The organism is Sphingobium terrigena (assembly GCF_003591655.1).
Lineage (GTDB): Bacteria > Pseudomonadota > Alphaproteobacteria > Sphingomonadales > Sphingomonadaceae > Sphingobium > Sphingobium terrigena.
The window spans coordinates 110,574-167,572 of the sequence record NZ_QVRA01000003.1 but is presented as its reverse complement, the minus strand read 5'-3'; the positions used below and the strand labels follow the sequence as shown (position 1 = coordinate 167,572).

General features: G+C 62.5%; 52 protein-coding genes (2 of these 52 cut by a window edge). 27 read left to right on the top strand and 25 right to left on the bottom strand.

Annotation, left to right across the window (positions count from 1 at the left end):
- The 6 genes from carA to D0Z70_RS04730 form a co-directional block, all read left to right on the top strand.
- Positions 1-620 carry the 3' portion of a glutamine-hydrolyzing carbamoyl-phosphate synthase small subunit gene (carA, locus tag D0Z70_RS04750; protein ID WP_119744293.1) on the top strand. The gene continues 643 nt to the left of window position 1, outside the view, so the window shows 620 of its 1,263 coding nt (coding positions 644-1,263); its start codon lies off the left edge, out of view; its stop codon occupies positions 618-620.
- On the top strand, positions 617-985 hold the full coding sequence (locus D0Z70_RS04745; RefSeq protein ID WP_006963288.1) for a ribonuclease E inhibitor RraB: 369 nt from the start codon (positions 617-619) through the stop codon (positions 983-985). The genes carA and D0Z70_RS04745 overlap by 4 nt, the downstream gene beginning before the upstream one ends.
- Positions 985-1,560 carry a hypothetical protein gene (locus tag D0Z70_RS24555; RefSeq protein WP_147418737.1) on the top strand — a complete coding sequence of 192 codons (576 nt, stop codon included), beginning with the start codon at positions 985-987 and terminating at the stop codon, positions 1,558-1,560. The genes D0Z70_RS04745 and D0Z70_RS24555 overlap by 1 nt, the downstream gene beginning before the upstream one ends.
- The gene (gene carB, locus D0Z70_RS04740) at positions 1,560-4,895 is read left to right on the top strand and encodes a carbamoyl-phosphate synthase large subunit (protein ID WP_119744292.1); all 3,336 of its coding nucleotides are present in this window, start codon (positions 1,560-1,562) and stop codon (positions 4,893-4,895) included. The genes D0Z70_RS24555 and carB overlap by 1 nt, the downstream gene beginning before the upstream one ends.
- An 80-nt stretch (positions 4,896-4,975) precedes the next feature.
- Positions 4,976-5,452, top strand: a complete 477-nt coding sequence (gene greA / locus D0Z70_RS04735; RefSeq protein WP_119744291.1) for a transcription elongation factor GreA — start codon at positions 4,976-4,978, stop codon at positions 5,450-5,452.
- Between the two features lie 23 nt (positions 5,453-5,475).
- Positions 5,476-6,114 (top strand): rhomboid family intramembrane serine protease, encoded by a 639-nt coding sequence (locus D0Z70_RS04730; RefSeq protein WP_119744290.1) that lies wholly within the window; start codon positions 5,476-5,478, stop codon positions 6,112-6,114.
- Positions 6,115-6,398: 284 nt separating this feature from the next.
- On the opposite strand, the gene D0Z70_RS04725 is transcribed toward D0Z70_RS04730, so the two are convergent.
- The 5 genes from D0Z70_RS04725 to D0Z70_RS04705 all read right to left on the bottom strand — a co-directional run bounded on the left by D0Z70_RS04725 (position 6,399) and on the right by D0Z70_RS04705 (position 8,664).
- Positions 6,399-6,620, bottom strand: a complete 222-nt coding sequence (locus D0Z70_RS04725) for a DUF4170 domain-containing protein (protein WP_119744289.1) — start codon at positions 6,618-6,620, stop codon at positions 6,399-6,401.
- 105 nt (positions 6,621-6,725) lie between these two features.
- Complete coding sequence (locus D0Z70_RS04720) at positions 6,726-7,280, bottom strand: DUF883 family protein (RefSeq protein WP_119744288.1); 555 nt, start codon at positions 7,278-7,280, stop codon at positions 6,726-6,728.
- A complete protein-coding gene (locus tag D0Z70_RS04715; protein WP_119744287.1) occupies positions 7,273-7,596 on the bottom strand; it encodes a hypothetical protein in 324 nt (107 codons plus the stop codon). The genes D0Z70_RS04720 and D0Z70_RS04715 overlap by 8 nt, the downstream gene beginning before the upstream one ends.
- Complete coding sequence (locus D0Z70_RS04710; protein ID WP_119744286.1) at positions 7,593-7,982, bottom strand: phage holin family protein; 390 nt, start codon at positions 7,980-7,982, stop codon at positions 7,593-7,595. The genes D0Z70_RS04715 and D0Z70_RS04710 overlap by 4 nt, the downstream gene beginning before the upstream one ends.
- A gap of 40 nt (positions 7,983-8,022) precedes the next feature.
- Positions 8,023-8,664, bottom strand: coding sequence for a hypothetical protein (locus D0Z70_RS04705; protein ID WP_119744285.1), 642 nt, complete (start codon positions 8,662-8,664; stop codon positions 8,023-8,025).
- 230 nt (positions 8,665-8,894) lie between these two features.
- Between D0Z70_RS04705 and eno the strand changes: the two genes are divergently transcribed.
- The 4 genes from eno (at position 8,895) to D0Z70_RS04685 (ending at position 13,216) form a co-directional block, all read left to right on the top strand.
- Complete coding sequence (gene eno, locus D0Z70_RS04700) at positions 8,895-10,169, top strand: phosphopyruvate hydratase (RefSeq protein ID WP_119744284.1); 1,275 nt, start codon at positions 8,895-8,897, stop codon at positions 10,167-10,169.
- Between the two features lie 78 nt (positions 10,170-10,247).
- Positions 10,248-10,559 carry an FtsB family cell division protein gene (locus D0Z70_RS04695; protein WP_119744283.1) on the top strand — a complete coding sequence of 104 codons (312 nt, stop codon included), beginning with the start codon at positions 10,248-10,250 and terminating at the stop codon, positions 10,557-10,559.
- A gap of 228 nt (positions 10,560-10,787) precedes the next feature.
- The gene (gene pdhA, locus D0Z70_RS04690; RefSeq protein ID WP_119744282.1) at positions 10,788-11,864 is read left to right on the top strand and encodes a pyruvate dehydrogenase (acetyl-transferring) E1 component subunit alpha; all 1,077 of its coding nucleotides are present in this window, start codon (positions 10,788-10,790) and stop codon (positions 11,862-11,864) included.
- Complete coding sequence (locus tag D0Z70_RS04685; RefSeq protein WP_119744280.1) at positions 11,864-13,216, top strand: pyruvate dehydrogenase complex E1 component subunit beta; 1,353 nt, start codon at positions 11,864-11,866, stop codon at positions 13,214-13,216. The genes pdhA and D0Z70_RS04685 overlap by 1 nt, the downstream gene beginning before the upstream one ends.
- A 36-nt stretch (positions 13,217-13,252) precedes the next feature.
- Here D0Z70_RS04685 and D0Z70_RS04680 read toward each other — a convergent pair whose 3' ends face one another.
- Genes D0Z70_RS04680 through D0Z70_RS04670 form a run of 3 tightly spaced genes read right to left on the bottom strand, consistent with a single transcriptional unit; the run spans position 13,253 to position 16,451 of the window.
- On the bottom strand, positions 13,253-13,918 hold the full coding sequence (locus D0Z70_RS04680; RefSeq protein ID WP_119744279.1) for a TadE/TadG family type IV pilus assembly protein: 666 nt from the start codon (positions 13,916-13,918) through the stop codon (positions 13,253-13,255).
- Entirely contained in the window at positions 13,915-14,511 is a 597-nt protein-coding gene (locus D0Z70_RS04675) for a TadE/TadG family type IV pilus assembly protein (RefSeq protein WP_119744277.1), read from the bottom strand. The genes D0Z70_RS04680 and D0Z70_RS04675 overlap by 4 nt, the downstream gene beginning before the upstream one ends.
- Positions 14,508-16,451, bottom strand: a complete 1,944-nt coding sequence (locus D0Z70_RS04670) for a pilus assembly protein TadG-related protein (RefSeq protein WP_119744275.1) — start codon at positions 16,449-16,451, stop codon at positions 14,508-14,510. Before D0Z70_RS04670 ends, D0Z70_RS04675 begins: the two co-directional genes overlap by 4 nt.
- A 107-nt stretch (positions 16,452-16,558) precedes the next feature.
- Between D0Z70_RS04670 and D0Z70_RS04665 the strand changes: the two genes are divergently transcribed.
- On the top strand, positions 16,559-17,209 hold the full coding sequence (locus D0Z70_RS04665; RefSeq protein ID WP_119744273.1) for a hypothetical protein: 651 nt from the start codon (positions 16,559-16,561) through the stop codon (positions 17,207-17,209).
- A gap of 35 nt (positions 17,210-17,244) precedes the next feature.
- Positions 17,245-17,709: an EF-hand domain-containing protein gene (locus D0Z70_RS04660; RefSeq protein WP_119744271.1), complete on the top strand. Its 465-nt coding sequence runs from the start codon at positions 17,245-17,247 to the stop codon at positions 17,707-17,709.
- Between the two features lie 75 nt (positions 17,710-17,784).
- Here D0Z70_RS04660 and trmFO read toward each other — a convergent pair whose 3' ends face one another.
- The 4 genes from trmFO to D0Z70_RS04640 form a co-directional block, all read right to left on the bottom strand.
- Positions 17,785-19,149, bottom strand: coding sequence for a methylenetetrahydrofolate--tRNA-(uracil(54)-C(5))-methyltransferase (FADH(2)-oxidizing) TrmFO (gene trmFO, locus D0Z70_RS04655; RefSeq protein ID WP_239018813.1), 1,365 nt, complete (start codon positions 19,147-19,149; stop codon positions 17,785-17,787).
- A gap of 278 nt (positions 19,150-19,427) precedes the next feature.
- Complete coding sequence (locus tag D0Z70_RS04650) at positions 19,428-19,610, bottom strand: hypothetical protein (protein ID WP_119744268.1); 183 nt, start codon at positions 19,608-19,610, stop codon at positions 19,428-19,430.
- Between the two features lie 149 nt (positions 19,611-19,759).
- Positions 19,760-20,824: a hypothetical protein gene (locus D0Z70_RS04645; protein ID WP_119744266.1), complete on the bottom strand. Its 1,065-nt coding sequence runs from the start codon at positions 20,822-20,824 to the stop codon at positions 19,760-19,762.
- 144 nt (positions 20,825-20,968) lie between these two features.
- On the bottom strand, positions 20,969-22,273 hold the full coding sequence (locus D0Z70_RS04640) for a dicarboxylate/amino acid:cation symporter (protein ID WP_119744265.1): 1,305 nt from the start codon (positions 22,271-22,273) through the stop codon (positions 20,969-20,971).
- A 189-nt stretch (positions 22,274-22,462) separates the two neighbouring features.
- Here D0Z70_RS04640 and D0Z70_RS04630 point away from each other — a divergent pair, with 189 nt between their 5' ends.
- Positions 22,463-23,836 carry a M20/M25/M40 family metallo-hydrolase gene (locus D0Z70_RS04630; protein ID WP_420820364.1) on the top strand — a complete coding sequence of 458 codons (1,374 nt, stop codon included), beginning with the start codon at positions 22,463-22,465 and terminating at the stop codon, positions 23,834-23,836.
- Between the two features lie 117 nt (positions 23,837-23,953).
- Here D0Z70_RS04630 and leuA read toward each other — a convergent pair whose 3' ends face one another.
- From leuA to miaA, 7 genes are all read right to left on the bottom strand, one after another.
- The gene (gene leuA / locus D0Z70_RS04625; protein WP_119744260.1) at positions 23,954-25,624 is read right to left on the bottom strand and encodes a 2-isopropylmalate synthase; all 1,671 of its coding nucleotides are present in this window, start codon (positions 25,622-25,624) and stop codon (positions 23,954-23,956) included.
- Positions 25,625-25,968: 344 nt separating this feature from the next.
- Complete coding sequence (locus tag D0Z70_RS04620; RefSeq protein WP_119744258.1) at positions 25,969-26,595, bottom strand: YceI family protein; 627 nt, start codon at positions 26,593-26,595, stop codon at positions 25,969-25,971.
- A 303-nt stretch (positions 26,596-26,898) separates the two neighbouring features.
- Positions 26,899-27,918 carry a ketol-acid reductoisomerase gene (gene ilvC / locus D0Z70_RS04615; protein WP_119744257.1) on the bottom strand — a complete coding sequence of 340 codons (1,020 nt, stop codon included), beginning with the start codon at positions 27,916-27,918 and terminating at the stop codon, positions 26,899-26,901.
- A gap of 220 nt (positions 27,919-28,138) precedes the next feature.
- Positions 28,139-28,654 (bottom strand): acetolactate synthase small subunit, encoded by a 516-nt coding sequence (gene ilvN / locus D0Z70_RS04610; protein ID WP_119744255.1) that lies wholly within the window; start codon positions 28,652-28,654, stop codon positions 28,139-28,141.
- Positions 28,654-29,013 carry a hypothetical protein gene (locus tag D0Z70_RS04605; RefSeq protein WP_006960077.1) on the bottom strand — a complete coding sequence of 120 codons (360 nt, stop codon included), beginning with the start codon at positions 29,011-29,013 and terminating at the stop codon, positions 28,654-28,656. Before D0Z70_RS04605 ends, ilvN begins: the two co-directional genes overlap by 1 nt.
- A 24-nt stretch (positions 29,014-29,037) precedes the next feature.
- Entirely contained in the window at positions 29,038-30,789 is a 1,752-nt protein-coding gene (locus D0Z70_RS04600; RefSeq protein ID WP_119744435.1) for an acetolactate synthase 3 large subunit, read from the bottom strand.
- A gap of 100 nt (positions 30,790-30,889) precedes the next feature.
- Entirely contained in the window at positions 30,890-31,834 is a 945-nt protein-coding gene (gene miaA / locus D0Z70_RS04595) for a tRNA (adenosine(37)-N6)-dimethylallyltransferase MiaA (RefSeq protein ID WP_119744254.1), read from the bottom strand.
- Here miaA and serB point away from each other — a divergent pair.
- The 3 genes from serB (at position 31,833) to D0Z70_RS04580 (ending at position 34,689) form a co-directional block, all read left to right on the top strand.
- The gene (gene serB, locus D0Z70_RS04590; protein ID WP_119744252.1) at positions 31,833-32,711 is read left to right on the top strand and encodes a phosphoserine phosphatase SerB; all 879 of its coding nucleotides are present in this window, start codon (positions 31,833-31,835) and stop codon (positions 32,709-32,711) included. The genes miaA and serB overlap by 2 nt on opposite strands.
- 170 nt (positions 32,712-32,881) lie before the next feature.
- On the top strand, positions 32,882-33,136 hold the full coding sequence (locus D0Z70_RS04585; protein ID WP_119744250.1) for a hypothetical protein: 255 nt from the start codon (positions 32,882-32,884) through the stop codon (positions 33,134-33,136).
- Positions 33,085-34,689 (top strand): L,D-transpeptidase family protein, encoded by a 1,605-nt coding sequence (locus D0Z70_RS04580; RefSeq protein WP_476712804.1) that lies wholly within the window; start codon positions 33,085-33,087, stop codon positions 34,687-34,689. Before D0Z70_RS04585 ends, D0Z70_RS04580 begins: the two co-directional genes overlap by 52 nt.
- A 208-nt stretch (positions 34,690-34,897) precedes the next feature.
- Here the strand turns inward: D0Z70_RS04580 and ruvX are convergent, their stop codons facing one another.
- A complete protein-coding gene (gene ruvX, locus D0Z70_RS04575; RefSeq protein ID WP_119744248.1) occupies positions 34,898-35,368 on the bottom strand; it encodes a Holliday junction resolvase RuvX in 471 nt (156 codons plus the stop codon).
- Complete coding sequence (locus D0Z70_RS04570) at positions 35,365-36,483, bottom strand: DUF3089 domain-containing protein (protein ID WP_119744247.1); 1,119 nt, start codon at positions 36,481-36,483, stop codon at positions 35,365-35,367. The genes ruvX and D0Z70_RS04570 overlap by 4 nt, the downstream gene beginning before the upstream one ends.
- A 140-nt stretch (positions 36,484-36,623) precedes the next feature.
- On the opposite strand from D0Z70_RS04570, the gene gatC reads away from it, so the two are divergent.
- The 6 genes from gatC (at position 36,624) to D0Z70_RS04540 (ending at position 41,284) form a co-directional block, all read left to right on the top strand.
- Positions 36,624-36,911 carry an Asp-tRNA(Asn)/Glu-tRNA(Gln) amidotransferase subunit GatC gene (gatC, locus tag D0Z70_RS04565; RefSeq protein WP_119744246.1) on the top strand — a complete coding sequence of 96 codons (288 nt, stop codon included), beginning with the start codon at positions 36,624-36,626 and terminating at the stop codon, positions 36,909-36,911.
- Positions 36,908-38,392 carry an Asp-tRNA(Asn)/Glu-tRNA(Gln) amidotransferase subunit GatA gene (gene gatA / locus D0Z70_RS04560; RefSeq protein ID WP_119744244.1) on the top strand — a complete coding sequence of 495 codons (1,485 nt, stop codon included), beginning with the start codon at positions 36,908-36,910 and terminating at the stop codon, positions 38,390-38,392. Before gatC ends, gatA begins: the two co-directional genes overlap by 4 nt.
- A 278-nt stretch (positions 38,393-38,670) precedes the next feature.
- Positions 38,671-38,964: an AbrB/MazE/SpoVT family DNA-binding domain-containing protein gene (locus D0Z70_RS04555; protein WP_037477348.1), complete on the top strand. Its 294-nt coding sequence runs from the start codon at positions 38,671-38,673 to the stop codon at positions 38,962-38,964.
- Between the two features lie 27 nt (positions 38,965-38,991).
- Positions 38,992-39,378 (top strand): type II toxin-antitoxin system VapC family toxin, encoded by a 387-nt coding sequence (locus tag D0Z70_RS04550; RefSeq protein WP_239018812.1) that lies wholly within the window; start codon positions 38,992-38,994, stop codon positions 39,376-39,378.
- A complete protein-coding gene (gatB, locus tag D0Z70_RS04545; protein WP_119744243.1) occupies positions 39,378-40,883 on the top strand; it encodes an Asp-tRNA(Asn)/Glu-tRNA(Gln) amidotransferase subunit GatB in 1,506 nt (501 codons plus the stop codon). Before D0Z70_RS04550 ends, gatB begins: the two co-directional genes overlap by 1 nt.
- A 71-nt stretch (positions 40,884-40,954) precedes the next feature.
- Positions 40,955-41,284 (top strand): hypothetical protein, encoded by a 330-nt coding sequence (locus D0Z70_RS04540; RefSeq protein WP_239018811.1) that lies wholly within the window; start codon positions 40,955-40,957, stop codon positions 41,282-41,284.
- A gap of 190 nt (positions 41,285-41,474) precedes the next feature.
- On the opposite strand, the gene D0Z70_RS04535 is transcribed toward D0Z70_RS04540, so the two are convergent.
- From D0Z70_RS04535 to D0Z70_RS04520, 4 genes are all read right to left on the bottom strand, one after another.
- Complete coding sequence (locus tag D0Z70_RS04535; protein WP_119744242.1) at positions 41,475-44,678, bottom strand: autotransporter outer membrane beta-barrel domain-containing protein; 3,204 nt, start codon at positions 44,676-44,678, stop codon at positions 41,475-41,477.
- A gap of 87 nt (positions 44,679-44,765) precedes the next feature.
- Entirely contained in the window at positions 44,766-47,189 is a 2,424-nt protein-coding gene (locus D0Z70_RS04530; protein WP_119744240.1) for a TonB-dependent receptor, read from the bottom strand.
- Positions 47,173-48,102, bottom strand: coding sequence for a FecR family protein (locus D0Z70_RS04525; protein ID WP_119744238.1), 930 nt, complete (start codon positions 48,100-48,102; stop codon positions 47,173-47,175). The genes D0Z70_RS04530 and D0Z70_RS04525 overlap by 17 nt, the downstream gene beginning before the upstream one ends.
- A 55-nt stretch (positions 48,103-48,157) precedes the next feature.
- Positions 48,158-48,670 (bottom strand): RNA polymerase sigma factor, encoded by a 513-nt coding sequence (locus tag D0Z70_RS04520; protein ID WP_119744237.1) that lies wholly within the window; start codon positions 48,668-48,670, stop codon positions 48,158-48,160.
- Positions 48,671-48,905: 235 nt separating this feature from the next.
- Between D0Z70_RS04520 and D0Z70_RS04515 the strand changes: the two genes are divergently transcribed.
- The 5 genes from D0Z70_RS04515 to glgA all read left to right on the top strand — a co-directional run.
- Complete coding sequence (locus tag D0Z70_RS04515) at positions 48,906-50,114, top strand: serine hydrolase domain-containing protein (RefSeq protein WP_119744236.1); 1,209 nt, start codon at positions 48,906-48,908, stop codon at positions 50,112-50,114.
- An 85-nt stretch (positions 50,115-50,199) separates the two neighbouring features.
- Positions 50,200-52,668 (top strand): glycogen/starch/alpha-glucan phosphorylase, encoded by a 2,469-nt coding sequence (locus D0Z70_RS04510; RefSeq protein WP_119744234.1) that lies wholly within the window; start codon positions 50,200-50,202, stop codon positions 52,666-52,668.
- Positions 52,669-52,689: 21 nt separating this feature from the next.
- Positions 52,690-54,849, top strand: coding sequence for a 1,4-alpha-glucan branching protein GlgB (glgB, locus tag D0Z70_RS04505; protein WP_119744233.1), 2,160 nt, complete (start codon positions 52,690-52,692; stop codon positions 54,847-54,849).
- 57 nt (positions 54,850-54,906) lie between these two features.
- Complete coding sequence (gene glgC, locus D0Z70_RS04500) at positions 54,907-56,169, top strand: glucose-1-phosphate adenylyltransferase (protein ID WP_119744231.1); 1,263 nt, start codon at positions 54,907-54,909, stop codon at positions 56,167-56,169.
- Between the two features lie 8 nt (positions 56,170-56,177).
- Positions 56,178-56,999, top strand: partial view of a glycogen synthase GlgA gene (gene glgA / locus D0Z70_RS04495; RefSeq protein ID WP_119744229.1) — the 5' portion only. Its footprint extends 627 nt past the window's final position; 822 of the gene's 1,449 nt are visible here — the first part of the coding sequence; its start codon is at positions 56,178-56,180; its stop codon lies beyond the right edge, outside the window.

The window sequence follows — 56,999 nt, the reverse complement described above, 5'->3', positions numbered from 1 at the left end:
TGCCCTCCCCTAACCCCTCCCGCAAGCGGGAGGGGGATGATAGCCGCCCCCATGTCGTTGCCATCGACTATGGCGCGAAGAACAATATCTTCCGCAACCTCGTAAAGGCCGGCGCGCGCGTCACCGTGCTGCCCGCCACCGCGACCTTCGATCAGGTGTCGGCGCTTGGCCCCGATGGCGTGTTCCTTTCCAACGGTCCGGGCGATCCAGCCGCGACCGGCGCATACGCCGTGCCGGTGATCCGGCAGGTGCTGGACGCGGACATTCCCGTGTTCGGCATCTGCCTTGGCCACCAGTTGCTCGGCCTTGCCGTGGGTGCCAAGACGATCAAGATGCATCAGGGCCATCGTGGCGCGAACCATCCGGTCAAGCGGCTGGAGGACGGGCTGGTCGAGATTACCAGCATGAACCATGGCTTTGCGGTCGATGCCGCCACGCTCCCCGCCAATGTGCGTTCGACGCACATTTCGCTGTTCGACGGCAGCAATTGCGGCATTGCGCTCACTGACAAAAACGCCTTCTCGGTCCAGTATCACCCCGAAGCCTCGCCCGGCCCGCAGGACAGCTTCTACCTGTTCCAGCGCTTCGTCGATGGCCTCAAAAAAGCGGTGGCGGCATGAGCATCAAGCTGCCCCCCGTCGATGAAGCGCGCCTGGCCGCCGAATGGGAAGCGGACCGCGAAGTCCTCGCCAACCTCGCCGCCAATGGCGACAAGGCGATGATCCCGCGCGCCGTGGATGTCAGCTTCAAGGGCAACGACAAGGATTTCGACCGCGTCCTGGAAATCGCCAGCCAGTTCGGCATGGTCGAACTCGATCGCGAAGAGGATGAGGATGGCGACCTGTTCCTCTTCCTGGAATGCGAACAGGCGGTAGATGAGGCGTCGATCCGCGCGCTGACGAAGAAGTGCCTCCAGATCGAGATACTCTGTGGCGTCGAATATGACGGCTGGGGGTGCGAGGCTCGGACGGGGGCGGTGCATTGATGGCGGATGAACTCGTCCACGCCAAACTCAATGCTTGGGAGCTACGAACGCTTCGAGGTATTGTAGAAGCAAGCTATGATGATATCCACGATTATGGGTATTTTGATGATCTTCGTTCGACGGGCTGGATAACAAGCGGACGCTTACGAGCCCATTTAAAGTCTGACAGTTTAGTCACAAGGCGTACGCTTCGTCGCTTGGCAGATTTTGGATATCTTGACACCACTATTCGTGACGAAACGGAATATTTTCATATCAATGAAAAAGGCGCTCATGAAATTTCAGATATTTTTTCCGGTGATGGCGATGATCAGAGAGTAAGAGAAATTTCGATCGAACAGGTCGCGGAAATACAAAAAATTCTTAGCGAAATTGAAGATTTGTCGGAATCAATTTTATCAAATTCTGAAAAACAGCAAGTAATCGGATTCATAAAATCTGTAAAAATTCTCATTGACGTTCCAGATGTGCCTAAATCCGGGATCATTGGTTTGATCCGTGATCCTGCTTTTGCCAACATTGTTCAATTGGCAACTTTTTTAGCTGCACTCGCTGCTGTATTGAAAGCATCATAATGCCCAAACGCACCGACATCTCCTCCATCCTCATCATCGGCGCTGGGCCGATCATCATCGGCCAGGCGTGTGAGTTCGATTATTCGGGCACGCAGGCGGTGAAGGCGTTGAAAGAGGAGGGCTATCGCATCATCCTGGTCAATTCCAATCCGGCCACGATCATGACCGACCCGGAATTTGCCGACGCCACTTATGTCGAGCCGATCACGCCAGAGATTGTAGCGAAGATCATCGAGAAGGAGCGGCCGGACGCGGTGCTGCCGACAATGGGCGGGCAGACCGCGCTCAACACTGCGCTGGCGCTGTTCAATGACGGCACGCTGGAGAAGTACGGCGTCCAAATGATCGGCGCGGATGCCGAAGCCATCAACAAGGCGGAGGACCGGATCAAGTTCCGCGACGCCATGGACAAGATCGGCCTTGAATCCGCCCGTTCGCGCATCGCCCACTCCATGGAGGAGGCGCTGGAGGCGCTGGAGTTTACGGGGCTTCCTTCGATCATCCGCCCCAGCTTCACCATGGGCGGCACCGGCGGCGGCATCGCCTATAATCGCGACGAGTTCATGACCATCGTGCGCGGTGGCCTGGACGCATCGCCCACCACCGAAGTGCTGATCGAGGAATCGCTGCTCGGCTGGAAAGAATATGAGATGGAGGTGGTCCGCGACCGGGCGGACAATTGCATCATCATCTGCTCGATCGAAAATGTCGATCCGATGGGCGTCCATACCGGGGACAGCATCACCGTCGCCCCGGCGCTGACGCTGACCGACAAGGAATATCAGATCATGCGCAACGCATCCATTGCGGTGCTGCGTGAAATCGGCGTCGAAACAGGCGGTTCCAACGTACAGTTCGCGGTCAATCCCAAGGATGGCCGCCTCATCGTGATCGAGATGAACCCGCGCGTGTCGCGCTCCTCGGCGCTGGCGTCGAAGGCGACCGGCTTCCCGATCGCCAAGGTCGCGGCCAAGCTGGCCGTCGGTTACACGCTCGACGAGATCACCAACGACATTACCGGCGCGACGCCTGCCAGCTTCGAGCCGACCATCGACTATGTCGTGACCAAGATCCCCCGCTTCGCGTTCGAAAAGTTCAAGGGCGCAGAGCCTTTGCTCGGCACCGCGATGAAGTCGGTCGGCGAAGTCATGGCGATTGGTCGCAACATCCATGAATCGATGCAGAAGGCGCTGCGCGGTCTGGAAACGGGCCTGTGCGGCTTTAACGATGTCGATCATTTGGTCGGCGCGCCCAAGGACGACATCATCGCCGCTTTGTCGCAGCCCACGCCGGACCGGCTGCTGGTCGCGGCGCAGGCGTTGCGTGAAGGGCTGACCGTCGCCGAAATCCACAATATTGCCAAATTCGACCCCTGGTTCCTCGAACGGATCAAGGAGATTGTCGAGGCGGAGGGCGAAGTCATCGAAAACGGCCTGCCGCGCGATGCGGACGGGATGCGTCGCCTGAAATCCATGGGCTTTTCCGACAAGCGCCTCGCCTATCTCGCGCTCAAATCCGCCAATCTGCGCGGTATGGAACGCGGCATTGCGCGCGGGTCCGGCCTGATCCACGAAGCGGTCAAGGCGATGACCGGCGGCGTGACCGAGGATGAGGTGCGCGCGCTGCGCCACAAGTTGGGCGTGCGCCCGGTGTTCAAGCGCATCGACACTTGCGCCGCCGAGTTTGAGGCAAAAACGCCCTATATGTATTCGACCTATGAAGCGCCGATTTTCGGGGAAGCGGAGAATGAATCCGCCCCGACCGACCGCGAGAAGGTCGTCATCCTGGGCGGCGGGCCGAACCGGATCGGGCAGGGGATCGAGTTCGACTATTGCTGCGTCCATGCCTGCTTCGCGCTGAGCGACGTCGGCTATGAAACCATCATGGTCAACTGCAACCCCGAAACCGTGTCCACCGACTATGACACGTCGGACCGCCTCTATTTCGAGCCGCTGACCGCCGAAGATGTGCTGGAAATCCTCGACATCGAAAAGTCGAACGGCACGTTGAAGGGCGTCATCGTCCAGTTTGGCGGCCAGACCCCGCTCAAGCTGGCGCAGGCGCTGGAGGATGCGGGCATCCCGATCCTGGGCACATCGCCCGACGCCATCGATCTGGCCGAAGATCGCGAGCGTTTCGCCGCGCTGATCGACAAGCTCAAGCTACGCCAGCCCGACAATGGCATTGCCCGCAGCCGGGAGGAGGCGATCGCGGTTGCCAACCGCATCGGCTATCCCGTCCTCATGCGCCCCAGCTATGTGCTGGGCGGCCGGGCGATGGAGATTGTCGACGGGCAGGCGCAACTGGAAGAATATATCACCACCGCCGTGCTGGTATCGGGCGAATCGCCCGTGCTGATCGACCAATATCTGCGCGACGCGATCGAGGTGGATGTCGATGCGCTGTGCGATGGCGTCGATGTCGTGGTGGCGGGTGTGTTGCAGCATATCGAGGAAGCCGGCGTCCATTCGGGCGACAGCGCCTGCTCGCTGCCGCCCTATAGCCTCAGCAATGATATCATCGCGGAAATCGAACGGCAGACCGAAATTTTGGCCCATGCCCTGTCGGTCCGCGGCCTGATGAACATCCAGTTCGCGGTCAAGGATGGCACGGTTTACCTGATCGAGGTCAACCCGCGCGCCAGCCGCACTGTCCCCTTCGTCGCCAAGGCGATCGGCACCCCCATCGCCAAGATCGCGGCGCGGGTGATGGCAGGCGAGATGCTGGAAAACCTGCCGGTGATCGACCGCAACGCCATCAACCATGTCGCGGTCAAGGAAGCGGTATTCCCCTTCGGTCGCTTCCCCGGCGTCGATCCGGTCCTGTCACCGGAAATGAAAAGCACCGGTGAAGTCATGGGAATCGATAGCGATTTCGCGACCGCCTTTGCCAAGGCGCAGATCGGCGCTGGCACCATGTTGCCGACCAGCGGCACGGTGTTCATCTCGCTGAAGGACGGTGACAAGCAGGTCATCCTGCCCGCCGCCAAGAAGCTCGCCGCCATGGGCTTCCGCATCATCGCGACCGGCGGCACCGCCACTTTCCTGGCCGATAATGGCCTGGCGGTGGAAACGGTCAACAAGGTGGCACAGGGCCGCCCGCACATTGTCGACCGCATCACCGACGGCGATGTGCAGCTGATCTTCAACACCACCGAAGGCTGGCAGTCCCTGAAGGACAGCAAGGCGATCCGCACATCGGCTCTACGGGCGAAGATTGCCAGTTTCACCACCGCCGCCGCCAGCGTCGCCGCCGCTGACGCGATCGAGGCTTTACGGGACCATCCCCTTGAAGTGCGGTCGCTCCAGTCCTATTATCCCCTGTCGCAAGCCTGATCCCCTGCACAAGGACACACGCTGCGGGTGGCACCATGTTGGTCGCCGCCAAAGGGAAGTTTTGACGAAGGATTTGCATAATGGCGACCGTTGAGAAGATGCCGATGTTGCAGATGGGCTATGACAAGCTCATGACGCAGCTCCGCGAACTCAAGGCTGAACGGCCATTGATCGTCGACGCCATCGAAGAGGCGCGCGCCCATGGCGATCTGTCGGAAAATGCCGAATATCACGCCGCCAAGGAACGGCAGGGCCAGGTCGAAGCGACCATCTCCGACCTGGAGGACAAGCTGTCGCGCGCGCAGATCATCGATCCCAAGAGCCTGTCGGGCGACAAGATCGTGTTCGGCGCGACCGTCACCTTGCTCGATGAGGATGACAAGGCAGTAAAATATCAGATCGTGGGGCAAGCCGAAGCCGATGCCAAGCTTGGCATGATTTCCTATAACAGCCCGCTTGGCCGCGCGCTGATCGGTCGCACGGTGGGCGAGGATGTGGAAGTGTCGGTCCCGGCGGGCGACAAATTCTACCAGGTCGAAAAAATCGCCTTCATCTGACCGTGAAATTACCCGCAGGCAGGATGACCAACGGGATTGCGGCGATCACTTTCGTCGCATTCCTGCTGCTCCATTTCACCGGCCGCACCGATGACGCCGCCATCATTGGCGGCTTCATCCCGGCGCGGATTGGCGACCCTGCCTTGCTGGAGGGCATGGCGGCGGTCCCGGCCTGGCTGACCCCGCTCAGCTGCGCGCTGATCCACGCAGGCTGGCTGCATATCGGCTTTAACCTGCTGATGCTGGTCTTTTGCGGCCGGCAGGTCGAACAGGTGCTGGGGAAGGGGGGTACGCTCTGCCTTTACCTCGTTGGCGCTTATGGCGCCTGCGCGGCGCAATGGGCGATCGATCCCGGATCGACCAATCCCATGGTTGGCGCGAGCGGCGCGATTTCGGCAATCATGGCGACCTATGCCTTGCTCTACAGCCAGCAGACGGTGCGCCGCATCGGGCCGCTATCGGCTAATATCGTGCGCCTGCTCTGGCTGGCGGCGGCGTGGATCGGCCTGCAACTGATGATCGGCATCGCGACTGCGGGTGGATTGGGCGACCTGGGCCAGATCGCCATCGCCGCGCATATTGGCGGCTTTCTGGTGGGGCTGGTGCTGACGCGCCCGCTGCTGCGCTGGCGCTTCCGCAAACCGCCCCAGCCGCTGAACTGAAGTCGTATCAATTGGTTCTTCGCAATTACCAATCCTCCCTTGCAAGGCAAGGGAATCGCACATGACTTTTCGTTATCCCTACAACGTCATCCTGAATTTATTTCAGGATCCATCGTGCCCCAAAAGCCGCCGCTCGTGACGAGAAATGGATGCTGAGCCGAAGGCCAGTGCAGCTAAACAAGTTCAGCATGACACCGAAGGAGGAGGCCGTTCCATATGCGATGGCCCTGCAAGGCGAATAGAACCGGGCTGTGTGCAATCTTGAGCGGTTTTGACTCCATGTTTCAAGCCGACGGCAGGTCCGGTTCCAGCAGCCGGTGCAGATGCACGATCACATAGCGCATTTCCGCGTCATCGACCGTCCGCTGTGCTGCCCCGCGCCACGCTTTTTCGGCCGACGCATAGTCAGGGAACACGCCGACCAGATCGACCTTGCTCAGGTCCTGAAATTCCAGTGTCTGTGGATCGGTAACGCGACCGCCCATCACCAGATGCATTTTGCTCATGGTGTTATCTTATCCTCGCTTGGGTGAACGCTGACCCTAGCAGCGGTGCAACGTCCATCCAAGGGGGGCAAAGGGCGCAACTGCGTGCTTTTGCCGCCGTAGCGATTAGTTTTTCGGCAATCGCGCCTTGATCGCTTCGGCCAGAGCGTCGACCTTGGCGCTGACCATCGCGACGACATCGTCGGTAATGTGCGAAGCCTTGGCGGGCAGGTCGCTCGATGCGGCGGTCTTGCGCGCGGTGGCGGCCAGATCGCTTGCGCCCTGCTTGATCGTTTCCGCGCCATCCGACGCAACCGACCGCGCAGCCAGCGCTGCCTCGACCACGCGCGCGCCAGCGGCGCTGGCCAGGCCGGGCAGAGCTTTCATCGCTGCGCGGCTCTTGGGGAACATCCAAGCGATCACTGCGCCCGCCGCGACTGCGCCAGCGACAGCGACGACCGGATGCTCCTGCACGATCTGGTTGGCCCGCGCCGCGACCTTCTGCGTGCGGTCGCGTGCGTCGCCATAGGCTTCGCTTGCCTTTTCCCGGCTGGTCTGGATCAGTTCGCCCGCGCCTTCGCGCGCCTTTTCCGTGCCATCCTTGATCTTGTCGGTCGCGCTCGTCGCGACATCATTCGCCGCTTCGCGGACGCGGCTCAGTTGGGCGCGAATATCAGCCATCATCAGTCTCCGAATGGTCGGGGTTTGTCTCGTCATTTTGAACGCCCAGCCGACCGAAAAGTGCCGCCAGCGGGCGACGGGCCAGGAAGAGGAGGATGGCGGCTCCAGCCGCGCCAACCATGGCTGGCCGCTGGCGCGCGGTGGCCGCAGCATAGGCCATCCCGTCCATGGCAACATCCACCACTTTGGCTGTGGCATCCTGCTTCAGCCGGGCGGGCGTGATACGCGCTTTGGCCGTCTGAGCGCTGGAAATCAGGCTTTGTTTCGCCGCCTCGGCCCGCGCGACAGCTTCTTGATAGCGCCCTGCACCGCTCATGGCGTAATCGCTTTCTTCATGCGGGAAATCCTCGCCTTGGCCAGCAACAACAGGCCGATCGCCACCAGCAGGCTGGCACCCAGCACCGCAAAGGTCGCCCAAAGCGGGCCAAGCTGTGGCGCCAGCGCGATGATCAGGCCGATCAGGAAAGCGACCAGCGTGGCAAAGACCAGCATGATCGCGACCCCGGCAAAGATCGCCGCATCGCGAACGCCTGCGCCGATCAGGCCAGCGCGCGCCTTCTGCTTGTCCGCTTCCGCCGCCGCATAGGCACGACCATCGGCATAAAGGCGGGCAAAGACGTCGCGCACCGATTCATCGGGCGCGCTATCGTCCGGCCCGTCGGCGTGCGGCGTCACCGCCGTTTCCGCTGGCATCTCTGTCAAATCACCCTCCGCCCCGCTTGCCGGGGCTTTTGCGCAGATGTCAGGCGTCGCTGTCCGAACCCTTGGCCAGACGCATCAGCACAAAACCGACCACTGCCGCCGCGCCGATCGCAACCGCCGGGCTTTTGCGCACAAAGTCGCGCGCTTCGGTCATCAACTGATCGACATCCTTGCTGTCGAGCGAGTCCGCTGCACCAGCGACCGATTCGGCGGCCTGTCGGGCATAATCGCCATATTGTGGACCGAGCTTGGCATCGACCGTGCCGGCCGTATCGGCAATCAGCTTGGCCAGGCTCTGCATGGCGGTGCCTGTCTTGTCCTTGGCGACGCCCGCGGCGGATTTGGCGGTTTTGCCAGCCTGTTCCTTGATCGGGTCGATATGCGACTTCCAATCGACAGCGCCCAGCGCGTCGGTCGCGGACTTGGCAGCCTTTTCAGCCTTCGCCTTGATCGGGGCAATCTGCGCGGCCCAGCCAGTTGAGGCTGCGCCATTGCCCGGCTTCTTGGCCGTCTTGGCAACCGGAGTTTTGCGCACGGGCGTTTTGCGAACTTTCGTCGGCTTGACTGGCGTCACCGCAGGCACGCTGGCAGCAGCCGCTTCAACCGGCTTGGCCTTGCGCGGCCTACCGACCGGCTTCTTCGCTACGGTCTTGGCGGGCGGGGTTTCGGGCGTGTCGGCCATGGTCCTAAGTCTCCCTTTCGGTTGCGCGGCTTGGGCGCGCGACGCTGCAAATGATATTTTGATCAAATGCTTTGCGGTCGCTCACAGTTCCGTAGCCGTTCCAATTTCGACCATCGGCATTTTTTCGGCCCATGCAAGCCCCCTGCATTGCAAAGCACCGGGTCGCTGGCTAAGCGGAGCGCGAAAATAGGTGTCCTGCCGCAGCGCAGGCCATATTTCAGGGAGCGACCATGACCGCCATTCTCGACATTCACGCCCGCCAGATCTTCGACAGCCGGGGCAACCCAACAGTCGAAGTCGATGTCAGCCTTGAGGATGGCAGCTTCGGCCGCGCCGCCGTGCCGTCGGGCGCATCGACCGGTGCCTATGAAGCGGTGGAAAAGCGCGACGGCGACAAGTCGCGCTATCTGGGCAAGGGCGTGCTGGGTGCCGTTGAAGCGGTCAATGTCCAGATTGCCGATGCGCTGGTCGGCTATGATGCCGAGGATCAGGGCGAAATCGACGCCGCGATGATCGAACTCGACGGCACCGACAATAAATCGAACCTGGGTGCGAACGCGATCCTGGGCGTCAGCCTGGCGGTGGCGAAGGCGGCAGCGGACGCACGCGGCCTGCCGCTCTATCGCTATGTCGGCGGGGTTTCCTCGCATGTCCTGCCGGTGCCGATGATGAACATCATCAATGGCGGCGAACATGCCGACAATCCGATCGACTTCCAAGAATTCATGATCATGCCGGTCGGTGCCGAAAGCATCGCGGACGCCGTGCGGATCGGCTCGGAAATCTTCCACACCCTGAAAAAAGGCCTGCATGACAAGGGTCTGGCAACCTCGGTCGGTGACGAGGGCGGCTTTGCCCCCAACATCGCATCGACCCGCGACGCGCTCGACTTCATCATGCTGTCGATCGAGAAGGCGGGCTACAAGCCGGGCGACGACGTCGTGCTGGCGCTCGATTGCGCCGCGACCGAATTTTTCAAGAACGGCAAATATGAGATTTCGGGCGAAGGCCTGTCGCTCAGCCCGGTCGAAATGGCCGATTATCTTGCTGCGCTGTGCGCCGACTATCCGATCAAATCGATCGAGGATGGCATGAGCGAGGATGATTTCGAGGGCTGGAAGGCGCTGACCGACAAGATTGGCGGTTCGGTCCAGCTGGTCGGCGACGACCTGTTCGTGACCAATCCCAAGCGTTTGGCCATGGGCATCGACATGGGGCTGGCCAATTCGCTGCTGGTCAAGGTCAACCAGATCGGCACGCTCACCGAAACGCTGGCGGCGGTCAACATGGCGCATCGCGCGCGCTACACCGCCGTCATGTCGCATCGTTCGGGCGAGACCGAGGATGCGACCATCGCCGACCTAGCCGTCGCCACCAACTGCGGCCAGATCAAGACCGGTTCGCTGGCGCGCTCCGACCGGCTCGCAAAGTATAACCAGCTCATCCGTATCGAGGAAGAATTGGGCGACATCGCGGTTTACGCCGGGCGCTCGATCTTCCGCTAAAATCCGTCAGGATTCGGTTGGCCGCAAGTTAACCATTTTTTACTTGCGGCCAGCCCCTCCCTGTGATTCATCTTGGCCATGGCGCATATCGCGAAGCTTCGTTCCCTTCTTTTCTCGGCCTTTGGCCCGGCGGTCGCGCTGCTGCTCCTGCTCGTCTTTGCCGGTTATGTCGTGCTGGGGTCGAACGGGGTGCTGGCGTGGGGCGACTATTCGCGCCAGCTGCGCGCGGCCAAGGCGGAACTGAAAACGACCAAGGCCGCGCAAGCAGAATTGCGCAACCGCGTCGAAGCGCTTGATCCCCGCCGCGTCGATCCCGATCTGGCCGACGAACTGATCCGCCGCCAGCTTGGCGTCATCCATCATGATGAAGTGATCGTTCCGCTCAACTGAGCATCGTGCGGAAAAGTGGGAACCGGGTTTCCGCCTGAAACGATGCGACAATAAAAAGTTGGAGCGCGCGACTGCCTCACATTTGACGCAGCGCGCCCCGACCCATCATATTTTTGCGTCTGCCATTGGTTATGCCCCGATTCCACGGGGTCCGCCGTTGCATTATTGGCGGTTCTGCCGCTATATCGCCCTTCCTTCCATCCTACCCCACGCAAAAGGATAAGAGCCTTGGCGAAACCAACGACGCCGCGTCCTTCACGCGCAACGGCAAAGGCGGCTGCACCCGCTGCCGGCGCGGACCATAACCGGCCTCGCCCTGAAACTCCCACTGATTACAAGGCATCCAAGGAAGAGTTGCTGGAATTCTACCGGCAGATGGTCCTCATCCGCCGTTTCGAGGAAAAGGCCGGGCAGCTTTACGGCCTCGGCCTCATCGGTGGCTTCTGTCACCTCTATATCGGCCAGGAAGCGGTCGCGGTCGGCATCCAGTCGGCGCTCAAGCCCGGCAAGGACAGCGTGATTACCGGCTATCGCGACCATGGCCACATGCTGGCCTATGGTATCGACCCCAATGTCATCATGGCCGAACTGACGGGCCGTGAAGCGGGCATTTCCCGCGGCAAGGGCGGTTCGATGCATATGTTCAGCGTCGAACATAAATTTTTCGGCGGCCATGGCATTGTCGGCGCGCAGGTGTCGCTGGGCGCAGGCCTCGGCTTTGCCCACAAATATAATGGCGATGGCGGCGTATGCGTCGCCTATTTCGGCGATGGCGCGGCCAACCAGGGCCAGGTCTATGAATCCTTCAACATGGCCGAACTGTGGAAGCTCCCGATCATTTTCGTCATCGAAAATAATCAATACGCGATGGGCACCAGCGTCAACCGCTCATCGGCCGAGGACCAGCTCTATCGCCGGGGCGAAAGTTTCCGCATTCCCGGTATCCAGGTCAACGGCATGGACGTGCTGGCCGTTCGCGGCGCGACCGAGGAAGCGCTCAAATGGGTGCAGGGCGGCAATGGCCCGATCCTGCTGGAAATGAAAACCTATCGCTATCGTGGCCACTCCATGTCCGACCCGGCCAAATATCGGTCGCGTGAGGAAGTCCAGGCGATGCGCGACAAGTCCGACCCGATCGAGGGCGTCAAAGCCTATCTCGCCGCGCAAGGCGTGGGTGAGGATGAACTCAAGAAGATCGACCAGGACATCCGCAAGATCGTCAGCGAAGCGGCCGATTTCGCCGAAACCTCGCCTGAGCCGGACATGGCCGAACTCTATACAGACGTGCTGGTGGAGCAATATTAATGGGTATCGCAATCAAGATGCCGGCGCTCTCGCCGACGATGGAAGAGGGCACGCTGGCCAAGTGGCTGGTCAAGGAAGGCGATGACGTCCGTTCGGGCGACATCCTGGCCGAAATCGAAACCGACAAGGCGACGATGGAGTTCGAGGCGGTCGACGAAGGCAAGATCGGCAAGATCATGATTGCCGAAGGCACTGAAGGCGTGAAGGTCGGCACCGTCATCGCCGAAATGGCGGGCGACGGTGGCGAGGAAGCTGCGCCCGCCCCCAAGGCCGCAGCGCCCGCCAAGGTCGAAGCCGCGCCCGAAGCGCCGAAAAAGCCGGTCGCGGTCAAGGCGACCGTGGCTGATCCCAGCCTTCCCGAAGGCACCGAATATGTCAAAACCACGGTCCGCGAAGCACTGCGCGACGCCATGGCCGAGGAAATGCGCGCCGACGAGCGCGTGTTCGTGATCGGTGAGGAAGTCGCCGAATATCAGGGTGCCTATAAAGTCACACAGGGTCTGCTCGACGAATTTGGTGCCAAACGGGTCATCGACACGCCGATCACCGAATATGGCTTTGCCGGTATCGGCACCGGCGCGGCGATGGGCGGCCTGCGCCCGATCGTCGAGTTCATGACGTTCAACTTCGCCATGCAGGCGATCGACCACATCATCAACTCGGCGGCCAAGACCAATTATATGTCGGGCGGCCAGATGCGTTGCCCGATCGTGTTTCGTGGTCCCAACGGCGCGGCCAGCCGCGTTGGCGCGCAGCATAGCCAGAATTACGCCCCCTGGTATGCCGCCGTCCCCGGCCTGATCGTCATCGCGCCCTATGACGCGGCGGACGCCAAGGGTCTGCTCAAGGCCGCGATCCGCAGTCAGGATCCGGTCGTGTTCCTCGAAAACGAACTGCTCTACGGCCGCAGCTTCGACGTGCCCAAGGTCGATGATTATGTCCTGCCGATCGGCAAGGCGCGGATCATGCGATCGGGCAGCGACGTCACACTGGTCAGCTATTCGATCGGCGTCGGCCTTGCGCTGGAAGCTGCCGAAACGCTGGCGGCAGAGGGCATCGACGCCGAAGTCATCGACCTGCGCACCCTGCGCCCGCTCGATACGGCCACGGTGCTGGAGAGCCTCAAAAAGACCAACCGCCTCGTCGTGGTCGAAGAAGGCTGGCCGACTTGCTCGATCGCGTCGGAAATCGCCGCCGTGGTGATGGAACAGGGCTTTGACGATCTCGACGCACCGGTCCTGCGCGTCACCAATGAGGACGTACCGCTGCCCTATGCCGCGAACCTGGAAAAGGCAGCCCTGATCGACACCGCCCGCGTCGTCGCGGCGGCCAAGAAGGTCTGCTACAAATAAAAGGGAAGGGGCGGCCTGCGGGTCGCCCCTTTGCTATCAGGTGCAGGCAGCGGTGGCTGACGTCGCCAGATTGCCCGCATTCTTGATGGCCTGATCGGTCCGCTCACGCACGGTAAAGGCGCTGGAATAGCGTATGACCTTGGCCCCGAACAGCGTATTGCTGACCAGTGGCTGGTAATTATAGGCCACTTCCACGAACATCACGGCGCTGCCGCTTGCAGCTTGGATTTTGGTAGCGGCGGTGGTGCCGGGACCCATTCCGTTGGCCATGCTGGAATTGGTCGCGCCGGCATTGGCCACCCCATAGCTGGACGTAAAGGCACCATTGCCCCAGCAGCGCTGCCACCGGATAAATTGCCCGGCATTGCTGCCGGTCTGCCCGTTAGGTTCCAGATCCGACAGGAAAATCCGGCCATTGGCTTTCAGCTTGAGCGAATCCGACGAAAGCTCGGCGCCGGTCATGATCTCATTGACGTCCGCCTCGTCGATGGACGTGCGGACACGGGCGGCATTGTCGGCGACCAGCATCGCAATCTGGCTGACGCGCATGTGGGCCAGCGCCAGATTGGCGGTCTCCAGCCCCGCCATGCTCAGCACGACCAGCACCGGCAGCGAAAAGGCGAACTCGATCAGCGCCAGCCCGCGCGCATCGTCGCGCAGCTCGACCAGTTTCCCGCGCAGGGACAAAGAAAGGGTTTTCATAAGCATCGTATCGTCGGCTTGGCCTGATTGGCCCAGGGCTGGTTGCGGACAATTGTGGTCGCGGTTGCCGATTGGGTCGCGCTCCACCCCAGCATTTTGGCCATGGGGAACATACGCGGCATCGACACCGTCACTTCATAATAGACGATGTCGTCGGCCCCGCCCAAACCGTTGGAACCAAGGCTGGTGTCGTAGCTGTTGTTGCCGTTGACATCTTCATAGCAGTCGCCCGCATTGTAGCTGCCCAGCGGCACCGTATCGGTGGTGATCTTCTCCGGTTTGCCCACGCGGGTGAAGTTGTAATAGCTTTTCTTGACCACCGAGGTCGTGCCGTTCTTGGCATTGATCGTGGCCATCTGCGCCGAAATATAGGCGTCGATCTGGGTCGTGTTGAGCGTGCCGACCGAGGCGGAACGAGAGGCCCGCTCCAGTACGCCGCGCGTCACTGACCGCAGATAGGATTGATAGGCCAGGTCACCAATGCCCATTATGGTCAGGCATAGCGGCGCGGCGATCAGGCCAAATTCCATCAACGTCGCGCCACGCTTGTGGTCGCGCAGGCGGGTGAGGAAGCGTGATGTGGCTCCGATCATTGCGATAGCCTCAACCCGCCGATATTCTTGGCAATATCCTTGAACTTCTGCGTCAGCGATGCAGCGGTATAGGCCATCATCCAATGATTGCTGCTGGATGCGCAGCCTTGCAATGGTGCCTGAATATCGCCTTCGGACTGGTTGCGGAAGCCAATGACCCAGACAGTGATGCCCTTGCCCTTTACCGCGTTGCACAGCATTTCCAGCCGCCGGTTATGGATCGCGGTCAGCCCTGTATTGTCGGTGTTGGTCGCGGCAACCCGGCCGTCGAGCAATTGATAGCCATAGGCACCATAGACCGCGTCATAGGCGCTCATGTCACCATCGGTCATGAACACGATATGACGCGAGATATTGAAGCCATTGGGCGCACTGCTGTTGTCAGCGGCGAAAATGCCGGTCGGCGACAGGAAGCGCGCGCCCCAGATCATGCCAATGTCATGATAGGTGCCACCGACCGCGACTAGGCTATCGACATAGCTGTTGAAGCTGCTGCTCTGGCCGGTCGGCGTGCTTGTGCGATCGGCATAGCTGGTCAGGCGACGCGACTGGCTGGGGCAAGCGTTCCAACCGCCGCTGATGCGCGAGGAGGAGTTTAGATTGTTGCCGCTGCGGTCGAATTCGACTTCCGGCCAATGCGGTCGCCATTTCGTGTCCGTATTGATCGGCAATGTGTCGATCTGAAGGTCATAGGCGGTGCTGGGAATGGAACTGGTCGATGACGATGCCGTGATTGTATTATCTGTCGATCGTTCTTCGATGCACCCTGCCCAAGTCGAATTGGTGCCCCATTCATAGGCAGGGTTCTGCACGCTGTTGCCTGCGACGAAATCCGTCGTATCGAACGCCACGTCCGCATAGGTCCAGTTGGTGTAACGCGTTCGTCCTTCACCGGGCGAATTAGACGTCGCATAGGTTTTACTGGTCGTCACTTCCTTGCGCACGCACTCGCGATTGTTGGACCCGGACGGCGCATTGGTGGTGCTGTTGTTCCAGCCGCCATAGCTGTACACGGTGCGCGTCGTATCGCTCGGCGCTGTTCCGGTTGTGCTGGCACTTGCCGTCTGCCAAGTAGTGCAGGCGGAGGGGCTCAAATCGGTACCGCCCGTTGCATCCAGTGCATTTTGTGCTGTGGCGTGGCAGGTCGATGATCCGTTGCGCTTGTAACAGGTCGCGTCGTTCGATCCGGTTTCCCAATAATAGCTCGCCCAGCGTGTGTTATAGGTCCAGGTCTCGCCAGTGGTGCCGCCGACCAGATAGCTGGCGGGAAGCTGATAGCCCACATTGACGGTCGAGCTATAGGGCATGAAGCCATAGCGGATACGCCCCGTAGTGTCGGACCCCGCACCGAGCGTGTCGTAAAAATCCTTCACCGCCTGCTTCAGCGCGGCGAGGCGCGTGGTCGTGCCGCCATTGCCGTCGCTGATCGACTGGGCCATCGACCCGGTGGTATCCAGCACCAGCATGACGTCGGTATTGCCGATGTCGAAACGGGCCTCGCACGTCACTTCCAGCGGCAATGTCGTATAGTTAAAGATTTTCATCACCGTGGTCGGCATGGTCGTCGTGGCGGACACCTGGACGGTCGTGGTCTCACTCGGCTTGCTCTGAATTACCGGGGTGAAAGTCTCAGCTTGGAACGTCCCTTGGGGGAAGTTGAAGTCAAAGAATTTCTTTGCTTCCGCCTTGTTCGCGTCAGTCATGGATGACGTTGTCATCGCCCGGCGCCCCGCCAGCGCGGCGGCGTCGCACGCCTGTTGCAGGCGGGCGCGGGCCATATAGGCGCGGCTCATGTCCAGACCGCCGCCGATCAGCGCGGCAAGCGGGATGATGGCCGCCGCCACGATGGCCATGACGTTACCCGCCTGATTGTGCAGCAGGCGGCTCAAAAGCCCTTTGCGCTGTTCGATTTGCTTGCCCATCTGTCCGCAATCACCCATGTCGCGCCCAACACCCCCCACGTTCGGGCAGGGCAACTCGTTTCGCCTATGCAGGCACACTCGTTAGAATGTGTATGAGGAAGATGGTTAAAGGACCGATAACCCCCATGCCCGACGATGGACTTTCCCCGCTGGCGGCGCTGCTGAGCGCCCATGCCGTAACGGACGCGGCTCGGCATCGGGCGATCTGGGCCTATGACGGGCGACTGGCGGACATTGCGCGATCCACCCGTGAACCGACGATCGGGCAGATGCGGCTGGCCTGGTGGAATGACGTCATCGACGATGCGGCTGGCTTGAAAGGGCAGGGCGAGCCGGTGATCGACGCGATGCGGGTGACGGGGGCGATGGCCGCGCCGGGGCTGGTCGCGATGATCGACGGCTGGGAAATCCTGGTCGTGGAGCCGGAGATCGATGTCGAGGGGTTGCGCGCTTATGCGGTGGGTCGGGGCGGCGGGCTGTTCCGCGCTTTGGCTGGGGAGACGGATGCGCCCGACTGGCTGGTGCAGGCGGGGCAGGTCTGGGCGCTGTGGGACTTGTCCGGCCATGTCGGGGATGAGCGGCTGGCCGATGAAGCGCTGGCGCTGGCGAAGGGGCTGGTGACGGACGCCCCGCTAGCCTGGCCACGCCAGTGGAAGCCATTGCGGATCGCCTATGCCCTGGCCCGGCAGGACGTGCTGGCCGGACGTCGCGCCCCGGTCGGGATGCCCCGCGCCTTTGCCCTGAGGCTGTTGCGGGTTGCGCTGTTCGGGCGCTAGGATGGGCTGACGAAGCGGCGACAGGAGAACGGGGCATGGGGCGATTGCTGGCGGGGGCGATGGCGATGCTGCTGCTGGTCGCGGGCGGCCTGTTCTGGTGGCAGGGGCGGGCGAACCAACAACCGGTGCCGCAACTCGCGCTTGCCCCGCCACCCCCGCCGCAGATTGAAGGCCTGCCCGAAGGCGATGCCGACGCCACTGGCGACGCCCCGCCCATGCCCGCTGAGGCCAGCCCGCAAAGCCGCGAACAACGCCGCTTCGCCCGCTACGATCGCAACCGCGACGGTGTCATCACCCGGATCGAAATGCTGGGCAGCCGCACCAAGGCGTTCAAGGCGCTCGACAAGGATGGCGACAATCTGCTGTCCTTCGAGGAATGGGCGGTGGCGACATCGGACCGTTTCGGCGCGGCGGACGGCAACAAGGATGGCAAGCTGACCCCGGTGGAATTTGCCGCGACCGCGCCGAAACGGGCGGTGAAGCCGAAGTGCCGGTGCTGATGTGTTCCCGCGCAGGCGGGAACCCAGTCCCACGCCCCGAACTAGGCTCCCGCCTGCGCGGGAGCACGTTGTTTCTCAGGCGATTTCTATCTCCCCCAACCACGCCCCCAGCGAAGCCCGCGCGCGTGACGTGTACGCCTCCTTGCGCTGCTTCTTCTTCACATCGTCCAGCGTCGGGAACAGGCCGAAATTGACGTTCATCGGCTGATAGTCGGCGCTCACGACATTGCCGGTCACATGGCCCAGCAGCGCGCCCAGCGCCGTGTCGGCGGGCGGGGGCGTCATTGCCCGGCCCTGCAATTCCGCCGCGGCGAAGCGCCCCGCCAGCAGGCCGATCGCGGCACTCTCCACATAGCCCTCGCACCCGGTCATCTGCCCGGCAAAGCGAATATGCGGCGCACTTTTCAGCCGCAGCGTGGCGTCCAGCAATTTGGGCGACTGGATGAACGTGTTGCGATGCAGCCCGCCAAGCCGCGCAAATTCGGCCTTTTCCAGCCCCGGTATGGTGCGGAACAGCTCGACCTGCGCGCCATGTTTTAGCTTGGTCTGGAAACCGACCATGTTCCACAGCGTCCCGCTGGCATTGTCCTGCCGCAACTGCACCACCGCATAGGGCCAGCGCCCGGTGCGCGGATTGTCCAGCCCCATTGGCTTCATCGGCCCATGACGCAGCGTTTCCGGCCCGCGTGACGCCATCACCTCGATCGGCATACAGCCTTCGAAATAGGGGGTGTTGGCCTCCCATTCCTTGAATTCGGTCTTTTCGCCGTCGATCAGCCCCTGGACGAAGGCCTCATATTGCTCCCGGTTCATCGGGCAATTGATATAATCCTTCCCCTCGCCACCGCCGGGGCCAATCTTGTCCCAGCGATTGGCCATCCAGCACTGGTCCATGTCGATGCTGTCATGGTGGATGACCGGCGCGATCGCGTCGAAAAAGGCCAGATGCTCCATCCCCGCCGCCTGGCCGATGCTGGTCGCCAGCGCAGGCGCGGTCAGCGGGCCGGTCGCCACGATGGTCATGCCGGAGGCAGGCAGCGTGTCGATCCGTTCGCGGACGATCGTGACGTTGGGATGCTCGGCCAGCGCGCGGGTGACGCCGCCCGAAAAGACATGCCGATCCACCGCCAGCGCAGAGCCAGCGGGCACCTTGGCCGGCTCCGCCTGCGCCATGATGACGGAATCGAGCCGCCGCATTTCCTGATGCAGCAGCCCCACGGCGTTCTTGTCGGCATCATCGGACCGGAAACTGTTGGAGCAGACGAGTTCGGCGAGGCCATCGGTCTGATGCGCCGGGGACATATCACCCGCACCCCGCATTTCCGACAGGCGCACCCGGACGCCCGCCTGCGCCAATTGCCACGCCGCCTCGGAACCGGCGAGCCCGCCGCCGATAATATGCACCTGATAGTCTGCCACTGGTCCGCCTTGATGTCGCATTTTTGCCATTCGGGCCACGGCCTATAGCCGATGGCAGCGCAGTAGGACAGGGCGGCGTGAGGGTGCGAAAGTTGCGAAGTTCACAGTGTCGTAGGGTTGGGTTTTGAAGGAGTGCGGCTTTGCAGGGTGGACTTCGCAATAGGAGGGTTTTTGCGAAGTGGGGGGTGGGTGCGAGAGTGGAACGCACCGCATTTAACTTCGTCATGCTGAACTTGTTTCAGCATCCATCGTGCCCCAAAAGCCTCCGCTCGTGACGAGAAATGGATCCTGAAACAAGTTCAGGATGACAAAGAAGGGGGCATAGCGTCCTTGACCAACCCGCCCTGTGTCAGCTTCGTCACCTGACGGATAGCTTTGACGTCTGACCCAGCGACTATGCGCCCGCGCGCGCTCTCCCCCTTGGCATAGGCAACCGCATCGGCCAGACCGGCAATGATCCCGTCGAAATCCTCACTCTTCATCGCAATGCCCCCTTCAACGCTGCCGTCATGGAATGGGTCTGGTATTCACGAAAGCGTGCTATTGGTCCGAGCTGACAGGTAGGATTCGATTGGCGATAGGTCGAATTTTGCTTGGAGAGCTACTGGCGATTGTGCGCTGCCTTTACCACTTACGAAAGGCTGAGCATCAGGCGAAAGTGGTCAAAAAGTTCGCTGCATGATCCTGGCTCTAGATGGGTCATATCCTCGGATTGATTGCCAAGGGTAAGTAGAGCTTGCTTCAAGATGCGTTGATCCGCATTTGATACGCCGTATGCGGTGCTAATGGCGCGTTGCGCATTTCCCTTCATTTGCGGTCGCAAAAGTTGCAGATTCTGATCCAGATAGCCGAACCCCAAAACGAGAAGCGTGTCTGCGCTGTGAACTGCTTCAGCTACATTTTGTGCAACTTGGCTTCGAACACTTTCAGTGAAGGTCTGGAGCCTTTTTCCGATCTTCCAATAATCTAGGCCATCGCCGCCACCCAGCGGCAAGTTTGCATCGCTATTACCTTGCCAAGGCAGAACGCCCAGCGAGCCATATGGATGCGTGAATTGAACTTCTTCCAACACCTCGGCCGCCTCTTCACCGTTGATGTCGAAATAATCTTGGAGTGCCATCCATATAAATTGCTCAAGACAGCGATCATAATTGAAGATGACGAAGCGGACGTTTTCGAACGCTTCCTTCATGTTGTTTCTCTGGACGCCCGACATGAGCAGTCGTGCAAAAGCCGGATACCATGTCTTTACCAATTTCTCGTTGCGCGTAGATACCCGCGGCATGTCAGTGCGGTCATCCAGAAGGGCATACATATTTGATCGTTCGAATAAATAAGAGGACCGTTCCGCTCGAAGTATGCAGATTGCGATGCAGAGCTTGCCAAGATCAACGAGGTAAGGGTCGTCCTGGTGCGAGTGTAGGAAATTGTCGATTGACAGAGCGAGTGGTAGACCACGTAGGATCCGTTCTGCCGCAGCTTTGTAGGGTTGTAGTTTATTTTGCCACGAATGGACGTCTGCGCCAACAAATGTCCTCAAGACCTTCTGCATAGTGCCATCGGCGAAACCATAGGCGTTGTCATTGGTTCGCTTGAGCAAACTTACAATCTGGTCCTTTAGCCCATCGCCCGAAGGCAACCCAATCTCACAGCTGGCACCCGCCCCCACAACGATCGTCGTTTTTTGTCTGAACATGTGAGGAGGTTAGGCGACCATAGCGAGCGCGTGAAGGCAAAATTTCATGCTCGGAGCGAAAGTGCCTTCGTCTACCGGAATCGATGATCGGGACGTCTGCTTTTGTGGCTAGCTCGTGGATGTCCGAACGACCGAAAGCCGCCTTCAAACCCCCACCAACGCCCCCTCGCCATAATAAGCGCCCTCGTCCAATATCCCCTCGCGTTTGGCGACGACCACACCCACCAGCACCTGCCCCGCGACATTCACCGCCGTGCGGCCCATGTCGAGGATCGGGTCGATCGCCAGCAGCAGCCCCGCGCCTTCCAGCGGCAGGCCCAGCGTCGACAGGGTCAGCGTCAGCATCACCGTCGCGCCGGTCAGGCCCGCCGTGGCCGCCGAGCCGATCACCGATACCACCGCGATCAGCGCATAATCGACCAGGCCCAGCGGGATGCCGTAAAAGCCCGCGACGAAGATCGCCGCCAGCGCGGGGTAGATAGACGCGCAGCCGTCCATCTTGGTGGTCGACGCCAGCGGAATGGCGAAAGCGGCGTAGCTTTTGTCGACGCCCAGCCGCTCGGTGACAGCTTCCGTGACGGGCAGGGTGCCGACCGAGGAGCGGGAGACGAAGCCCAACTGGATGGCGGGCCAGGCCTTGGCGAAGAAGGGCAGGGGTTTCAAACCATGGGCGATCAGCAGCGTGGGGTAAACGATCAGCAGGACGATCGCCAAACCCAGATAGATGGCGCCGGTGAACACACCCAGCCGCGCCAGCGCGTCCCAGCCATAGGTGGCGACCGCAGCCCCAATCAGCCCCGCCGACCCGATCGGCGTCAGGCGGATGACCCAGCCCAGCAGCGCGCGCACCACCGCCAGCAGGGAGCGGACGAAGGCGAGGAAGGGGTCGGCCTTCTCCCCGACTTTAAGCGTCGCCAGGCCCACCGCGATGGCGATGACCAGCAATTGCAAGATGTTGAAGCTGATGCTGGTGCTGGCCGCGCCATCCTCGCCGATCTTGGTGCTGCCTGACAGCGCCAGGCTGTTGCCCGGCACCAGTCCTTTGAGGAAATCGAGCCAGCCGCCGACCGACGATGGCGGCTTGGCGACCAGCGCCGCATTGCTCAGCCCCACGCCCGGCTGGGTGATGATGCCGATGGCCAGGCCGATGATGACCGCGATCAGCGCGGTGATGGCGAACCACAGCAATGTCTGCCCCGCCAGCCGCGCGCCATTGTCGAGCGCGCGCAGATTGGCGATCGACGCGACGATGGCGGCGAACACCAAAGGCGGCACGATAGCCTTGAGCAACGAAACGAAGATCGATCCGACCGTCTTAAGCGTGGTCGCCAGTCCGTTGAGATCGCCATCCGGCCCAGCGCCGATCTGGCGCGCGACAAGGCCCAGCGCCAGCCCCGCGACCATGCCGACCAGCACCTGAAATCCGAAACTGCGATAGGGTAGGGCCATGTTGTACCGTCCTGTGGGCGTAGGCCGCCGATATGGGATCGACCAGGCCGATTGCGCGCAAGCAAATCTTGAGGGGGGACAAGGTGGATAAGGTGGCCCTCTTTCCGCCTGTCGTCGGGTCAAACGCATTGGCCGACGCAATCCGCTATGCCACACAGGGCGTCACGGTCCATCAGGGAGTGCAAATAGATGATGTTGCGGCGCATGACAGTGGCGATGACGGGCGCGGCGTTGATGCTGCCTAATGGCGCGATGGCGGCGGCGGACCCGGCGGTGGCGAAGGACATATTGATGCGCTCGGTCGCCTTTCGCACGGTGGAGGGGGCAGGGCAGGTGCCAAAGCTCGCGGCCTATTATGCGTCGGTGTTGAAGGCGGCGGGCTTTGCCGATGCCGACATCGTTATCACGCCGATCGGCGAAACGGCGACGCTGGCCGCGACGATCAAGGGGCGCGATGCGGCGCTCAAACCCCTGCTGATGATCGGCCATATGGATGTGGTGGCAGCCGACCGGGCGGACTGGACCCGCGATCCCTTCGTGCCGGTCGAGGAAAATGGCTATATTTTCGGGCGGGGCGCGGAGGATAATAAATATGATGTCGCGATGATGGTAGCGACGCTGGCGCAGCTCAAAAAACAGGGCTGGACCCCGCGCCGCACCGTTACCCTGCTCTTGTCGGGCGATGAAGAGACCGCGATGGTGACGACCAAGGCGCTGGCCGCGCAATACAGGCAAGCCGAATTGCTGCTGAACGGCGATGGCGGCGGCGGGCTGCTGAATGAGGAGGGGAAGCCCGTCCTCTATCAATTGCAGGCGGGCGAGAAAACCTATGCCGATTTCGAGATCGGCTTTACCGATCCGGGCGGGCATAGCAGCGCGCCGACGCCGGGCAATCCCATCTATCGGCTGGCAAAGGCCATCGACAGGATCGCGGCCTATCAATTCCCGCCGATGCGCAATGAGCTGACCAAAGCGTCGCTCAGCCTGTCGGCGGGCCGGATCGGCGGGGAGGTCGGCGCGGCGATGCAGCGTTATGCCGAGACGGGGGATGCGGCCGCGGCGGACCTGCTGTCGACCAAACCGGAATTTGTCGGGCAGGTCCGCACGACCTGCGTCGCGACCATGGCGCAGGCGGGCCATGCTTTGAATGCGCTGCCGCAGAGCGCGAAGGTCATGGTCAATTGCCGCATCTTCCCCGGCGTGGCGATCGACGCGGTCAAGGCGGAACTGGTGAAAGTGGTGGCGGACGATGGCGCGACTGTCAAAACGCTGGGCGATCCGCTGGCCAGCGATGCATCGCCCCTGCGCGCTGACGTCATGAAGGCGGTGCGCGACGCGGTGACCGCCCGTTCGCCGGGCATCACCGTAATGCCCGGCATGTCGTCAGGCGCGACCGACAGCCTCTATTTCCGCGCGCTGGGCGTGCCGAGTTACGGCGTGTCCAGCCTGTTCATGAAGGCCGAGGACGGCTTCGCCCATGGCCTCAACGAGCGGGTGCCGGTCGCGGGGATCGGGGAGTCGCTGGCGCAGTGGGACGCGGTGCTGCGGGCGCTGGCGAAGTAGAACATAATCTCCGTTCGCCCTGAGCGAAGTCGAAGGGCTCGCCCGACCAGCGGGAGGGCACTTCGCTTCGCTCAGTGGAGGGCTTCGACTTCGCTCAGCCCGAACGGATAAGTGAGTTTACCCCCGCGCCACCGCATTGGCCGCAGACAGCACGGCCTGCACCGAAGCGGTTGCAACGTCCGCATCCGTCCCCACGCCGAACACCGTGCGCCCGTCGGGCGTGCGGCATTCGACATAGGCGGCGGCGTTCACGTCGCTGCCCGATCCGATCGCATGTTCGCTATAGTCGGCAATCTCCAGCGCGACGCCCAGTTCGTCGCGCAGCGCCGCCAGCACCGATGACAGCAACCCGTTGCCACGCCCCGATATGCTGCGTTCGCCGCCCTTGTGGACGATCTTGCCGGTGAAGATGCGGTCGCCCGCCGCGCCGCCCTCCTGATAGTCGATCAGGCGATAGGCCTGTTCGCCGCCCAGATGATAATGGTCCTGAAAGGCAGTCCAGATGTCGGCGGCGTTGAGTTCGCTGCTGGACTGATCGGCCATGCCCTGCACCACGCGGCTGAAATCGGCCTGCATCCGCTTGGGCAGTTTGAAGCCCTTGTCCTGCTGCAACACCCAGGCGACGCCGCCCTTGCCCGATTGTGAATTGACGCGGATCACCGCTTCATAGTCGCGGCCCAGATCCTTGGGATCGATCGGCAGATAAGGCACGTCCCAGATCAGGTCGTTGCGCGCTTCTTGCGCCGCAAAACCCTTCTTGATCGCGTCCTGATGGCTGCCGGAAAAGGCCGTGAACACCAGTTCGCCAGCATAGGGGTGGCGCGGATGGACCGGCAACTGGTTGCAATATTCGACCGTCTGGATGACCTCATCAATGTCGCTGAAGTCCAGGCCGGGGTTGATCCCCTGCGTGTACATGTTGAGCGCCACGGTCACGATGTCGCAATTGCCGGTGCGTTCGCCATTGCCGAACAGGCAGCCTTCGACCCGATCCGCGCCCGCCATCAGCCCCAGTTCGGCGGCGGCGACACCCGTGCCGCGATCATTATGCGGATGCAGCGAGATCACGACGCTGTCGCGGCGCGAGATATGGCGGCACATCCATTCGATCTGGTCGGCATAGATGTTCGGCGTGGCGCACTCGACGGTCGCGGGCAGGTTCAGGATCAGCGGCTTGTCCGGCGTGGGCATCAAAATGTCCATCACCGCCTCGCAGCACTCCAGACTGAAATCCAGCTCGGCGGTGGAGAAGGTTTCGGGCGAATATTCAAAATGCCAGTCGGTATCGGGCTGGGCCGCTGCATTGTCGCGCAGCAGCTTGGCGGCAGTGACGGCGATCTCCTTGATCTGCGGCCTTTCCATGCCGAACACGATCCGCCGCCAGGCAGGCGACACCGCATTATAGACATGGACGATGGCCTTCTTCGCGCCGCGCAGCGATTCAAACGTCGTCGCGATCAAATCCTCACGCGCTTGCGTCAGCACCTGCACCATTACATCGTCGGGGATGCGCCCATCCTTCACCAGACTGCTGATGAAGTCGAACTCGGTCGCACTGGCAGACGGAAAACCGACCTCAATCTCCTTGACGCCGACCTTCACCAGCAGATCGAAAAAGCGGTTCTTTTTCTCCGCATTCATCGGGTCGATCAGCGCCTGATTACCATCGCGCAGGTCGGTCGAGAGCCAGCGCGGGGGCGAGGTGATGACATTGCCCGGCCATTGGCGATTGGGCAGGTCGATCTGGGGGAAGGCGCGATATTTCTGGGACGGATCGGTCAGCATCATGGGTCAGCTACTTCTTTTGCGAACGGGCGCGCGGCTATGAATGGCGCGCAGCCCGGTTAACGATGATCAGCGAAAAGGAAGCCCTTAGGCGTATCGTTGCTGCCCATAATCGAAAGGCAGCGCAAAAACCACGCCTAAGGGCGTGTAAGTCGTAGCAGGGGAAAAAGCGTCGCGCTCTGCATGATGGGTATGCTTGTAGCCGCTTTGGGGGCGGGGCGTCCAGTGCTTATTGCCCAACCCAGATCCGTCATCCTGACGAAAGTCACGATCCAGGGTCCGGTACACAGCGCCCGACGCCCTGGACCCCGGAGCAAGTCCGGGGTGACGGAGGTGGATTGATGGCCTTACTTCTGGAACGCAGCGACGATCTTCAGTTCGATCGCATCGCCGACCATCGGCACGCCATAGCCCATGCCGAAATCGCTGCGCTTGATCGCGCCGGTCGCGACGAAGCCGACATTTTCCTTGCCGCCCGCCATCGCCGGGGCCTTGCCCGCGCCGTAAAGTTCAGCGTCGAGCGTCACAGGCTTGGTCACGCCCTTGATCGTCAGATTGCCGGTAATGTCTGCGCCGGTCGCGCCGTCGGGCTTCACGCTGGTCGATACGAAGGTCGCGGTCGGGAATTTGGCGGCATCAAAGAAATCCGCCTTCATCAGATGCTCGTCCAGCTTGGGGACGCCGGTGCGCAGATTGGCGATCGTGAAGGTGACGGACACTTTGGATGCGGCCGGGTTCGCCTTGTCCAGGGTTAGCGTGCCGGTCGGTTCGGCGATGGTGCCCATATTGCTGGTGAAACCCATATGGTCCCACGCGAAAACGACCTGGGTATGGCCCGGATCGACGGTGTAGCTGCCGCCGGTCACTTTGGTGGCATCCTTGGTGCCGGGCGCGGTCATCGGCCCCTGCGCGATCAGGACGGTGCCGCCGGTCAGGGCGATCAGGGCAGCGGCAGGGATGAGATATTTTTTCATCTGGGACTCTCCAAAACGTGTCAGGGGCGCAGCTTGAATAAGCTACGCCCCTTAATTGTTCCAGAGCCGTAACCGGAAACGGATCGTTCCATCTTGAACACCTCTCCTAAAGGGGAGGACCTATCGCATTTGAAACTGTCTCCTCCTTCATCGTCATCCTGAACTTGTTTCAGGATCCATTTCTCGTTCCGAGCATCGGCTTTTGAGGCACGATGGATGCTGAAATAAATTCAGCATGACGTTGGAGAGGCAACGGAAAGTCAGTTGCGATAGTCCTGCCTTCAGGGCAGGGGCTTTTCAGGCTCAGTTCTTTTCCTGATCCACCAGCTTATTTGCGGCGATCCAGGGCATCATCGCGCGCAGTTTGGCGCCGGTTTCCTCGATCGGGTGGCGCTTGGCGGCGATGCGGCTGGCTTTCAGTTCCGGCTGGCCGGCGCGGTTGTCGAGGACGAAGTCCTTGACGAAGCGGCCCGACTGGATGTCGGCGAGCACGCGCTTCATTTCCTTCTTGGTTTCTTCGGTGATGATGCGCGGGCCGGTCTTGATGTCGCCATATTCGGCGGTGTTGCTGATCGAATAGCGCATGTTGGCGATGCCGCCTTCATACATCAGGTCGACGATCAGCTTGAGTTCGTGCAGGCACTCGAAATAGGCCATTTCCGGTGCGTAACCGGCTTCCACCAGCGTTTCGAAACCGGCCTGGACCAGCGCAGTGGCGCCGCCGCACAGCACGGCCTGCTCGCCGAACAGGTCGGTTTCGCATTCCTCGCGGAAGTTGGTTTCGATGATGCCGCTGCGGCCACCGCCCACGCCGCTGGCGTAGGACAAGGCGATGTCATGGGCGTTGCCGGTCGCGTCCTGATAGACGGCGATCAGGCAGGGGACGCCACCGCCGCGCTGATATTCGCTGCGCACGGTGTGGCCCGGACCCTTGGGCGCGATCATGATGACGTCAATGTCCTTGCGCGGCTCGATCAGGCCGAAATGGACGTTCAGGCCATGCGCAAAAGCCAGCGCCGCGCCGGGGCGCAGATTGGCGTGGATGTCGTCGGCATAGATGGCGGCCTGATGCTCGTCGGGGGCGAGGATCATGAGGACGTCGGCCCAGGCGGCGGCTTCGGCATTCGGCAATACCTTGAAGCCTGCACCTTCGGCCTTCTTCGCGCTGCCTGAACCGGGGCGCAGGGCGATGGCGACTTCGGCCACGCCGCTGTCGCGCAGATTTTGCGCATGGGCATGACCCTGCGAACCGTAACCCAGGATGGCGACCTTCTTGCCCTTGATCAGGCCGATGTCCGCGTCGTGATCGTAATAAACCTTCATGAGTGTCTCTTCCCTCGAACCGTGCCATTTTCCTCGCCCCTTCAGGGGAGAGGATACGAAATCTTGGCGCGGCGAAGCCGTGCCTAGATGAAGTTGGAGAGGGGGACCGCTGTGCCAGCCCCCTCTCCAGCTGCGACTAGGCAGTCGATCAGAGTCACGTGCCTCTGAATCGACTGCCAAGTCTCGCTTCCTCTCCCCGCCGGGGAGAGGAGAATTCAGGTTAAATCGCTTCTGTCCCCCGGATCAGGCCGACGACACCGGTGCGGCCAACTTCGACCAGGCCGATCTGGCGCATCAGGCCAACGAAATTATCGACCTTGTCGGTGGTGCCGGTAATCTCGAAAATGAAGCTTTCAATGGTCGTGTCGACCACCTTGGCGCGGAACACGTCGGCCAGGCGCAGCGCCTCGATCCGGTCCTCGCCAACGCCAGCGACCTTCACCAGCGCCAGTTCGCGTTCGACGAAGGGACCGGCTTCAGTCAGGTCGGTGACTTTGTGGACCGACACCAGCCGGTCAAGTTGCGCCATGATCTGGTCGATCACCTTGGGCGGGCCGTTGGTGACGATGGTGATGCGGCTGACGCCATGGTCCTGGGTGATGTCGGCCACGGTCAGGCTGTCGATATTATAGCCGCGCGCGGTGAACAGGCCCGCGATGCGCGCCAATATGCCCGCCTCGTTGGAGACGGTCAGCGACAGGACGTGCCGCTGGCTCAATTCTTCCTGAATATGCATCAGATGCTTGTCCCGTTATCCTGCTCTGCGTGCCCGTCCGCATTGTCGGGTCGCTGCGAAATCATTGCCGTAAAGGCATAGTGCCAGCCGCCATCCTGCCGGTGGGCGAGGCGGACGGGAAAGCCCGTCACCGCATCGAACATCCGGCTCAGATGCTCACCCACATAGCGCGGCCCGATCAGCAGCGTGCCGATGTGCCGCTCATGATGCTCGAACCCATGGTCCAGATGCACTTCCCATTCCTCATTGTCCGGGTCGGCATGATCGATGGTCCAGCCGGTCAGCTCGGCGCTGCCCGCGTTCCGCTCGAAATCCCAGGGTTCCGTGACGTGGATGCGCAGTTTGAGGTGCTGCGTCACATCCCAATCCTCAATGGCCCATCCTCATACCAGCGCCTTGGCTTCGTCCGTCATGCTGCCCTTCACCTGGCTGGGATCGAGCAGCATCTCGGTATGCGCCGCGCCCGACGGGATCATCGGGAAGCAGTTGGACAGTTTCGCCACGCGGCAATCGACGATCACCGGGCCGGGCGTGTCGATCATGGCGCGGATGCCGCTTTCCAGATCAGCGGGGCCGTCGATGCGGATGCCGGTCCAGCCATAGGCTTCGGCCAGCTTCACGAAATCGGGCAGGCTGTCGGAATAGCTGTTGGAATAGCGGCTCTGATAGGTCAGTTCCTGCCACTGGCGGACCATGCCCATATATTCATTGTTCAGGATGAAGATCTTGACCGGCAGGCGATATTGGCTGGCCGTCCCCATTTCCTGAATGTTCATCTGGATCGACGCATCGCCCGCGACGCAGATGACCAGACTGTCGGGATTGCCCATCTGCGCGCCGATGGCGGCGGGAAAGCCATAGCCCATGGTGCCCAGGCCACCCGACGTCAGCCATTTGTTGGGCGCATCGAAACCGAAATGCTGCGCCGCCCACATCTGGTGCTGGCCGACTTCGGTAGTAATGATGACGTCCTTGCCGGTCGCGGTGCACGCCGTGTACAGGTCGGCGATCGCGCGCTGGGGCATGATCTCGGTCGCGTTTTCGGCATAGTCGAGCGACTTTTTCGCGCGCCAGCCGTCAATCTGCGCCCACCAGGCCGACAGGTCGGCGGCTTCATGACCGCGTGCCTTCCACAGCGCCACCATGTCGGTCAGCGCGCTGCCAACGTCGGCGACGATGGCGACATCGACATCGACGATCTTGTTGATGCTGCTGCGGTCGATATCGATATGCACCTTGCGGCTGCCCGGCGAGAAAGCGTCTAGACGGCCGGTCACCCGGTCATCGAAACGCGCGCCGACGCAGACGATCAGGTCCGCCTGATTCATCGCAAAATTGGCTTCATAGGTGCCATGCATCCCCAGCATTCCCAGCCATTGCGGCCCGGTTGCGGGATAGGCACCCAGACCCATCAGCGTCGATGTGACGGGCGCACCGGTCAACGCGGCCAGTTCGCGCAGCAGGGTGGAGGCTTCCGGCCCGCTGTTGATGACGCCGCCGCCGGTATAGAAAACCGGGCGTTCGGCCGCTGCCAGCATCTCGACGGCCGCGTCGATCCCGGCGGCGTCCGCCTTGGTCTGCGGGCGATAGCTGGCATGGGCGACCGGTTCGGGACGCTTGTAGGGTGCGGTGGCGATCTGGACATTCTTTGGAATGTCGATGACGACCGGGCCGGGGCGACCGGTGGTGGCGATATGGAACGCCTCATGAATGACGCCCGCCAGTTTGGCCGGGTCTTTCACCAGATAATTATGCTTGGTGCAGTGGCGCGTGATGCCGACCGTGTCGGCTTCCTGAAATGCGTCGGTGCCGATCAGCTGCGTGGGAACCTGGCCGGTGATGACGACCATGGGAATGGAATCCATCAGCGCGTCGGTGATGCCGGTGACGGCATTGGTGGCGCCGGGGCCGGACGTGACCAGAACGACGCCGGGCTTCCCCGTCGACCGGGCATAGCCCTCCGCCATATGGGTCGCGCCCTGTTCGTGGCGGACCAGCACATGTTTGATCGTGGGATGATTGAAGAGCGCGTCGTAAATGGGCAGCACCGCGCCGCCCGGATAGCCGAACACGACTTCGACGCCCAGATCCAGCAGGCATTCGACCAAAATGTCCGCGCCGCTCTTTTCGGCCACGATAGATTCCTTCGCATTGTTCAAGCTGCGCCCTTTGCGTCAAGCGACGCGAAATGGCAAGGAGGCCGCCACTATCTGACACAAAATGACGTGTCAAATACTATTGTTGTAATTTAATTACTAATTCATCGATAATTTTGTCATCAATATGCCGTCTCTCGCGCGCCCAGCCCGGCGGCGGCTGGTTGGAGAACCAGGTATATTGCCGCTTGGCATATTGCCGTGTCGCCAGCCGACCTTTTTCAATTGCTATGTCCAGCTCAGTGTCGCCTTTGATCCAGCCGCGGATGTCCGGCACCCCGATCGCCCGCATTACCGGCAGGTCGGGGTGCAGCTTGCGCGCCAGCAACGCCTCCACCTCCGCCACCGCGCCTTGCTCCATCATCAGCCCGAACCGCCGGTCGCACCGCTCCATCAGCCAGTCGCGCGGCGGCAGCAGGATCATCGGGGACAGGGTAATGGTGTCGCCAATCCCGCCGCTCTTATGCTGCTGCCAGGCTTTGAGCGGCCTGCCGGTCGATCGCACCACCTCCAGCGCCCGCGCCACCCGCGTCGTGTCGGCAGGGGCGAGGCGGGCGGCGGCTTCGGGATCTTCGACGCGCAGCGCTGCATGGGCGTCGGCCACCGGCAGCGCCCGCACCGTCGCGCGAATCTCCGGGTCAATCTCCGGCACCGGGGCGATCCCATCCAGCAGTGTGCGAATATAGAGGCCGGTCCCGCCGACCAGCACCGGCAGGCGGCCCGCGTCATGGGCGGCGGCGATCTCCGCCTTCGCCTCTGCCGCCCAGCGCGGTGCGGTGCAGGCCTCCGCCCCGTCAATATGACCGAACAGCCGGTGCGGCACATCGCCCATCTCCTCTGGCGAAGGCCGGGCGGACAGGATGGCAAGGTCGGCATAGACCTGGCTGGCATCGGCATTGATGACGACGCCATTGGTGGTCTTGGCCAGCGCAATGGCAAGCGCGCTCTTGCCGCTGGCGGTCGGCCCGGCAATAAGCGCGACCCGTGGGCGGGATTCGCCCTGTTGTGGTTCGGAGGTAAGCATGTTCGTCGCGACCTTAGTGGCAAGCGCCTCGATGGGGCAGGGGGATATTGCAGCGGCCGCCGATCGGCTTGCCAAGGCGGGTTGCCAGCCGGGCGATACCCTATGGCTGGACGCAGGCAAGGCCGCCGACATATTCTTCGCCGCCGATCCGGTCGCGGCCCGCGCGGCGCTGACCGGTCTGGGGCAGGGGATCGACATCATCGTCCAGCCGCAAGCCACCCGTGAAAAGGCGCTGATCATCGCCGACATGGATTCGACCATGATCACGGTCGAATGTATCGACGAACTGGCCGACTATGCCGGGATCAAGCCGCAGATCGCCGAGATTACCGAACGGGCGATGCGCGGCGAACTGGACTTTGCGGGCGCGCTGGACGAGCGGGTCGCGCTGCTCAAGGGGCTGGACGACAGCGCCATCGACCGCTGCCGCGCCGAGCGGGTGACGATCATGCCGGGGGCCATCGCATTGGTCCGCACGATGAAGGCGCGCGGCGCACGGGCATTGCTGGTGTCTGGCGGCTTCACCCGCTTTACAGGACCAGTGGCGGAAGAAATCGGCTTCGACGCTGCTGTCGCCAATGTACTGGAAATCGCCGACGGCGCGCTGCTGGGTACTGTCTCCCGCCCCATCGTGGACGCCGCGCGCAAGCGGGCGGAACTGGAAGCGATGATTGCTGGCGGCATCGACCGTGCGCTGACGCTGGCCGTGGGCGACGGCGCGAACGACATTCCGATGATCGAGGGGGCAGGGCTGGGCGTTGCCTATCATGCCAAGCCCAAGACCCGCGCGGCGGCGGCGGCGGAGATCGTCCATGGCGACCTGTCGGTGCTGCTTTATGCGCAGGGCATTGCCTCCGCCGATTGGGTGCAGGACTGATTTTCGGTCCTTTCGACGCATTATCTTGGTTAAGCCACTATTCGCCGTCATTTCGCTCCGGTAATGGATTATTTTGCGTGGTTCGCACGTTGGCGTCGCGTCGCACTGGTTGCGGCAAGAGGTCCAACGCGGCGTCCGGCGATCCCCGCCATCGCGCCCAGGGAGAAGATATGAAAATCAACCATATGGCTTTGGCTGCTGCCGGACTGCTCGCGCTGAGCGCCTGCGCGACGAATGAAGCCCCCGTCACCGTCGCGCCGCCCGTCGGCCCCGGCGCGATTGCCGGCACCGTTGCCGCCGACCGCGATGGCGACGGCTATGTCGATGGCTATTATACGTCGGACGGCATGTATCACGCCGTGCAGGGTCCGCCTTGCCCGCCGCCGCCCCCGCCGCCCGCACCCCGTCGCGGAGAACGCGGCTGATCCGTAACACAGATCGGGCGCGGCATCATCGCCGCGTCCGCACCTTGCCCCTCGCCCTGCTGCTGGCAGCGTGCGCCGTCACGCCTTTAGCCGCGCGCGCCCAGCCTGTAGCATCCTCCGACGCAGGGAAGTCCAGCGTCGCGACCGAAATCCGCGCGGGCGTCAGCGGCAAGCTCAAGGAATTTTACGCCCCCCGTGGCTATTGGCCGCTCTGGGTCGAAAAAGACGCGATCGGGCCGCAGGCTGACGCGTTGCTGGCGCTGATCGCCAGCGTCGATGTCGATGGCCTCGATCCCCGCGACTATGACCCGCGCGGCCTCCAGCGCCTGATCGAGGAAGCCGACGCCAGCGCCACCCCCAAGGCGCTCGCCCGCGCTGACCTGGCCCTGTCCAAGGCGTTCGCCGCGCTGGTCGCCGACATGCGCCGTCCGGCGCGGGGCATGGGGATGCGCTATCTCGACCCGGAAGTGGAGCCGCGCGATCCCGATCCGTCTGACCTGCTGCGCGCCGCCGCCATTACCCCGTCGCTGACCGACTATATTCAGACTGCAGGCTGGATGAGTCCCTTCTACATGCAGTTGCGCACCGCCCGCGCCTACTATCAGGCGAAGTGGGGCGACCTGCCAGACGTGACCGTGCCGGAAGGCGTCAAGCTGCGCCCCGGTGGTCGCGTGCCGGAAATCGCGCTGCTGCGCCATCGGCTCGGCCTGCCCGACGGCACCGCCTATGACAAGGCGCTGGCGGCGCGGGTGCGCAGCTTTCAAAGCGACCATGGCCTGACCGCTGATGGCGTCGCTGGGGCGCAGACCATCGTCGCGCTCAACCGGGGCGCGACCTATTATGAGCGGCTACTGGCGCTCAATATGGAGCGGACCCGGCTGCTCCCCGGTCCCTGGGTGCGCCATGTCGTGGTCGATGCCGCATCGGCGCGGCTCTGGTATTACAGCAAGGGTTCGCTCGACGGCACGATGAAGGTCGTGGCGGGCGCGAAGGACACGCAGACGCCGATGATGGCGGGGATGATCCGCTACGCCACGCTCAACCCCTATTGGAATATTCCGCCCGATCTGGTGAAAAGCCGGGTCGCGCCCAAAATCCTGAACGGGGCGTCGCTCAAAGCCATGCATTATGAGGCGCTGGCCGACTGGAGCGCGAATCCCGCGTCACTCGCCCAGAGCGCCATCGACTGGCGGTCGGTCGCGGCGGGGCGCAGCGAAGTGCGCGTTCGCCAGTTGCCCGGCGGCGACAATGCGATGGGCCGGGTCAAGTTCATGTTCCCCAACGACCTTGGTATCTACCTCCACGACACCCCCTCGCGCGACCTGTTCGCCAAACCCGCGCGCCATTTCAGTAATGGCTGTGTCCGGCTGGAGGATGCCCAGCGCCTGGGCCGCTGGTTCTTCGGCAAGCAGCCGGTGGCGGACGGCAGCGCCCCGGAACAGCATCAGCCTTTGCCGCAACCGGTGCCGGTGTTCCTCACCTACCTGACGGCAGTGCCCACGGCGCAGGGGGTGCAGTTTTTGCCGGATGTTTACGGGCGGGACGGGGATTAGGGAGGCATTAAAGAGGGGGCTATCGCATATCGAACTGCCCTATCTTTCATCGTCATGCTGAACTTGTTTCAGCATCCATTTATCGTCTCCAGCGGCGGCTTTTGGGGCATGATGGATCCTGAAATAAATTCAGGATGACGTTGTCGGGGTAACGAAAAGTCGTATGCGATTCCACTGCCCTTAAAGGCGAGGAGTAGGGGGCATCGATCTAAAGCCCCGCCACCAACCCGTCGATCGCGCCCTGTAAAATGTAACTCGCCGCCAGCTTGTCGACCAGCACTTCGCGGCGGGCGCGGCTGGCGTCGGCTTCCAGCAGGGTGCGGGTGACGGCCTGGGTCGACCAGCGTTCGTCCCACAGCAGGATCGGCAGCCCCAGATCGAGGAGGTTCTGCGCAAAGGCGCGGCTCGACTGGCTGCGTGGGCTGCCGGTGCCGTCCAGGTTGAGCGGCAGGCCGATGACGATGCCCTTGACCTGCTGCTCCGCGATAAAGGCCGCGATCGCAATCTTGTCCTTGGTGAACTTGCCGCGGCTGATCGTGTGGGCGGGGCTGGCGATCGACCAGCGATCGTCGCACAGCGCCAGCCCGATTGTTTTGGTCCCGACATCCATACCAATCAGCCGCCCGCCGTCGGGCAGGCACTCGCGAAACGCCACGCGGTCCGTGGTCAGCAGGCTCATGATTTGACGAACGCGGCCAGCCGTTGCCGGGCATCGTCGCGGACATTGGCCCAGAACAGGCTGTAATCATAGACATGGTAGTTGTTGCCGGGCAGGGTGAACGGTCCCATGTCCACCGGCTCGCCGATCATCAGCACCCCGCTGGTGTCGCAGCGCGCAGGCACGACGCCTGACAGGAGGCGCGGGGGCTTGCCTTCTTCCCGGCTGTCGAGCGTGCCGCGATTGGCGCTGGCCGGGGCCGCGCCGTTGAATGCGCCGGTGAGGGGGTTGGTGCAGAGCATGTGCGTGCCCTTGCGCGGCTTGCCGCTATAGCCGGTTTTCTTGCCGAACGTCTCGATCACCGCCGACGGATCGGCCGGTTCGGCATAGCTTTGCCAGCTGACGATACAATGCGCCTGCGCTGCCCGCGCGCAGGCCGGCAGGCCGAGTGCGGGCAGGTCTGCCTCTACAGAAATCGGCCAGCCCACCGCATAGACCGCCGCGACCCGGTCCGCGACCGGCTTGCCCGCGACTTGCTCGCGCAGCAATTGCAGCAGGTGGCGTGACCCCTGGCTATGCCCGGCCAGGATCAGCGGCCCGGTAGGATTGGCTTTCAGGAAGGCGGCGAAAGCCTGGGCCACGTCGCGATAGGCCGCGGCGAGCGCCTTGTCGCCCTCCGGCCCGTCGGTCAGGAAGGCGCCATAATTGGCCTGGCGATAACGCGGCGCCCACACATTGCCCGCCGCGTTGAAGGCGCTGGCCTGTCCGGTGACGAAGCGGCGCGCGGTGCTGGCCGCTTCCTTGTCGTCCAGCCTGACATTCCAATGGGCGTCGCCAAAGGTGGTGATGTAGCTGGTGGGGTGGATGAAGAACACCGCAGCTTTTTCCGGCACGGGCGCGTCCTTGATCCCCTGCGGCGTCCAGAGTGCGGGATTGTCCTTCACAATATCGGGCCGGGCGATCCACATCGCCTGCCCGTCATAGGCGTCGGCGGGCAGGGGCTTAAGGTCGCTAAACGCCTCGCGCGGCACCATGACCGTGCGGATCAGCTGCATCCCCCAGATGCGATAGACCAGCAGCGCGGCGATCACCAGCACCACAAGTCCAGCGATGACATAGAGGAATTTGCGCGCCACGACTGCTCTCCGATGTTGGCCGGAACCCGTCCCGCCTTTCTGCCCGCCTGTCTGGCCCAACCGCCGCGGCGGCGCAAGATGAACCATGGTCGGCAGGTCGCCCCTTGAAGCGCGCTAAACCGAGTGCTAGCGGCGGAGCCATGTCGATAGACCTTCAAACCGTAAAAAAGATCGCCAGCCTCTCGCGCATTTCGGTGACCGACGCCGAAGCGCAAGCGATGGTGCCTGAACTCAACAACATCCTTGGCTGGGTGGAGCAATTGGGCGAGGTGGACGTCACCGGCATACAGCCGATGACCGCCGTCATCCCCAACACCCAACGCCTGCGCGTGGACGCCGTGACCGACGGCAATGTCCGCGAGCATGTGCTGGCCAATGCGCCGCAGGCCGAGCATGGCTTTTTTGCCGTTCCCAAGGTGATCGAGTGACCAATCTTACTGACCTGACCGTAGCCGAAATCCGCGACGGATTCCGCGCTGGTGATTTTTCCGCGCGCGAAGTGGCCGAAGGTTTCAACGCTAATGTCGCGGCGGCCAAGGCGCTTAACGCCTTCATCGTCGAAACGCCGGAAAAGGCGCTGGCCGCTGCGGGTGCAGCCGATGCTGCGAAGGCCGCTGGCGAAACGCTGGGCGCGCTGGCTGGTGTGCCGATCGGCATGAAGGATCTGTTCTGCACAGAGGGCGTTCAGACCACCGCTGCGTCGCACATGCTGGAAGGTTTCGTGCCAACCTATGAATCGACCGTGTCGGGCAAGCTGTGGGCGGCGGGCGCAGGGATGCTGGGCAAGCTGAACCTTGACCAGTTCGCCATGGGATCGTCCAACGAGACCAGCTATTTCGGCAATGTCATCTCGCCCTGGAAACGCGGCGGCGGTGACAATGCGGCGCTGGCCCCCGGCGGCTCTTCGGGCGGCTCATCCTCGGCCATTTCCGCGCGGCTCTGCCCGGCAGCGACTGGCACCGATACCGGCGGGTCGATCCGCCAGCCTGCCGCCTTCACCGGCATTTCGGGCATCAAGCCGACCTATGGCCGCTGCTCGCGCTGGGGCATCGTGGCGTTTGCAAGTTCGCTCGATCAGGCTGGGCCGATGGCGCGGACGGTGCGCGACAATGCGTTGCTGCTGGAAGTGATGGCGGGTTTCGATCCCAAGGATTCCACCAGCCTTGATTTGGCCGTGCCTCAGTGGGAAGCGAACCTGTCCAGCGACCTGCGCGGCAAGACGGTCGGCATTCCCAGGGAATATCGCCCCGATGGCCTGAACGCGGAAATCGCGGCTTTGTGGGACAAGGGCATCGCCTGGCTCAGGGACGCAGGCGCGAACGTGGTGGACGTGTCGCTGCCGCATACGAAATATGCGCTGCCGACCTATTATATCATCGCGCCCGCCGAAGCCTCCTCCAACCTCGCCCGTTATGACGGCGTGCGCTATGGGCAGCGCGACCTGCCCGATGGCGCAGGCTTGCAGGACATGTATGCCGCGACCCGCGCCGCCGGTTTCGGGCCGGAGGTCAAGCGCCGCATCATGATCGGCACCTATGTGCTGTCGGCGGGTTTCTACGACGCCTATTATACCCAGGCGCAGAAGGTCCGGGCGCTGATTTCGCGCGATTTTGACCGGGCGTTTGAACAATGCGACCTGCTGCTGACCCCCACCGCACCAAGCGCGGCCTTCACGCTGGGCGAAAAGCAGGCCGATCCGCTGGCCATGTATTTGAACGACGTGTTCACCGTGCCAGCCTCGCTCGCCGGGCTGCCCGCAATGAGCGTGCCAGGCGGGCTGGATAGCCAGGGCCTGCCGCTGGGCTTGCAGATCATCGGCAAGGCGCTGGACGAGCAGACTGTGCTGAACGCGGGGTTGGCGATCGAAGAACGGGCAGGCTTTGTGGCGCGGCCGGACAAGTGGTGGTGAGATGAGTGGCGGAATCGTCATTGTTTTAGTCTTAGGCGCAATTGCAATTGCGCGGGCTAAGCTAGGCGACGTTACTTACGACAGGATAGTGGTCACGGCATTTAAGTGGTTGTTTGGTTTTGCTGCGATCTTCTTCATTGGGGCTTACATATCCAGCCACGCCTTTCGCTAGGTTAGAGCAAGATCAACGACTGAATCGCCCCATCGCATCCATTGCGTAACCGGCGATTGAAGATAGGGTTGCAAAGTGTTACCTTGGTAACACTGGAGATTGGGCAATGAACGCGCAGAGCAAGATCGACACCGGAACCATGACGAGCAAGGGTCAGATATTGATCCCCAAAGCCATGCGCGACGCCGCCGGTCTGGTGCCAGGGCAGCCTTACAAGGTTGTGCTGAATGAAGCGGGGCAAGTGGTGGTCGCGCCTCTGGGGTTCAGCCCTGAGGAAGCAGCGGAGCGAAGCCGACGGGTGCGCGAAGCGATCAATGCGATCGCCGGGAAATATCCCAATCCTGACGGTATGAGTACGGATGAGTATATGCGGGAGATACGGGGCAATTACGAACCGTGATCCTTGTCGATTCAAACGTGCTTATCGATGTTCTGGATCGTGATCCCCATTGGTTTGAATGGTCCGCTGCCAATATCAATCGTGCCGCATTTTGGTGCCTATCTATTTGTAAACCCGGTAGTGATTGGCGAAATGGCGCCAAGGTTCGAGGCATTGGATGATCTGCGCGTTCTTCTGGCTGCGATGCTTATCGATGTGGAACCCTTGATGCCTGAGGGGGCATTTCTGGCGGGGAAAGCCTTTCAGCTTCATCGTCGTCGAAAGCAACCGATGGCGGCTAAATCCATCCTCGCCGACTTTCTGATCGGTGGCCATGCGCAGGCTCTCGGCGCGACCATCTTGACGCGTGACCCGCGCTTTTACCGCAGCTATTTTTCCGGCGTGCCGTTGATCACGCCTTCAAAGGACGACTGATGACTGAATCAACCTATCGCATCCAGGGCGCAACCGGTGAGTGGGAGGTCGTGGTCGGCCTGGAGGTCCATGCGCAGGTGACGTCGAATGCCAAGCTGTTTTCCGGCGCGGCGACCGCGTTTGGGGCGGAGCCGAATACGCAGGTGTCGCTGGTCGACGCGGCGATGCCTGGCATGTTGCCCGTCCCCAATCGCGAGTGCATCCGTCAGGCGGTGCGCACCGGCATGGCGATCGACGCGCAGATCAACAAATGGTCGCGGTTCGACCGGAAAAATTATTTCTACGCCGATTTGCCGCAGGGTTATCAGATCAGCCAGCTCTATCACCCGATCGTGGGCGAAGGGCAGATCGAGATAGTGCTGGACGAAAAGAACCCCGAAACCAGCAGCAAGGTGATCGGCGTCGAGCGCATCCATGTCGAGCAGGATGCCGGCAAGCTGATGCATGACCAGCATCCCACCAGCTCCTATGTCGATCTCAACCGGTCGGGCGTCGCGCTGATGGAAATCGTGTCGCGGCCGGACATGCGTTCTCCCGCCGAAGCAGGGGCCTATCTGGCCAAGCTGCGGACGATCCTGCGCTATGTGGGCTCATGCGACGGCAATATGGACCAAGGGTCGATGCGCGCCGACGTGAATGTCTCGGTGCGCAAGCCCGGCGGCGAACTCGGCACGCGGACGGAAACGAAGAACGTCAACTCGGTCCGCTTCGTCATGGCCGTGGTGGAGCGGGAGGCGAGCCGTCAGGTCGATGTGCTGGAGGCCGGCGGCAAGATCGTGCAGGAAACCCGCCTTTACGACCCGGACAAGAATGAGACCCGGTCGATGCGGTCTAAGGAAGATGCGCACGACTATCGCTACTTCCCCGATCCTGACCTGTTGCCGCTGGTGCTGGACGACGCTTTCCTCGACGAATGCCGCGCCTCGCTGCCCGAACTGCCCGACGTCAAGCGCAAGCGCTATGAGCAGGCGCTGGGCCTGTCGCCCTATAACGCCGCGACCCTGACCGCCGACGCCGATACCGCCCGCTGGTTCGAAACGCTGTTGGCGCAGAGCGCTGCCGCCCAGAAGAAGAGCGAGAGCGATGTCGCCAAGGCGGCGGCCAACTGGCTGCTGTCGGACCTCTATGGCGCGCTCAACCGGCTTGGCAAAAGCCTGGAGGACAGCCCGGTCAGTCCCGCGCAGGCCGCCGAATTGCTGGCGCTGGTCGCCGATGGCACGCTGTCGGGATCGCTGGCCAAGCAGGTGTTCGAAATCATGCTGGAAACCGGCGACGCGCCCGGCAAGATCGTCGAGGAAAAGGGTCTGAAGCAGACCAGTGATACCGGCGCGATCGAGGCGGCAGTGGCCACGGTGCTGGCCAACAATGCCGACAAGGTCGAACAATATCGCGGCGGCAAGGAAGCGCTGTTCGGCTTCTTCGTCGGCCAGACGATGAAAGCGATGCAGGGCAAGGCCAACCCGCAGGTGGTGAACGAACTGGTGAAGAAGGGGCTTGCGGGCTGATTCGCGTTTCGGATACGGATCGTGACATGAAAGTCGGAATCATAGCCGACTATATGAGTGGGGGGATTTGAATGAGAGCTGTCATCTGTATCGCTGCGGCATTTGCGGTTTCGGGCTGTGCTTCGACGCAGAAGGTTTTGGACAAGGAACCGACCGAAGTATTTCATTCGCGAACATCAGCCAATGAGGTTGCCTTCTGCCTGGCGAACAAGAACAACACTGCGGCAATGGACCGCGATAATGGTTCAAAGGTCGTTCTGATTAAGAATGGCTATGGCGGCGTTTCGATGGCTTTTTCGGTTTTTCCGGAAGGAACCGGCAGCCGTATTGAGTATCGCAAACAATTCGGCACGATTGGCGGAATCTGGAAACAGTGCGTAGGCCTTACCGAAGAAAAATAGCTCTTGTAGCAGCGCGGTTACGAACGACTGACGCTGACAACTGATCCAAAATTAAGGGGCGCCGCCGGGGGGGCCGGCGACGCCCCTCTTTTTGTGCCCGGCGCCCTGGGGGAGGGATGTTGCCGGGACTAAACGGACGGACCGGGAGTGGGGTCTGTGGGGTGTGGCCCGTCCATTCACAATCAAGACGTCACAGCACGAAGTTAACCGTCGCCCTAAATGAGATGGCGACGTGATTTTGTTGTTCCTCCGCGCCGAATTCGCCGCCGACGCGGAATGTGTCGGTGCCGCCATAGAGGCGGGCGCGGCCGGTCCAGCCATTGGTGCGATCGTCCGCCACCAGGGTGAAGCGATCGCCGCCCTTGAAATAGGCCACCGTATCGCCCAGCGATCCGCCAATGATCTGGCGACGGCCGCCTTCCAGCTCCAGCCGGACCCAGCCATCTTCGGGCTTGAGGCTGCCGAAATCATAGCCCGCCGTCACCGTGCCGTTGGCGGTGGTTTCGTCGCTGCTGCGGCCCAGGACGGTGAGGTTGAAGGCGTCCCCACCGCCGCTCTCGCTATAGCCATCCTCCTTCAGGCGGTAATAGTCGATGCCGATCGCGGGACGCAGGCTGAGCCGCCCCATCTGCCACTGATAGGAGACCCCGGCGGTCGCAGAATAGAGCTTGCCATCCCATTTGCCGTCCGCGGTCCGGGTCACGTCGCCATTTTCAAAATGACGGGTGCCGCTAAAGCCGATTTGGGCTGCCGATAGCCGGGCAAAGGCCATCAGCGGTCCCCATTGGCCGCGCCAGTGTGCCGCCAGTTCATATTGGTCGGAATCGACTGCATTGTTGGAGCTGCCGCTGCTGTCGCTGGCGTGGATATAGGCGAAGGAACCGCCGAACGCGCCCAGATCGGTCAGATATTCGACGCCACCGCCAGCGCCCCAGCCGCTGATATCGTAGGAGGCTGTATCGCCTACGCTCTTGGCCCCGCCGAAACCGACCTGTTGCAGCCAGAAGCCCAGCCGCCCGTCCTTGGTGCGATAAATGCCATTGGGGTCCGACAGGATGCGCGCGGTCGCGCGCGATCCCGACGTCACCGCCTCGAACGTGCCGCCTGCATGATCGGGCAGCATCTGGCGCAAATTGGTGGCGAGGGTGGTGCCGTCGTTGATGCCGAGATAGGCGCTGGCGACCGCGGCGTCCTTGTCGAGCGCGTTGAAGATCGCCGGATAGGCGCGGGCGAGCGATCCGGTGAGGCCCAGATCGGTGACGCTTTTTGCCGCGATGGAGAGGGTGACGGTGCCCGCATTGCTGTCACCAGTGACGCTGCCCTTGAACAGATAGGGCAGCAGCGTGCTGGTCGCCAGCGTCGGCGATCCGCTGAGCGATCCGGCGCGGATGATGACATAGTCGCCCGCCGATCCGCTGACCTGGGTCAGGTTGACCTTGACCTGCGATCCGCTGGCAAAGCTGGCCGCACCCGACACGTCATAGACGGTCGCGCTATTGGTCGCCGCGTTGATGGTGACGCCAAGGGTCGATGTGCCGCTGGCGGACAGGGAGGCAAGCGACACCGTGCCGGTGTTGGTGGCATTGAGCGTGCCGCCGTTCAGCACCACCGCCATATTGCCGCTGTTGCTGATCGCGCCGGACAACGCTGACGTCCCGCCCAATGTCAGCGTGCCGCTGCCACTGCCGAAATCGACCGCGCCAGTCAGTTTGGCGCTGTCGGCCAAGGAGAGGCTGGCATTGCCGACACCGAAGCCGACATTGCCGTTGAGGCTGGACGTGCCGGAAAGGGCAATGCTGTCATTGCCCGCGCCCAGCGTCAGATTGCCGGTGATGCTGCCCGCCGAGACGGTGAGCGCGTCATTGCCGGATCCCAGTTTGATGTCGCCGATGATCGACGGCGCGGCGGCGGTCGCGGAGGCGAGCGCCTGGGTCAGGGTGACGCCGCTGCTGTTGGCGGTCAGGTCGATCGCGGTGTTGGTCAGGCCACCCGATGCGCTGATCCGGCCGGTGTTGGACAGGCTGGCGAGCGTGCCGGAGGAATCGAGGATCGCGATCGCTATGCCCTTTTCCGTGCTGAGCGCCGATGCGCCGACAGTGCCGCTGATGGTCAGGGCGTTGACCGATGCACCCGCGTCGATGACGATGGCGCGCGCCGATGTGCCGGTCAGTGCCGATCCGGTCGCGCCGATCGTGCCGCCGACCTTGATCGTGCCGGTGCTGGCCCCGGACCCCAGCCGCAATGCAGTGGCGTTGCTGTCATAGGATACGGCGGAGAGCGTGCCGTCGATCGCGACCCCCTTGGCGATGGTAACATTGCCGCCGAGGCCACCGATGGTCAGGCCATTGGCGGCGACCCCATCATAAATGCCATAGCCACCGATCGCGCCCTTGACGATCAGGCCATAGCCCGAACTGTCGGCCGAGACCGCACCGATGACGGTGTTGGCGCTGGACGATCCGATCTGCACCGCAGCGGCGGAGCCGTAACTGGTGATCGACGCGCTGCCTTCGCTGGCGTCGAGCAGGCCGTCATCGTCCACATCGGTATCCGTGGTGCTGAGCGTTGGCGGCACATCGAAAATCACGCCGCCGCCCACATCGCCCGCGATGACGACGGCGGAGCCGCCCCGCAACAGATCGTCGGCGTCCAGCTTGGTCACGTCGGTCGGGCGGGTGGTGGAGCGATAGCCGGTGCTGGCGATGCTGCCCTGAATCTTGAGTGCGCCGCTGATGTCGCCCAGCAAAGCCGCGCCGATGCTGTTTGCCCCTTGCACGGACGTCGAACCGCGCAGCGTGACATTGCCGGTGACGGCATTGGCGACCAGCCCATAGCTGTTGTCGCCGGTGACGGTGGTCGTGCCGCTGGTCGTCAGATTGCCGGTCAGTGCGCCGTCAAGCCGGATGCCAGCAGACTGGTTGCCCTCGACCGTGATAGTGCCGCTATGGGCGACATTGCCGCTATGGGCTGCGCCGGACTGGACCCAGATGCCGGTCTTGCCCGATCCTTTGGCGAAGGTGCCATCTATGTCGCCATCGCTGTCGGTATCGGTCGCGGTGTAATTTTCAGTCAGGGTGATCGTGCCGCTATTGGTGATGTCGCCGGTGGTGCCGGGGACAGCCAGAATGGCGGTGACATTGTTCGCGTCGTTGATCGTGATTGTGCCGGCATTGCTGACGTCATGATTGCTGTCGAGCGTGACCCCGATGCCGCTCGTCAGGGTGATCGATCCGGCGGAACTGATGATGATGTCGTCCGCCGATCCATTCGCGATGGTCGATGTCTTGACCGCGGTGGTGGTGGACGTGCCGATGGTGGTGGCTGCCATGGCGTTGGCCAGCGTCAGCGCGACCAGCGCCGGGGCGATGGCCGTGCAGGCCAGTAGATGTCGCATGATGTCTCCTCTGCGTGCCGCGCCTGATTGTTATGCGCGCGTGCAGGAAGGACGGTGCCGGACCGGGATTTCCGTCTGAACCGATATTCAGAAAGCGAAGTCGATGCCGATCCGCACGGTGCGGGGACGCAGCGGCGTGTAATAGTCGGTGTGCAGGTCGAAAGGGGTGCCGAGCGAGAAGCGGTTGCCGTCGCTGTCGAGCAGGTTGGTGAGCGAGAGCGACATCTGCACGGGGCCGCGCGTCACGCTGGCGGACAGGCTGGTGTCGACATAATCACCCTGCGTCCGCCCCAATATCGGCCCGACGCCCAGTTGCGACTTGCCGACATAGCGGGCCGATCCCGACAGATGCAGGGCCATCGCATCGCCCAGCGGCGCGCGATAGTCAAACGCCAGCCGCCCGCCCAGATTGGCGACATTGGGCAGGGCCAGCGACCGCCCTTCGTAGGAGAGCGCGCGCAGGAATTGCGCGGGCTGGGTCAGGCGGCTGTCATTATAGATGATGCTGCCGTCGAGCGTCAGGCGCGGCACCGGGCGCACGACGATCCGACCTTCCACGGTGTAGATGCGCCCGTCGCCGATATTGGCGGTGGTGGGCAGGCCGATCCGGTCGGTCACATCGGCCTGAATGTTGCGCCAGTCGGTATAGGCCAGGTTGCCGCTGATCGCGATCGTGTCGCGGCCCGGCACGCCCTTGCGAAAGCCGATCTCGACGGTCGATGCGCGGTCATTCTGGAACCGGCGGACCCGCTGGTCATCCACCGCCAGCCCGCCGGGCCGGAAGCCCTGTTGATAGCGGGCGTAGAGGGTGATGTCGGGAATCGCGTCGGTCAGCAGCGCGAAGGAGGGGAGGAAGATGGTTTCGCTGCGGTCCGCCTGGGCTTCGGCGCGGGCGAGATCGGCTGACGACAGGGCCGAGACTGGATCGAGCGCCTCGCCCGACAGGCGGCTGTTGGTCAGCCGTCCGCCGACCGTGGCGATCAGGCCTTTGACCGGCTCGAACGAGGCTTCGCCGAACAGGGTCGCTTCCTTGACGCTGTTGCGCACCCCGGTCGCCGTCGCGGGCATCCCGTCGCCGAACATCGGGACGCCGGGGATGACCTGCGGCTGAAAAGGGGTGGTGCCGTAGGAGGTCAGCGAGCGGCTGATCTTCGAGCGGCTTTGCAGGTAGGACGCGCCCAATATCCAGCCCAGGCCATTATCGAGATCGCGCACCAGCCGGTTTTCGGTCGAAAAGATATCGACATCATTGCGCTGGCGGAACAGCGCGCCGGGGCCGTCCGGCTGGGTGGCGTCATAGCTTTCGGCCAGCTCGTTATGGACAAAGCCGGTCGAGGACACGAAGCGCAGCGTATCCCACTGACGCTCTATCCTGATATTGCCGAGCAGATAGTCGGAAAAATAGGGCTGGGCGACACTGGAGGCGCGTTCGAGCCTGTCGAGCGACTGGGTCGCATATTGGGCGTCCCGACCGTCGATATGCTGGTACACGCCATTGAGGTCGATGGTCCAGTTTTCGTCCGGGGCAAAGCGCAAAGCGGCCCGTCCGCCATAAATGCGGGTGCGGTTGACGTCGTTCAGGTTGCGGCTGACATCGTCAATATAGCCGCCCTCCTGCACGCCATAGCCAACGACGCGCAGTGCGATCTTCTCCGCGACGATCGGCACATTCAGCGTGGCGGACAGGTCGCCGCCGGGGTCGCCATGCTGGGTGGCGGAGAGGCCCGCCGACACTTGCCCGCCAAATGCGCCGAGATTGGGGGCGTTGGGCATGATGCGGATGATCCCGCCAAGCGATCCCGCGCCATAGAGAGTGCCCTGCGGCCCTTCTAAAATTTCGACCCGGCCAACGTCATAGAGTTTGAGGTCCGGGTCGGGTGCGGCATAGTTCAGGCGCATGTCGCCCAGATATTGGCCAGTGGTTGCCTGGGTCGGTCCGGCGACACCGGAATCGGCGATGGCGCGGATGAACAGCTTGTTGCGGCCTGCGCCTGCATGGGTGGAACTGAGGCTCGCGACCCGCGCCAGCAGCGTGGCGGTGCCGCCGGAAGCCTCTCCGCTGGAAAAGAGGCTGGTGTCTAGCGCTTCGACCATGCCGGCATAGCGGAGCAAAGGCGTGTCGCGTTTCGAGGCGGTGACGATGATCTCGGCTGCCGGTTGTTCAGCCAAGGGGGCTGCCGGGATTGGTGCGGGCGTGCTGGGGCGCGGGGCAGGCCGGGCGCGGACAATGCGCCAGGTGGTGGCGTCGATCCGCCAGGCGGTCGCGCCGCTGCCCCGGAGCAGGCGTTTGAGCGCGGCTTCCACCGACAGGCGGCCGGTGACGGCGGGGGTCGCTATCCCGGCCAGCGACTGGTCGGACATGCCGACGCTGACGCCGGTTTGGCGGCCAAGCGCCACCACGGCCTCGCCCAGCCGTGCGGGGGCGATGCTGATGCTCTGTCTGTCCGCCGCCTGTGCGGGCGTTGCGATTGCCAGGGCGGTGACGATCAGGAGGTCAGCTTTGCGGCCCATTCCCTTCCTTCAGCATCCAGCCGTCGCCGGTGCGTATCGCGCGCAGCCCCATCAGCGGCGCGGCGCCTGCAAAGAAGCGCGCCTGGTCTTTTTCCAGTCTGATCGTGCCGGTGAAACGCATCGCCCGTGCGCCGGGCGTGGCGGTCAGTCTTACGCCGAGCGACCGGCCAATATCTTCGCTGATCTCACCCACGGCGGCATTGGCATAGACCAGGCGTCCCTGCCGCCAGCTGGCGACTGCGGCAGGCGCGACATCCATCACCCGCAAACCCTGCGCGTCGTCGGTCAGCGCGCGTCCGGCAGGCAGGCTGATGGCTTGCGCCTCCGGGTTGTAGATCACCTTGCCCTCGGACACGCCGATGCGGGTCGCGTCGCTGGTGTGAACGATGTTGAACACCGTGCCCGCATCCTCGAACACCGCGTCGCCCACGGTCACGCGAAACGGGTTGGCCTCGTCATGGCGGACGGTGAAGGCTGCTTCGCCGCTGTCGAGCGCGGCAAAGCGGGTGTCGTTGCGGTCGAGCCGCAGCGTGGTGCTGCCATTGACGTCGATCCTTGTGCCATCCTCCAGCGCGATGGTCTGCGTTTCGCCGGGACGGGTGGAGACGGTGTAGATGTCGGCGCGGGTCATCATGCCCACCGAAATCGCCGCGACCAGCGCGGCTGCGATCGCGCCGCCACCGATCCAGCGCCATGTCCGGCGTTGCGGCTCACCCGGATCATTGGCCGCGACCGGCATGCCGACGGGTTCGGGCGGAATGATATTGTCCAGCTCGGTGTCGGCGGCCATCAGCGCGTCATAGACGTCGGCCCGCGCCGGGTCGCCCTCCAGCCACAGGGTGAGGGCTTCCCAGTCGACAAAGTCGGGATCGCGCGTGCGGATAACCCATCCGAGCGCTTCCTCTTGCATCATGGCTCCAGCCCTGTTCATTTTTTGCCCCTTACAGAGACTGACGCCGCCGACCCGCTCATGCCGTATCCATTTTCTGCTTGAGCGCGATCATCGCACGATAGGCTTTTTGCAGATCCTTCTCCACCGTGGTCAGGCTGACCCCCAGTTCGTCGGCGATGGCGCGCTGCCCGACCCCTTCGATACGGAAGCGGCGGAACACCAGCTCGACGCGCGGGCCAAGTGCGCGCAGCACCTCGCGCGCCTCGTCCAGCGTCTGGTTGAGGATCAGCCGTTCGTCGACCGGCATGTCATCGGCTGGGTCGGCCATCACGCCGCCTGCCCCTTCCGCCCAATCCTGTTCGCGCCGTTCGCGCCGGGTGGCGGATCGGTAGCGGTCCAGCATCAGATTATTGGCCATGCGATAAAGATAGGGCAGCGGATCGGCGACCGGGCCGATATCCTTGGCCTCCAGCTTCATCCACATGTCCTGAATCATATCCTCCGCATTCTCCCCCGCGCCGCGCGCGCGCAGGAAGCGCAGCAGGGCAGCGCGGTTTGCCATGAAAAGTGCGGAAAGGCCGGTGGCCATGCCTGTCTATGTCCAATGCGGGGCAGTTCTTGGCGGGTTGCCATAGATGGCCGGGCGGGGTCTTGGCAACGCCCAAGCTGTTTACGGGGCGGCTAGCCAATATTTCCGTTCGGGCTGAGCTTGTCGAAGCCGCGTCCTTCTGGAAAAGAAGAACAGTCCTTCGACAGGCTCAGGACGAACGGATGTGGTGAATGTCTCCGCATGTTGTCAGGGCGAATATTGGGAGCATGACGGCATGACGGATGGCGTGGACAGGGCGGCGGCGCAGGCGGCGGGGATGGACCCGGATCGGCTGGATGCGTTGGTCGGCCATCTGGACCGGACCTATCTGGCGTCGGGCAAGCTGGCGCATATGCAATTGCTGGTATCGCGCGATGAACAGCCTTTGCTGTCGATGGCGCGCGGTGCGGCGCGGGCGAGCGGGGAGCCGTTGCGGGATGATGCGCTGTTTCGGATCGCGTCGATGACCAAGCCGGTCACCTCGGTCGCCTTCATGATGCTGGTGGAGGCGGGCAAGGTCGCGCTCGATACGCCGGTGGCCGACGTCATTCCCGAATTTGCCGATTTGCGCGTCGGGCGGAGCAATCGGGCGCGGGTGAAACAGGCGATGCGGATGATCGACCTGCTGCGTCATACGTCCGGGCTGACCTATGGGCTGCAACGCCAGACGCCGATTGATGCGCGATACCGGTTGCTGGGACTGGACGAGTTTCAGCAGAAGCGGACGTCGAACGATTTTGTCGCCGATCTTGGCCAGCTGCCGCTGGAATTTTCGCCTGGAGAGCAGTGGAATTATTCGGTGTCGACCGATGTGCTGGGCGTGGTGGTGGAACGGCTAAGCGGGATGGACCTGAACGCCTTTTTCCGCACCCGCATTTTCGATCCACTGGGCATGACCGACACCGGTTTTGTCGTGCGGGATGATCAGGTCGATCGGATGACCGACGCCTGGCGGCTGGATGAGGATGGTCAGCGGGTGATCGCCGATCTGGGAGCGCGTAGCGGCTGGCGGCGGCAGGGGCGGTTTTTGTCGGGCGGCGGCGGACTGGTGTCGAGCGTGGCGGATTATCACCGCTTAGCGCGCATGTTGCTGCGCGGCGGAGAACTGGATGGCGCGCGGCTGTTGCAGCGGGAAACCGTGGCGATGATGCGGGACAATCACCTGCCGGGCGGCGGCGATCTGGCCAGCCTGTCGAGCGGCATGTTCAGCGAGGCCGATTATGAGGGCGTGGGCTTTGGCCTGGGCGTTGCGATGAGCCTTGAAAGCCGCGAATATTATTGGGGCGGGGTGTTTTCGACCTTTTTCTGGATCGACCCGATCGAGCAGCTGATCGGCATTTTCATGACCCAGTTGCTCCCATCGAGCGCTTATCCGGTGCGGGCCGAACTGCGCGCCGGTGTCCGGGATTCGATTGCCGAGCGTCGGTGCATCCCAGCGCGCTGATTTTTTTGTTGCGCTGCAAAAACCCTTTGGCTTGGGCCGGGACGCTGTGCCATCATCGCCCTGACATAATAGGGGGACCAGCCGCATGAACCTCAAGGGCCAGACCAAACTTCCCATCCCCGCGCCGCGCCGGGTTGACCCCGAAGTCCTGGCCCATGAGATTGTCGAGCGGCTGACCTATCGCATCGGCAAGAATGCCGCCGCGGCCAAGCCGCATGACTGGCTGCACGCTGTCATCCTCTCGATCCGCGACCGGGTGATCGACGCCTGGATTACCTCGACCCAGAAAACCTATGAGGAAGAAGGGCGGCGGGTCTATTATCTGTCCCTGGAATTTCTGATCGGCCGACTGATGCGCGATGCGGCGTCCAACATGGAAATGCTGGACGACATGCAGGCCGCGCTGGCTTCGCTGGGTGTCGATATCGACATTATCGCGGCGCTGGAGCCGGACGCGGCGCTGGGCAATGGTGGGCTTGGCCGTCTGGCCGCCTGCTTCATGGAGAGCATGGCGACGACCGACGTGCCCGCCTATGGCTATGGCATCCGCTATGTAAACGGCATGTTCCGGCAGGAGATTTCCGACGGCTGGCAGGTCGAACTGCCCGAAACCTGGCTGGCGCATGGCAATCCATGGGAATTTGAACGGCGCGAGGCGAGTTATGAGGTCGGCTTTGGCGGCCGGGTCGATCCTGCCGAGGGCGAGGATGTCGGGCCGAACCAGATGCACTGGCGTCCGTCCGAGCGGGTGATCGCGACCCCCTATGACACGCCGATTGCGGGCTGGCGCGGCAAGCGGGTCAACACGCTGCGGCTGTGGCAGGCGCAGCCGATCGACCCGATCCTGCTCGCCAAATTCAATGCGGGGGACCATCTGGGAGCTTTGGCCGAAAGCAATCGTGCGGAATCGCTGACCCGTGTTCTCTATCCTGCCGACAGTTCGGCGGCGGGGCAGGAATTGCGGCTGCGGCAGGAATATTTCTTCTCCTCCGCGTCGTTGCAGGACATCGTCCGGCGGCACATCCAATATTTCGGCAGCATCGTGACTTTGCCGGACAAGGCGGCGATCCAGCTCAACGACACCCACCCGGCTGTGGCGGTGGCGGAGTTGATGCGTATCATGCTCGACGATCATGGGCTGGATTTTGGCGAGGCGTGGGACATTACCCGGCGCACCTTCAGCTACACCAACCATACTTTGCTGCCCGAAGCGCTGGAAAGCTGGCCGGTGCCTTTGTTCGAACGGTTGCTGCCCCGGCACATGCAGATCGTCTATGCGGTGAATAGCCGATTGCTGGCGGAGGCGCGCAAGTCGGGCCAGTTTGATGACCATGCGATCGGTGCGATCTCCCTGATTGATGAGGGCGGCGACCGGCGGGTGCGGATGGGCAATCTGGCCTTTGCCGGATCGCACAGCGTCAATGGCGTGTCGGCGCTGCATACCGACCTGATGAAGGTCACGGTCTTTGCCGATCTGCACAATCTTTATCCCACGCGGATCAACAACAAGACCAATGGCGTCACCTTCCGCCGCTGGCTGATGCAGTGCAATCCGGGGCTGTTCGCGCTGATCCGCGAGGCGATCGGCGACCGGTTCATGGACGATCCCGAAGCGCTGCGCGACCTTGATCCGTTCGCCGACGACAGCGCGTTTCAGGAGAAGTTCCTGGGCGTCAAACGGGCCAACAAGGAAGCGCTTTCCAATATCCTGCGGCAGAAGGTCAACGCCCGGATCGATCCGGCAGCGATGTTCGACATTCAGATCAAACGCATCCACGAATATAAACGGCAATTGCTCAACATCGTCGAGGCGGTGTCGCTTTATGACCAGATCCGGTCGCACCCGGAAAAGGACTGGGTGCCGCGGGTCAAATTGTTCGGCGGCAAGGCGGCGTCGAGCTATCATAACGCCAAGCTGATCATCAAGCTGGCGGGTGATGTGGCGCGCGCGGTCAATCATGATCCGGCGGTGCAGGGGCTGCTCAAGTTACAGTTCGTGCCCAATTACAATGTGTCGATGGCCGAGGTGATGATCCCGGCGGCGGACCTGTCCGAACAGATTTCGACCGCGGGCATGGAAGCGTCCGGCACCGGAAACATGAAGTTCGCGGTCAATGGCGCGCTGACTATCGGCACGCTGGATGGCGCCAATGTCGAGATGCGCGATCATGTGGGGGAAGAGAATATCATCATCTTCGGCCTGACCGCGCAGGAAGTGAATGAGCGCCGCGCCAATGGCTATAATCCGGGCGAGGTGATCGGCCAGAGCCGCGAATTGTCGCAGGCGCTCGATGCGATTGCCAGCGGCGTATTTTCGCCCGACGACCCGGATCGCTACAAGGGGTTGATCCAGGGCATCTATGAGCATGACTGGTTCATGCTGGCGGCTGATTTCGACAGCTATTCCGCCGCGCAGCGCAATGTTGATGCGCTCTGGACGGATGGCGCTTTGTGGGCGAAGAAGGCGATACATAATGTCGCCCGGATGGGCTGGTTCTCGTCGGACCGGACCATCCGCGAATATGCGACTGACATCTGGAAGATAAAGCCATGACCTGGATGCGAGGATAGAGCGGTGTTGACGCCGGAGCAGATTGACCGGCTGATACAAGGTCGCGAGGACGACCCCTTTGCCACGCTTGGCGTGCATCCGGCCGACAGTGGTTTTACCGCCTGCGTCTTATTGCCCGAAGCGGTCGGGGTTACTGCCCAGACGCTGGACGGCAAGCTGGTCGGCGAACTGGCGGCGATCCACCCGGATGGACTGTTTTTCGGCAAGGTGAAAATCCGCAAGCGCCAGCCGCTGCGTTATGTCGCCCATTATGGCGATGGCGGCGATCATGCGATGGTCGACCCCTATGGCTTCGGCCCGGTGCTGGGGCCGATGGACGATTATTATTTCGCCCAAGGATCGCATGGGCGGCTGTTCGACAAATTGGGCGCGCATGTCATGACCCATGACGGGGCGACCGGCACGCATTTTGCGGTCTGGGCGCCCAATGCCAAGCGGGTGTCGGTGGTCGGCGACTTCAACCGCTGGGATGGCCGCCGCGCGCCGATGCGCCACCGGGCGGATGCGGGGGTGTGGGAGATTTTCCTGCCCGATGTCGGGCCGGGCAGCGCCTATAAATATGAGATTATGGGCGCGGACGGGGTGGTGCTGCCGCTCAAGGCCGATCCCTTCGCCTTCCAGTCCGAACTCCGCCCCTCGACCGCGTCGATCGTCGCTGCGCCGCTCGACCACAAATGGGGCGACGCGCGGCATAAGGACCATTGGCAGCACGCCGATGCGCGGCGTGAGCCGGTGTCGATCTATGAAGTCCATGCCGGGTCATGGCAGTTGGACGAGTCGGGCGACTTCCTGAGCTGGGACGAGCTGGCCGGGCGGCTGATCCCCTATGTTGTCGGCATGGGCTTTACCCATATCGAATTTCTGCCGATCAGCGAATATCCCTATGATCCCAGCTGGGGATACCAGACGCTGGGCCTCTATGCGCCGACCGCGCGCTTTGGCGATCCCGCCGGATTTGCGCGTTTTGTCGATGGCGCGCACCGGGCGGGAATTGGTGTCATTCTCGATTGGGTGCCGGCGCATTTTCCGACCGACGAACATGGGCTGGCCTATTTTGACGGCACGGCGCTCTATGAACATGCCGATCCGCGCAAGGGCTTCCACCCCGACTGGAACACCGCCATCTATAATTTCGGGCGGCGCGAAGTATCGCAATATCTGGTCAATAATGCGCTGTTCTGGGCGGAGCGCTATCATGTCGACGGGCTGCGGGTCGATGCGGTCGCATCGATGCTCTATCTCGATTATTCGCGAGCACCCGGCGAGTGGGTGCCCAACGACCATGGCGGGCGGGAGAATGTGGAGGCGGTGGCCTTCCTCCAGCAATTGAACACCGCGCTCTACGGCACCCATGGCGGGGTGATGACGATCGCGGAGGAATCGACCAGCTGGCCCGACGTGTCGCGCCCGGTGCATACGGGCGGGCTGGGTTTCGGTTTCAAATGGAATATGGGGTTCATGCATGACACGCTGCGTTATTTGCAGCGTGATCCAGTGCATCGCGTCCATCATCATGACGACATCACCTTCGGGCTGCTCTACGCCTTTACCGAGAATTTCGTGCTGGCGCTGAGCCATGACGAGGTGGTGCATGGCAAGGCGTCGCTGCTGCACAAGATGCCGGGCGATGATTGGCAGAAATTCGCGACGCTGCGGGCCTATTATGGCCTGATGTGGGGTTATCCCGGCAAGAAGCTGTTGTTCATGGGGCAGGAATTTGCCCAGCGCGGCGAATGGAGCGAGGAGCGGGCGCTCGACTGGCATCTGGTCGATCATGCCCCCCATCATGGCGTGCAGCAACTGGTGAGCGATCTCAACCATCTCTATCGCTCCCGCCCGGCGCTGCACGCGCGCGATTGCGAGCCGGAGGGGTTTGAGTGGGTTTTGGTCGATGCGGCCGCCGATTCCCTCTTTGCCTGGGTAAGGCGCGCGCCAGGCGTCCGGCCGATCGTCGTCATCAGTCATTTTACCCCGGTGCTGCGCCATGGTTACCGGATGCGGCTGCCATCGGGCGGGCGCTGGCGCGAGATTTTGAATAGCGACGCGGCCGATTATGGCGGCAGCAATGCGGGCAATATGGGCATGGTGACGGCAGACGAGGAGGGCTGGGCCAATGTGACCATTCCCCCCTTTGCGACCTTGATGCTGGAATTGGATATTTAACGAAGCCGACGGGCGCGTGCAGGCGACGGACGGGGCAATACCAAGGAGAGGCCCGAAATGCAGCAGACACGACACCAGCCGATCGCCCGCGACGCCATGGCCTATGTGCTGGCCGGGGGACGCGGCAGTCGCCTGGCGGAGTTGACCGACAAGCGCGCCAAGCCCGCCGTCCATTTTGGCGGCAAGGCGCGGATCATCGATTTCGCGCTGTCCAATGCACTGAACAGCGGCATCCGGCGGATCGGCGTCGCGACGCAATATAAGGCCCATTCGCTGATCCGCCATTTGCAACGCGGCTGGAACTTCTTTCGCCCCGAACGCAATGAGAGCTTCGACATCTTGCCCGCCAGCCAGCGCGTGTCGGAAAGCCAGTGGTATGAGGGGACGGCGGACGCCGTGTTCCAGAATATCGACATCATCGAAAGCTATGCGCCCGAATATATGGTGCTGCTGGCGGGCGATCATGTCTATAAAATGGACTATGAGCTGATGCTCCAGCAGCATGTCGACAGCGGCGCGGACGTGACGGTCGGCTGCATGGAAGTGCCGCGCATGGAGGCGTCAGGCTTTGGCGTGATGCATGTCGATGAGAAGGACTGGATCACCGCCTTCGTCGAAAAGCCCAAAGACCCGCCCGCCATCCCCGGCCAGCCCGACATGGCGCTGGCGTCGATGGGCATCTATGTTTTCCAGACCCGCTTCCTGATCGAACAGTTGCGGCGCGACGCGGACGACCCGGCGAGCAAGCGCGATTTTGGCGGCGATATCATTCCCTATATCGTCAAGCATGGCAAAGCGGTGGCGCACCGCTTTTCGAGCAGTTGTGTGCGGGCAGAGAGCGAACTGGTCCCCTATTGGCGCGACGTAGGGACGATCGACGCCTATTGGCAGGCGAGCATCGACCTGACCGATGTGGTGCCTTCGCTGGATCTCTATGACCGAAGCTGGCCGCTCTGGACCTATTCCGAAGTCACGCCGCCAGCGAAATTCGTGCATAATGAGGATGGGCGGCGCGGGTCCGCGACATCATCGCTGGTCGCGGGCGGCTGTATCGTGTCGGGATCGTCGTTGCATCGTAGCCTGCTCTTTTCCGGGGTCAAGACGCATAGCTTCTCGTCGGTCACCGACAGCGTCATCATGCCCAATTGCGAGATCGGGCGGGGCGCGCGATTGCATAAATGCGTGCTGGATTCCGGGATCATCATTCCGCCGGGCCTGATCATCGGCGAACATCCCGAAGAGGATGCGCAGCGTTTCCGCCGAACCGAAAGCGGCATTTGTTTGGTGACGCAGCCGATGATCGAGCGGCTGGTGGCTTGAGCGGGCCTGTGGCGATGCAATTACTGTCGGTCGCGTCCGAAGTCTATCCGCTGATCAAGACCGGCGGCCTTGCCGATGTCACAGGTGCGCTGCCGGGTGCGCTGGCGGCGCAGGATGTTGCAGTGCGGACGGTGGTGCCAGGTTACCCCGCCGTGATGGCGCGGCTGGGCAAGGCTAAGGTGGTGCGGCGCTATGAGGCGCTGTTCGGCGTCTCCGCCACGGTGCTGGCAGCCAGCGTCGGCGGGCTGGACCTGCTGGTGCTAGATGCGCCCGATTTCTATGCGCGCGAAGGTGGTCCCTATGGCGACCATGCGGGCAATGAGTGGGGCGACAATTGGCGGCGCTTTGCCGCCTTGTCGCGGGTCGGGGCGGATATTGCCGCCGAAGGTGTGAAGGGCTGGCGGCCCGATGTCGTCCATGTCCATGACTGGCAGGCGGCGATGACCGCGGCCTATATGCGCTTTGGCCCCGCCCATGCCGTGCCCAAAGTGATGACGATCCACAACCTGGCGTTTCAGGGGCGGTTCAGTGCGGATATCTTTCCCGCGCTGGGCCTGCCGCAGGAGGCGTGGGGGGTGGATGGTGTCGAATATTATGGCGGCATCGGCTATTTGAAGGCGGGGCTGGTGTCGGCTGATGCTATCACGACAGTGAGCCAGACATATGCGGAGGAAATTCGCTCGCCCGTCCATGGCATGGGGCTGGATGGCCTGATCAACGGGCGGGTCGACCGGCTGCATGGCATATTGAACGGGGTTGATACCGACATATGGAACCCTGCAAATGATAGCCTGATTCCAAAGGCTTATACGGCACGCGCCCTTGGCGCA

Coding starts and splice junctions, on each gene's coding strand:
- D0Z70_RS04745 (WP_006963288.1), top strand. CDS start 617: ATGAGCATCAAGCTGCCCCCCGTCGATGAAGCGCGCCTGGCCGCCGAA.
- D0Z70_RS24555 (WP_147418737.1), top strand. CDS start 985: ATGGCGGATGAACTCGTCCACGCCAAACTCAATGCTTGGGAGCTACGA.
- carB (WP_119744292.1), top strand. CDS start 1,560: ATGCCCAAACGCACCGACATCTCCTCCATCCTCATCATCGGCGCTGGG.
- greA (WP_119744291.1), top strand. CDS start 4,976: ATGGCGACCGTTGAGAAGATGCCGATGTTGCAGATGGGCTATGACAAG.
- D0Z70_RS04730 (WP_119744290.1), top strand. CDS start 5,476: ATGACCAACGGGATTGCGGCGATCACTTTCGTCGCATTCCTGCTGCTC.
- D0Z70_RS04725 (WP_119744289.1), bottom strand. CDS start 6,620: ATGAGCAAAATGCATCTGGTGATGGGCGGTCGCGTTACCGATCCACAG.
- D0Z70_RS04720 (WP_119744288.1), bottom strand. CDS start 7,280: ATGGCTGATATTCGCGCCCAACTGAGCCGCGTCCGCGAAGCGGCGAAT.
- D0Z70_RS04715 (WP_119744287.1), bottom strand. CDS start 7,596: ATGAGCGGTGCAGGGCGCTATCAAGAAGCTGTCGCGCGGGCCGAGGCG.
- D0Z70_RS04705 (WP_119744285.1), bottom strand. CDS start 8,664: ATGGCCGACACGCCCGAAACCCCGCCCGCCAAGACCGTAGCGAAGAAG.
- eno (WP_119744284.1), top strand. CDS start 8,895: ATGACCGCCATTCTCGACATTCACGCCCGCCAGATCTTCGACAGCCGG.
- D0Z70_RS04695 (WP_119744283.1), top strand. CDS start 10,248: ATGGCGCATATCGCGAAGCTTCGTTCCCTTCTTTTCTCGGCCTTTGGC.
- D0Z70_RS04685 (WP_119744280.1), top strand. CDS start 11,864: ATGGGTATCGCAATCAAGATGCCGGCGCTCTCGCCGACGATGGAAGAG.
- D0Z70_RS04680 (WP_119744279.1), bottom strand. CDS start 13,918: ATGAAAACCCTTTCTTTGTCCCTGCGCGGGAAACTGGTCGAGCTGCGC.
- D0Z70_RS04675 (WP_119744277.1), bottom strand. CDS start 14,511: ATGATCGGAGCCACATCACGCTTCCTCACCCGCCTGCGCGACCACAAG.
- D0Z70_RS04670 (WP_119744275.1), bottom strand. CDS start 16,451: ATGGGTGATTGCGGACAGATGGGCAAGCAAATCGAACAGCGCAAAGGG.
- D0Z70_RS04665 (WP_119744273.1), top strand. CDS start 16,559: ATGCCCGACGATGGACTTTCCCCGCTGGCGGCGCTGCTGAGCGCCCAT.
- D0Z70_RS04660 (WP_119744271.1), top strand. CDS start 17,245: ATGGGGCGATTGCTGGCGGGGGCGATGGCGATGCTGCTGCTGGTCGCG.
- trmFO (WP_239018813.1), bottom strand. CDS start 19,149: ATGCGACATCAAGGCGGACCAGTGGCAGACTATCAGGTGCATATTATC.
- D0Z70_RS04650 (WP_119744268.1), bottom strand. CDS start 19,610: ATGAAGAGTGAGGATTTCGACGGGATCATTGCCGGTCTGGCCGATGCG.
- D0Z70_RS04645 (WP_119744266.1), bottom strand. CDS start 20,824: ATGTTCAGACAAAAAACGACGATCGTTGTGGGGGCGGGTGCCAGCTGT.
- D0Z70_RS04640 (WP_119744265.1), bottom strand. CDS start 22,273: ATGGCCCTACCCTATCGCAGTTTCGGATTTCAGGTGCTGGTCGGCATG.
- D0Z70_RS04630 (WP_420820364.1), top strand. CDS start 22,463: ATGATGTTGCGGCGCATGACAGTGGCGATGACGGGCGCGGCGTTGATG.
- leuA (WP_119744260.1), bottom strand. CDS start 25,624: ATGATGCTGACCGATCCGTCCCAGAAATATCGCGCCTTCCCCCAGATC.
- D0Z70_RS04620 (WP_119744258.1), bottom strand. CDS start 26,595: ATGAAAAAATATCTCATCCCTGCCGCTGCCCTGATCGCCCTGACCGGC.
- ilvC (WP_119744257.1), bottom strand. CDS start 27,918: ATGAAGGTTTATTACGATCACGACGCGGACATCGGCCTGATCAAGGGC.
- ilvN (WP_119744255.1), bottom strand. CDS start 28,654: ATGCATATTCAGGAAGAATTGAGCCAGCGGCACGTCCTGTCGCTGACC.
- serB (WP_119744252.1), top strand. CDS start 31,833: ATGTTCGTCGCGACCTTAGTGGCAAGCGCCTCGATGGGGCAGGGGGAT.
- miaA (WP_119744254.1), bottom strand. CDS start 31,834: ATGCTTACCTCCGAACCACAACAGGGCGAATCCCGCCCACGGGTCGCG.
- D0Z70_RS04585 (WP_119744250.1), top strand. CDS start 32,882: ATGAAAATCAACCATATGGCTTTGGCTGCTGCCGGACTGCTCGCGCTG.
- ruvX (WP_119744248.1), bottom strand. CDS start 35,368: ATGAGCCTGCTGACCACGGACCGCGTGGCGTTTCGCGAGTGCCTGCCC.
- gatC (WP_119744246.1), top strand. CDS start 36,624: ATGTCGATAGACCTTCAAACCGTAAAAAAGATCGCCAGCCTCTCGCGC.
- D0Z70_RS04555 (WP_037477348.1), top strand. CDS start 38,671: ATGAACGCGCAGAGCAAGATCGACACCGGAACCATGACGAGCAAGGGT.
- D0Z70_RS04550 (WP_239018812.1), top strand. CDS start 38,992: ATGTTCTGGATCGTGATCCCCATTGGTTTGAATGGTCCGCTGCCAATA.
- gatB (WP_119744243.1), top strand. CDS start 39,378: ATGACTGAATCAACCTATCGCATCCAGGGCGCAACCGGTGAGTGGGAG.
- D0Z70_RS04540 (WP_239018811.1), top strand. CDS start 40,955: ATGAGAGCTGTCATCTGTATCGCTGCGGCATTTGCGGTTTCGGGCTGT.
- D0Z70_RS04535 (WP_119744242.1), bottom strand. CDS start 44,678: ATGCGACATCTACTGGCCTGCACGGCCATCGCCCCGGCGCTGGTCGCG.
- D0Z70_RS04530 (WP_119744240.1), bottom strand. CDS start 47,189: ATGGGCCGCAAAGCTGACCTCCTGATCGTCACCGCCCTGGCAATCGCA.
- D0Z70_RS04525 (WP_119744238.1), bottom strand. CDS start 48,102: ATGATGCAAGAGGAAGCGCTCGGATGGGTTATCCGCACGCGCGATCCC.
- D0Z70_RS04520 (WP_119744237.1), bottom strand. CDS start 48,670: ATGGCCACCGGCCTTTCCGCACTTTTCATGGCAAACCGCGCTGCCCTG.
- D0Z70_RS04515 (WP_119744236.1), top strand. CDS start 48,906: ATGACGGATGGCGTGGACAGGGCGGCGGCGCAGGCGGCGGGGATGGAC.
- D0Z70_RS04510 (WP_119744234.1), top strand. CDS start 50,200: ATGAACCTCAAGGGCCAGACCAAACTTCCCATCCCCGCGCCGCGCCGG.
- glgC (WP_119744231.1), top strand. CDS start 54,907: ATGCAGCAGACACGACACCAGCCGATCGCCCGCGACGCCATGGCCTAT.